56 protein-coding genes, 2 tRNA genes and 1 other RNA gene (1 of these 59 only partly in view) are annotated in these 56019 nt (G+C 67.0%); 15 read left to right on the top strand and 44 right to left on the bottom strand.

Annotated features, from left to right (window positions below):
* Positions 1-180: 180 nt before the first annotated feature.
* Both QRN34_RS00005 and QRN34_RS00010 read right to left on the bottom strand, forming a co-directional pair.
* The gene (locus QRN34_RS00005) at positions 181-2448 is read right to left on the bottom strand and encodes a protease pro-enzyme activation domain-containing protein (protein WP_285400840.1); all 2268 of its coding nucleotides are present in this window, start codon (positions 2446-2448) and stop codon (positions 181-183) included.
* Positions 2449-2828: 380 nt separating this feature from the next.
* Positions 2829-3296, bottom strand: coding sequence for an antitoxin Xre/MbcA/ParS toxin-binding domain-containing protein (locus QRN34_RS00010; RefSeq protein ID WP_285400842.1), 468 nt, complete (start codon positions 3294-3296; stop codon positions 2829-2831).
* A 138-nt stretch (positions 3297-3434) separates the two neighbouring features.
* On the opposite strand from QRN34_RS00010, the gene QRN34_RS00015 reads away from it, so the two are divergent.
* On the top strand, positions 3435-5285 hold the full coding sequence (locus QRN34_RS00015) for a beta-galactosidase family protein (protein WP_285400843.1): 1851 nt from the start codon (positions 3435-3437) through the stop codon (positions 5283-5285).
* An 88-nt stretch (positions 5286-5373) separates the two neighbouring features.
* Here QRN34_RS00015 and QRN34_RS00020 read toward each other — a convergent pair whose 3' ends face one another.
* Together QRN34_RS00020 and QRN34_RS00025 are read right to left on the bottom strand one after the other, a co-directional pair.
* Positions 5374-6156, bottom strand: coding sequence for a hypothetical protein (locus tag QRN34_RS00020; protein ID WP_285400845.1), 783 nt, complete (start codon positions 6154-6156; stop codon positions 5374-5376).
* A gap of 358 nt (positions 6157-6514) precedes the next feature.
* The gene (locus QRN34_RS00025; protein WP_285400848.1) at positions 6515-6961 is read right to left on the bottom strand and encodes a helix-turn-helix domain-containing protein; all 447 of its coding nucleotides are present in this window, start codon (positions 6959-6961) and stop codon (positions 6515-6517) included.
* Positions 6962-7071: 110 nt separating this feature from the next.
* Here QRN34_RS00025 and QRN34_RS00030 point away from each other — a divergent pair, with 110 nt between their 5' ends.
* Positions 7072-8346 (top strand): MFS transporter, encoded by a 1275-nt coding sequence (locus tag QRN34_RS00030; RefSeq protein WP_285400850.1) that lies wholly within the window; start codon positions 7072-7074, stop codon positions 8344-8346.
* Here the strand turns inward: QRN34_RS00030 and QRN34_RS00035 are convergent.
* The 27 genes from QRN34_RS00035 to QRN34_RS00165 all read right to left on the bottom strand — a co-directional run bounded on the left by QRN34_RS00035 (position 8307) and on the right by QRN34_RS00165 (position 32996).
* Positions 8307-8549, bottom strand: coding sequence for a hypothetical protein (locus tag QRN34_RS00035; protein WP_185754441.1), 243 nt, complete (start codon positions 8547-8549; stop codon positions 8307-8309). The genes QRN34_RS00030 and QRN34_RS00035 overlap by 40 nt on opposite strands.
* Positions 8550-8644: 95 nt before the next feature.
* Positions 8645-8721: transfer RNA gene (locus QRN34_RS00040), tRNA-Met, on the bottom strand.
* Positions 8722-9161: 440 nt separating this feature from the next.
* On the bottom strand, positions 9162-10622 hold the full coding sequence (gene nuoN, locus QRN34_RS00045; protein ID WP_036142424.1) for an NADH-quinone oxidoreductase subunit NuoN: 1461 nt from the start codon (positions 10620-10622) through the stop codon (positions 9162-9164).
* Positions 10623-10635: 13 nt separating this feature from the next.
* On the bottom strand, positions 10636-12147 hold the full coding sequence (locus tag QRN34_RS00050) for an NADH-quinone oxidoreductase subunit M (RefSeq protein WP_285400855.1): 1512 nt from the start codon (positions 12145-12147) through the stop codon (positions 10636-10638).
* A gap of 14 nt (positions 12148-12161) precedes the next feature.
* Entirely contained in the window at positions 12162-14243 is a 2082-nt protein-coding gene (gene nuoL / locus QRN34_RS00055; protein ID WP_285400857.1) for an NADH-quinone oxidoreductase subunit L, read from the bottom strand.
* A 4-nt stretch (positions 14244-14247) separates the two neighbouring features.
* Positions 14248-14553 (bottom strand): NADH-quinone oxidoreductase subunit NuoK, encoded by a 306-nt coding sequence (nuoK, locus tag QRN34_RS00060; RefSeq protein ID WP_036112219.1) that lies wholly within the window; start codon positions 14551-14553, stop codon positions 14248-14250.
* Positions 14550-15215: an NADH-quinone oxidoreductase subunit J gene (locus QRN34_RS00065; protein WP_285400867.1), complete on the bottom strand. Its 666-nt coding sequence runs from the start codon at positions 15213-15215 to the stop codon at positions 14550-14552. The genes nuoK and QRN34_RS00065 overlap by 4 nt, the downstream gene beginning before the upstream one ends.
* A 21-nt stretch (positions 15216-15236) precedes the next feature.
* Entirely contained in the window at positions 15237-15728 is a 492-nt protein-coding gene (nuoI, locus tag QRN34_RS00070) for an NADH-quinone oxidoreductase subunit NuoI (RefSeq protein ID WP_036112213.1), read from the bottom strand.
* 5 nt (positions 15729-15733) lie between these two features.
* Positions 15734-16756, bottom strand: coding sequence for an NADH-quinone oxidoreductase subunit NuoH (nuoH, locus tag QRN34_RS00075; protein WP_285400869.1), 1023 nt, complete (start codon positions 16754-16756; stop codon positions 15734-15736).
* A 3-nt stretch (positions 16757-16759) separates the two neighbouring features.
* Positions 16760-19072 (bottom strand): NADH-quinone oxidoreductase subunit NuoG, encoded by a 2313-nt coding sequence (gene nuoG, locus QRN34_RS00080; protein ID WP_285400871.1) that lies wholly within the window; start codon positions 19070-19072, stop codon positions 16760-16762.
* Positions 19069-20412, bottom strand: a complete 1344-nt coding sequence (gene nuoF / locus QRN34_RS00085; RefSeq protein ID WP_036142441.1) for an NADH-quinone oxidoreductase subunit NuoF — start codon at positions 20410-20412, stop codon at positions 19069-19071. The genes nuoG and nuoF overlap by 4 nt, the downstream gene beginning before the upstream one ends.
* Before the next feature lie 10 nt (positions 20413-20422).
* Positions 20423-20950 carry an NADH-quinone oxidoreductase subunit NuoE gene (nuoE, locus tag QRN34_RS00090; RefSeq protein ID WP_036142443.1) on the bottom strand — a complete coding sequence of 176 codons (528 nt, stop codon included), beginning with the start codon at positions 20948-20950 and terminating at the stop codon, positions 20423-20425.
* A 21-nt stretch (positions 20951-20971) separates the two neighbouring features.
* On the bottom strand, positions 20972-22201 hold the full coding sequence (locus QRN34_RS00095; RefSeq protein WP_285401204.1) for an NADH-quinone oxidoreductase subunit D: 1230 nt from the start codon (positions 22199-22201) through the stop codon (positions 20972-20974).
* A gap of 27 nt (positions 22202-22228) precedes the next feature.
* On the bottom strand, positions 22229-22957 hold the full coding sequence (locus tag QRN34_RS00100) for an NADH-quinone oxidoreductase subunit C (protein ID WP_285400874.1): 729 nt from the start codon (positions 22955-22957) through the stop codon (positions 22229-22231).
* 15 nt (positions 22958-22972) lie between these two features.
* The gene (locus QRN34_RS00105) at positions 22973-23527 is read right to left on the bottom strand and encodes an NADH-quinone oxidoreductase subunit B (protein ID WP_036142453.1); all 555 of its coding nucleotides are present in this window, start codon (positions 23525-23527) and stop codon (positions 22973-22975) included.
* Positions 23518-23874: an NADH-quinone oxidoreductase subunit A gene (locus tag QRN34_RS00110; protein WP_036142456.1), complete on the bottom strand. Its 357-nt coding sequence runs from the start codon at positions 23872-23874 to the stop codon at positions 23518-23520. The genes QRN34_RS00105 and QRN34_RS00110 overlap by 10 nt, the downstream gene beginning before the upstream one ends.
* Before the next feature lie 318 nt (positions 23875-24192).
* A complete protein-coding gene (locus QRN34_RS00115; protein WP_036142459.1) occupies positions 24193-24552 on the bottom strand; it encodes a PilZ domain-containing protein in 360 nt (119 codons plus the stop codon).
* A gap of 34 nt (positions 24553-24586) precedes the next feature.
* The gene (locus QRN34_RS00120; protein WP_285400879.1) at positions 24587-25549 is read right to left on the bottom strand and encodes a PIG-L family deacetylase; all 963 of its coding nucleotides are present in this window, start codon (positions 25547-25549) and stop codon (positions 24587-24589) included.
* 62 nt (positions 25550-25611) lie between these two features.
* On the bottom strand, positions 25612-26574 hold the full coding sequence (gene holB / locus QRN34_RS00125) for a DNA polymerase III subunit delta' (protein WP_285400881.1): 963 nt from the start codon (positions 26572-26574) through the stop codon (positions 25612-25614).
* Positions 26565-27590 carry an endolytic transglycosylase MltG gene (gene mltG, locus QRN34_RS00130; RefSeq protein WP_285400883.1) on the bottom strand — a complete coding sequence of 342 codons (1026 nt, stop codon included), beginning with the start codon at positions 27588-27590 and terminating at the stop codon, positions 26565-26567. The genes holB and mltG overlap by 10 nt, the downstream gene beginning before the upstream one ends.
* Positions 27590-28879, bottom strand: a complete 1290-nt coding sequence (gene fabF, locus QRN34_RS00135) for a beta-ketoacyl-ACP synthase II (RefSeq protein WP_285400885.1) — start codon at positions 28877-28879, stop codon at positions 27590-27592. Before fabF ends, mltG begins: the two co-directional genes overlap by 1 nt.
* 159 nt (positions 28880-29038) lie before the next feature.
* The gene (acpP, locus tag QRN34_RS00140) at positions 29039-29284 is read right to left on the bottom strand and encodes an acyl carrier protein (protein WP_285400887.1); all 246 of its coding nucleotides are present in this window, start codon (positions 29282-29284) and stop codon (positions 29039-29041) included.
* A 169-nt stretch (positions 29285-29453) separates the two neighbouring features.
* Positions 29454-30197: a 3-oxoacyl-ACP reductase FabG gene (fabG, locus tag QRN34_RS00145; RefSeq protein WP_285400889.1), complete on the bottom strand. Its 744-nt coding sequence runs from the start codon at positions 30195-30197 to the stop codon at positions 29454-29456.
* A 47-nt stretch (positions 30198-30244) separates the two neighbouring features.
* Entirely contained in the window at positions 30245-31195 is a 951-nt protein-coding gene (fabD, locus tag QRN34_RS00150; RefSeq protein WP_285400891.1) for an ACP S-malonyltransferase, read from the bottom strand.
* 91 nt (positions 31196-31286) lie between these two features.
* Positions 31287-32255 (bottom strand): beta-ketoacyl-ACP synthase III, encoded by a 969-nt coding sequence (locus tag QRN34_RS00155; RefSeq protein WP_036144697.1) that lies wholly within the window; start codon positions 32253-32255, stop codon positions 31287-31289.
* Positions 32256-32345: 90 nt separating this feature from the next.
* Entirely contained in the window at positions 32346-32540 is a 195-nt protein-coding gene (gene rpmF / locus QRN34_RS00160; RefSeq protein WP_036112167.1) for a 50S ribosomal protein L32, read from the bottom strand.
* Positions 32541-32558: 18 nt separating this feature from the next.
* Positions 32559-32996, bottom strand: a complete 438-nt coding sequence (locus tag QRN34_RS00165; RefSeq protein ID WP_345782875.1) for a YceD family protein — start codon at positions 32994-32996, stop codon at positions 32559-32561.
* Between the two features lie 234 nt (positions 32997-33230).
* Between QRN34_RS00165 and QRN34_RS00170 the strand changes: the two genes are divergently transcribed.
* Together QRN34_RS00170 and QRN34_RS00175 are read left to right on the top strand one after the other, a co-directional pair.
* Positions 33231-33677 (top strand): hypothetical protein, encoded by a 447-nt coding sequence (locus QRN34_RS00170; protein ID WP_285400895.1) that lies wholly within the window; start codon positions 33231-33233, stop codon positions 33675-33677.
* A gap of 1 nt (position 33678) precedes the next feature.
* Entirely contained in the window at positions 33679-34257 is a 579-nt protein-coding gene (locus QRN34_RS00175) for a Maf family protein (protein ID WP_285400897.1), read from the top strand.
* Positions 34258-34300: 43 nt separating this feature from the next.
* On the opposite strand, the gene QRN34_RS00180 is transcribed toward QRN34_RS00175, so the two are convergent.
* Entirely contained in the window at positions 34301-35908 is a 1608-nt protein-coding gene (locus QRN34_RS00180) for a glycosyltransferase family 39 protein (RefSeq protein WP_285400899.1), read from the bottom strand.
* A gap of 5 nt (positions 35909-35913) precedes the next feature.
* On the opposite strand from QRN34_RS00180, the gene QRN34_RS00185 reads away from it, so the two are divergent.
* From QRN34_RS00185 to QRN34_RS00215, 7 genes are all read left to right on the top strand, one after another.
* The gene (locus QRN34_RS00185; protein WP_285400901.1) at positions 35914-36855 is read left to right on the top strand and encodes an AAA family ATPase; all 942 of its coding nucleotides are present in this window, start codon (positions 35914-35916) and stop codon (positions 36853-36855) included.
* A gap of 11 nt (positions 36856-36866) precedes the next feature.
* Positions 36867-37811 (top strand): DUF58 domain-containing protein, encoded by a 945-nt coding sequence (locus QRN34_RS00190; RefSeq protein WP_285400903.1) that lies wholly within the window; start codon positions 36867-36869, stop codon positions 37809-37811.
* Positions 37808-39799, top strand: a complete 1992-nt coding sequence (locus QRN34_RS00195; RefSeq protein WP_285400905.1) for a DUF3488 and transglutaminase-like domain-containing protein — start codon at positions 37808-37810, stop codon at positions 39797-39799. The genes QRN34_RS00190 and QRN34_RS00195 overlap by 4 nt, the downstream gene beginning before the upstream one ends.
* A 42-nt stretch (positions 39800-39841) precedes the next feature.
* The gene (locus QRN34_RS00200) at positions 39842-40432 is read left to right on the top strand and encodes a Slp family lipoprotein (RefSeq protein ID WP_285400907.1); all 591 of its coding nucleotides are present in this window, start codon (positions 39842-39844) and stop codon (positions 40430-40432) included.
* Positions 40433-40614: 182 nt separating this feature from the next.
* Positions 40615-41043, top strand: coding sequence for a GFA family protein (locus QRN34_RS00205; RefSeq protein ID WP_285400909.1), 429 nt, complete (start codon positions 40615-40617; stop codon positions 41041-41043).
* A gap of 159 nt (positions 41044-41202) precedes the next feature.
* Positions 41203-41601 carry a DUF2335 domain-containing protein gene (locus tag QRN34_RS00210; protein ID WP_285400911.1) on the top strand — a complete coding sequence of 133 codons (399 nt, stop codon included), beginning with the start codon at positions 41203-41205 and terminating at the stop codon, positions 41599-41601.
* Between the two features lie 54 nt (positions 41602-41655).
* Positions 41656-42000, top strand: a complete 345-nt coding sequence (locus tag QRN34_RS00215; protein ID WP_285400913.1) for a histidine triad nucleotide-binding protein — start codon at positions 41656-41658, stop codon at positions 41998-42000.
* Position 42001: 1 nt separating this feature from the next.
* Here the strand turns inward: QRN34_RS00215 and recR are convergent, their stop codons facing one another.
* From recR to QRN34_RS00250, 7 genes are all read right to left on the bottom strand, one after another.
* Positions 42002-42604 carry a recombination mediator RecR gene (recR, locus tag QRN34_RS00220; RefSeq protein ID WP_285400915.1) on the bottom strand — a complete coding sequence of 201 codons (603 nt, stop codon included), beginning with the start codon at positions 42602-42604 and terminating at the stop codon, positions 42002-42004.
* Positions 42605-42617: 13 nt separating this feature from the next.
* On the bottom strand, positions 42618-42941 hold the full coding sequence (locus QRN34_RS00225; RefSeq protein ID WP_285400917.1) for a YbaB/EbfC family nucleoid-associated protein: 324 nt from the start codon (positions 42939-42941) through the stop codon (positions 42618-42620).
* A complete protein-coding gene (gene dnaX, locus QRN34_RS00230; RefSeq protein ID WP_285400919.1) occupies positions 42938-44737 on the bottom strand; it encodes a DNA polymerase III subunit gamma/tau in 1800 nt (599 codons plus the stop codon). Before dnaX ends, QRN34_RS00225 begins: the two co-directional genes overlap by 4 nt.
* 76 nt (positions 44738-44813) lie before the next feature.
* Positions 44814-44910, bottom strand: an RNA gene (gene ffs / locus QRN34_RS00235) — signal recognition particle sRNA small type.
* 22 nt (positions 44911-44932) lie between these two features.
* Positions 44933-45023: transfer RNA gene (locus QRN34_RS00240), tRNA-Ser, on the bottom strand.
* Between the two features lie 80 nt (positions 45024-45103).
* The gene (locus QRN34_RS00245; protein ID WP_285400921.1) at positions 45104-45862 is read right to left on the bottom strand and encodes an MBL fold metallo-hydrolase; all 759 of its coding nucleotides are present in this window, start codon (positions 45860-45862) and stop codon (positions 45104-45106) included.
* The gene (locus QRN34_RS00250; RefSeq protein WP_285400922.1) at positions 45859-46587 is read right to left on the bottom strand and encodes a 3-deoxy-D-manno-octulosonic acid kinase; all 729 of its coding nucleotides are present in this window, start codon (positions 46585-46587) and stop codon (positions 45859-45861) included. Before QRN34_RS00250 ends, QRN34_RS00245 begins: the two co-directional genes overlap by 4 nt.
* A 44-nt stretch (positions 46588-46631) precedes the next feature.
* On the opposite strand from QRN34_RS00250, the gene QRN34_RS00255 reads away from it, so the two are divergent.
* Positions 46632-47708: a glycosyltransferase family 9 protein gene (locus tag QRN34_RS00255; RefSeq protein WP_285400924.1), complete on the top strand. Its 1077-nt coding sequence runs from the start codon at positions 46632-46634 to the stop codon at positions 47706-47708.
* Here QRN34_RS00255 and QRN34_RS00260 read toward each other — a convergent pair.
* Together QRN34_RS00260 and QRN34_RS00265 are read right to left on the bottom strand one after the other, a co-directional pair.
* The gene (locus tag QRN34_RS00260) at positions 47705-48115 is read right to left on the bottom strand and encodes a DUF6165 family protein (RefSeq protein ID WP_036142521.1); all 411 of its coding nucleotides are present in this window, start codon (positions 48113-48115) and stop codon (positions 47705-47707) included. The two genes, QRN34_RS00255 and QRN34_RS00260, sit on opposite strands and share 4 nt — an antisense overlap.
* Positions 48116-48156: 41 nt before the next feature.
* Entirely contained in the window at positions 48157-49056 is a 900-nt protein-coding gene (locus QRN34_RS00265) for a LysR family transcriptional regulator (RefSeq protein WP_285400927.1), read from the bottom strand.
* Between the two features lie 89 nt (positions 49057-49145).
* Between QRN34_RS00265 and QRN34_RS00270 the strand changes: the two genes are divergently transcribed.
* Positions 49146-50114 carry an NAD-dependent epimerase/dehydratase family protein gene (locus QRN34_RS00270; protein WP_285400929.1) on the top strand — a complete coding sequence of 323 codons (969 nt, stop codon included), beginning with the start codon at positions 49146-49148 and terminating at the stop codon, positions 50112-50114.
* Here QRN34_RS00270 and QRN34_RS00275 read toward each other — a convergent pair.
* A complete protein-coding gene (locus QRN34_RS00275; protein ID WP_285400931.1) occupies positions 50104-51387 on the bottom strand; it encodes an Nramp family divalent metal transporter in 1284 nt (427 codons plus the stop codon). The genes QRN34_RS00270 and QRN34_RS00275 overlap by 11 nt on opposite strands.
* A gap of 36 nt (positions 51388-51423) precedes the next feature.
* Complete coding sequence (locus tag QRN34_RS00280) at positions 51424-52455, bottom strand: YihY/virulence factor BrkB family protein (protein ID WP_285400933.1); 1032 nt, start codon at positions 52453-52455, stop codon at positions 51424-51426.
* 94 nt (positions 52456-52549) lie between these two features.
* Here QRN34_RS00280 and QRN34_RS00285 point away from each other — a divergent pair, with 94 nt between their 5' ends.
* The gene (locus QRN34_RS00285; protein WP_285400935.1) at positions 52550-53203 is read left to right on the top strand and encodes a response regulator transcription factor; all 654 of its coding nucleotides are present in this window, start codon (positions 52550-52552) and stop codon (positions 53201-53203) included.
* Here the strand turns inward: QRN34_RS00285 and QRN34_RS00290 are convergent.
* Entirely contained in the window at positions 53200-55833 is a 2634-nt protein-coding gene (locus QRN34_RS00290; protein ID WP_285400937.1) for a PAS-domain containing protein, read from the bottom strand. The genes QRN34_RS00285 and QRN34_RS00290 overlap by 4 nt on opposite strands.
* Before the next feature lie 116 nt (positions 55834-55949).
* On the opposite strand from QRN34_RS00290, the gene QRN34_RS00295 reads away from it, so the two are divergent.
* Positions 55950-56019, top strand: partial view of a dicarboxylate/amino acid:cation symporter gene (locus tag QRN34_RS00295; protein WP_285400938.1) — the start only. The gene runs 1250 nt beyond the window's last position; 70 of the gene's 1320 nt are visible here — the first part of the coding sequence; the start codon lies at positions 55950-55952; its stop codon lies beyond the right edge, outside the window.

The following is a 56019-nucleotide window of genomic DNA, read 5'->3' on the forward strand; positions in this document are numbered from 1 at the left end:
CCGAGCGCAGAGTGTGACCACCCAGCGCCTCCTCGCCGCGCCATACGAGCGACGGGCTCTGGCTCTGGCTCTGGCTCTGGCTCTGGCTTCGGCTTCGAGACGCCCCCGTCATGCGTGAAGAACCCAAAAAAAAGGCGCCCCTCCTCGCGGAGGGACGCCCGGTCGATCCTCAACCGCGGATCAGTTGGTCCACGAAGCCGTCAGCGACACGCCCGAGAACGCGGCATAGGCGTTCAGCATGACGTAGTAGGTACCGGCCTGTGGCGACGCCACGGAGCAGCTTTCGGTGTTGCCCGTGACATACGGGCGGCAGTCGTAGCTGGAGGTGGTCGGCGCCGAGCCGGCCTTGAGGTACAGGTCGGCATCACCCGTGCCACCCGAGATCGACACCTTCAGGTTCTTCGCGCCCGCCGGAACGGCCACGGTGTAGTTCAGCTTGGCACCCTTCGCCGCGGACAAGCCTGTTGCGGCCACGCCGTTCTGCAGCGTGTTGCCGTTGGAGGTGCCGCCCCCTGTACCGCCACCGCCCGTGCCACCACCACCGGTGCTGCCGCTGACCCAGTTGGCCTGGGCATACGTGTTGAGCTTGCCCACGTCGAAGCTGCCGAAGCCGGTGGCCTCGTCGAAGCCGGTGCCTGCCACGAAGCCATGGCCCTGGTAGCCGTTGTTGCCGGAGGTGACGTCATGCAGCAGCGAGGTCTGGGTCGGGAACGTCTGGTAGAACTTGGACGCCGGGAAGCCGATGCCGTTGTTCGCCGCCGACTCGATACGCGCAAACGCACCGACGAAAAGCGGGGATGCCAGGCTGGTGCCGCCCACCTGCTCGGTCGAGCCGTTGACGACGATCAGCGCACCGGACGCGGACGCCGCGTCGAAGGACACGTCCGGACCCACGCGCTTGCTGGAGCTGGACACCGACGACTGCCACGACGGAGCCGTCTCGTAGAGGCTGGTGCCACCGCCGGTCGCCCACAGGCGCAGGTTGCCGCTGCCGGTATCCGACAGCCCCTCGTTCCATACCGTTTCACCCGACCACGTCGTGCCGCTGGTGGACAGCTGCGTGCCGCCCACCTGGATGACGTATGGGGAACTGGCCGGTTCGCTGACCGAGTAGTGGGTCAGGTCGATCTTCACGGTACCGGCGGAATTGGCCACGTAGCCCGGCGCACCCGAGCTGGGATCGGTCGACCACTGGTACACGCCCGCATCGCCCGCGGCGATCGAGAAGGTCTGTCCTTGGGCCACGGCCTGCTGGAAGATCGCGTCGTCCGCGGACTGCGTACCGGACTGCTGGGCGGCTGTTTCGTCTTCGCCGAGCGACACGTTGATCAGCTTGGCGATGTTGTCGGTCACGGCCCGGTTGTAGCTGGCGGTGATGCCCGCATCCGTGATGCCCGATGAGCTCGAGTCGCCGTTGGCCGAGGTGTAGAAGATCAGCTGCTTGACGCCACCGGCCATGCCGACGATGTCCTGGCTGTCCAGCGCCCACTCGCCGTTGGAGTCCGCGTCGTTGGCGAAGGTGCCGCTGCCGACCTTGGTGATCGTCGCGTTGACCTTGGACAGGCCCGCACCCGAAGTAAAGGTGTTCAGGTCGGTGACGGTCTGGGTGATCGACCCCCAGGTGATGATGCCGACGGCCGTATTGGTCGCTGCGGGCATGCTGCCCGCACCGTAGATCGCGGCAAAATCCTGGGGCTTGTGCGCGGCGACGGCAGCGGCCGCCTGGGTGCGCATGTTCGGTCCGGGAACGACCACATTCTCCGGATGGTAGACGTGGTGGAGCGTGTGCTTGACGGAGACGTTCTGCAGGCCGAGCACGGCGTTGACGCTGTCGCCGAGTGCAGCGGGCACCAGGGCCGGGGCGTCGTTGGCGAAGAACTCGCGACCGTTCGCGGTGAAACGCTTGATCGAGGTGCGAAAGCCGTTGGTCGCCGCGCCAGCGTTACCGTCGGCGGATACCAGCAAGCGGTTGGGCGACACCTCGATGTTGGAGAATCCGGCCTGCCGCAGGTGGGCCACCACGGCATCCACCTGGGCCTGCGTGGGTCCGAAGCGCTCGGTGAACTGCGCCGGGGTGAGGAACTGGCCGAACAGCGCGTTGCCCGGCGTGGTCACGCCGGCAAGGAACGTCTGCAACTGATCGGGGTTGCGCAGCTTTAGCGCGACCTCGACATGCAGCGGATGGTCCGCGGCCATCGCGGTGACGGCGGCGCCTTCGATCCGCGGTGAGCCGGTCATGTTCAGCACGTAGCCGCCGGTTGGCGCGGCCGACGTGCTGCTGGTGGCCAGGAGAGTCTGCGTGTTCGCGGACTGCGACATGGCCGCCTGCGTATGGGTGCTGACCCAGGCGTCGTCCGCATGCGCGGAAAGGGAGGACATCGCCAAGGCGATAGCCACCGTCAAAGCCGTCTTGCGCGTTGCCCCGAAACCAAAAGCGTCGATCTTCATGGATGATCCTTCGTCTGCCCGTAAGTGGTCCACCGGAAACGGTGGCCCGATACATCGGCGTCCTGGGTCGAAGCGACCTTCTCGCCCCCTGGCACATCGGATCCCCTGCGCTTAAGCCCTTAAAACCGCAGGAAATCGCGAAGCCCCCCACCATTCCGCCCGTTCTCCCCCCTGTCATTACAGCCATGCGACGCTAAGCTTTCATCAGGCTTTCAAGGAGAACGTCGTGGAGCCAGGTCGAAGGTTTCGCGCGACGGAATGCACAAAAAAACGCGCCGGACGACAGGCCGGATGACGACGGACAGGTGCGGCGACGCGAACGTCCATGAAAACGCCCTCGTACGATCTTGCGTTCTTGCCGAAAATGCACATGCTGGTTGTCAACGACGACGTGCGTTTCGCGCCCTCGCCAGCAGGCTCGCCACGAACGCCCTGCCATGGGGAATGTCCACGAACTGCAGCGGCGCCCGGTGCTCAAGTTCGACATGCGGCGAGCGCAGCCACCTGCCCAGCCACGCCGCGGCGGCCATTTGCGCATCGGCCGGCAAGGCCGCCACCGGGTCGTGTCCGCGCAGCGTGTCGCCGAGGAAGACCGCCAGCGCCATCACCCCATCGGACTCCTGCGGCGTCAGTCGCTCCTCGTCGGCCAGCTTCTGGCGGACACCGGCCCGCACCAGCCCCAGGTACACCATCAGGTTGTCCTCACTGAGCCGAAGATCGCAGGCCAGGTCCAGGATCAGCGCGGGTGGCAGGCCACGCCGGATCAACTCGATACGCTCGAGCGGGGTGGCGCATGCCAGTTCGGCGTACACCGGCGATACGCCCTTGCGGCGCCTGGGAGATGCCATAACGAGCGGTCCGGATGGCGAGGGGTCTGCCACCGTGCCACGGCGACCGGGCGCAGTCTTGAGATCGACGACCGTTGGCCCTTGCGACGGCGGGATCGCCGTGTGTAACGTCGAACGACTGCCCTGCCGGAGCGCTGCGTGAAGCCACTACCCCTGCTGCTTTCCACCTGCCTGGCCGCTGCCGGCCTGCTGCCCGTCGCCGCTTCGGCTACGCCAGCCCATTTCACCGTGCAGGACGGGCAGTTCCTGCTCGACGGCAAGCCGTACGTCATCCGTTCCGGCGAGATGCATTACCCACGCATTCCGCACGCCGACTGGCGCGATCGCCTGCGCAAGGCGCGGGCCATGGGCCTCAATACGATCACCACGTACGCGTTCTGGAACGTGAGCGAACCGGAGCCGGGCCACTTCGATTTCACCGGCGACAACGACATCGCCACCTTCGTGCGCACGGCGCAGGAAGAAGGGCTCAACGTCATCGTGCGTCCCGGCCCCTTCGTCTGCGCGGAGTGGGAGTTCGGCGGCTTTCCCGCGTGGCTGCTGCGCACGGCCGGCCTGCGCGTGCGCTCGTACGACCCGCGTTTCCTCGCGGCCAGCGCCGCCTGGTTCAAGCGCCTCGGCAAGGAACTGGCGCCGCTGCAAGCCACCCACGGCGGCCCCATCCTGATGATGCAGGTCGAAAACGAGTACGGCTACGTCGGCAACGACGCCGACTACATGAAAGCGATACGCCAGCAGATGCTCGATGCAGGTTTCGACGTGCCGTTTTTCATGTCCAACGGACCCGGCCCCACCTGGATGAGCCGCGGCACACTGCCCGGCATGCTTTCCGTCATCAACTTCACCGGCGACGCGGTCAAGACGCAACGCGCATTCGCGCGATCGGCCACGTCGATGCAAGGCATGCCGAAGATGGCCGGCGAATACTGGAGCGGCTGGTACGACCGCTGGGGCGAAAAACACAACACACGCAGCAGCGACGAAGTGACCGGCGCGGTCGGCTGGATGCTCGACCACGACATCTCGTTCAACCTCTACATGGTGGACGGCGGCACCAACGTCGGCTGGATGAACGGGGCGAATAACGACGATGGCCATTACCTGCCCGTTACCACCAGCTACGACTACGACTCGCCCATCGACGAAGCCGGCCGGCTGACACCGAAATACGCGGCCTTGCGCAAGGTGATCGCGGCCCACCTGCCCAAGGGCGAGCGACTTCCCGCACCACCGCCATCGTCGCCGACCACGGCGGTGGCGCGTGTCGAGTTACGCGAGTCGATCGGCCTGCTCGACGCCTTGCCGACCCTGTCCCCGCATCCCCGTACCACCGTGACGCCGCAGGGCATGGAGACCTTCGGCCAGAACTACGGGCTGATCCTCTACCGAAAGAAGCTCGACAGCGACGCGCAGGGCAAGCTCGATGTGGCCGACGTACGCGATTACGCCACGCTGCTGGTCGATGGACGCCTCATCGGCACGCTCGACCGTCGCAAGGACGAACATGCCCTGCCCGTCGACCTGCATGCCGGCAGCACGCTCGACCTCGTGGTGGAAAACATGGGACGGATCAACATCGGCACGGGCATGGAAGAGGAATCCAAGGGCATCACCCAGTCCGTGCAGGCCGGCGGCGAGGACCTTACCCAGTGGACCACCTACCCGCTGCCGCTGGACAACCTCTCGGGCCTTGCCTTCAAGACGGGTGCCACACCCACGGGCCCCGCGTTCTGGCACGGCACGCTGGACGTGCCGACCGTAGCCGGCACCTTCCTCGACCTGCGCGGATGGCACAAGGGCAACGTGTGGATCAACGGCCACCACCTGGGCCGGTTCTGGGACATCGGGCCTCAGCAGTCGCTGTACGTGCCGGCCGCGTGGCTGCGCAAAGGCAAGAACGACGTGGTCGTGCTCGAGATGCAGGGCAGCGGCTCGCATAGCCTCGCCGGCATGGCGAATCCGGTTTTTTCAACCAAACCGGCACCGTGAGCGCGTTTCTTGGCGAAGCCGACTCGACCGCTCATCCGTGCGTTCCTGGCGCATAGCGGTCGCGCCTATTCATGTCATGGCTCGTTTATCACACGGCTTCGGTGGGTACCGGGGGCGGCAATCGCCTGCGCCGCCACAGGAACAACACGGCGCCCAGGGGAAACGAGACTCCGATGACCCAGGGGTTGTAGCCGTCTTTGAGGACAGATGCACCGAATAGCTGGAAAGACAGCGGGTCGAGACGGATATGACCGGTGGCCCAATTCATCCGAAGCGTCACCACGCCGAGCAGGGTGAAGAAGGCCCAGGTCCGCTTCCAGCAAAATTTCGGCGTGCGCACACAGATGACGAAAACGGCCAGGCAGAACACCGGAACCGCAATGGCAAGAAACAGCATCGCGAGTTGCGCGGGACCCTTCCCCGTCAACGTGAAGGTGCCGGCCTGCTCCTGCTCAGCCGATATCATCCACGCATGCAGCCCGATCACCGACGTCTTGCCGTCGCGGGTCATCAGCGTCGCCGTGCCGAGCATGCGCCGATCGGCGAATCGGTACTCGTACGTGATGTCGTAGCGAGTCTGCCCATCCTGCGAGAAGAATTTCGACCCGACCAGCTTGCTCTGATCGGGCTCGCCTTTAGGCAGCTGATCTGTCATCCGGGTAAGGGCACCGTCGCTCGCCTGATCGCGCAAGGCCGGGTCCATCTCGGCGCGCAGTGCGTCGTTGCGTCCTGCGTGCCAGTCGTCCAGCGCCTTCTTGGCGATTTCAGACTGCGGGTGAGGCGCGAACTTTGCGACCAGCGCATCCTGATTGCATCCCACCATGCATAGCGCCAGTAGCGCTGCGCTCATCCAACGCATCATCCGAGCCATGTCGTCCCCATCCTGAGTCCCTGATGGCGGAGAGTATTCATGGAAGAACGCCGGGCGCAAGCCGCCCTTGGATCCAGGCCGGTTACCGGATTCGTGTAGGCGAACACTGACAGACGAACGCCCGCGTGACCGCTATCTTGTCCAGCAAGCGCCGTGCTACCCGCACAGCGCGCCCCGTGCCACATCACTGTCCGCTCCCCCTGGGCAGTGATCTTCAAGCGGCGCCTCGTGCGCCGCTTTTTTTATGTCCAAGCCAACGCCCGCCATCGTGTAGGAGCCCACGATGTGGGCGATAAACCCGCCGCACACCAACGCCATCGCCATTCGCCCACATCGTGGGCTCCTACGCGCGCGCCTGTTACGTCACTTTCCGCACTTTAGTGGCCGCGGGCAGCAGCACGGAGCCATCGTTGGCCTGAGGCGCCATGCGCGGAATAGGCTTGCCCGTGCGCATATCGATCAGTACCGAATGCCGTTCGCCACGCTCGAACAGATGCTGTTCGCCCCATTGACGCAGCGCCACCACGACGGGAAACAGGCTTTCCCCCTGCTTTGTCAGCACATATTCCTGATAAGCCGTGCCGTCGGAGGCGTCCTGCGTCTGGAGGATGCCTGCATCAACCAGCTTGCGAAGCCGGCCGGAGAGGATGTTGCGCGCCACGCCCAAGCTCCGCTGGAAATCACCAAAACGGCGCATGCCATCGAAGGCATCGCGCACGATAAGCAACGACCAGCGATCTGCGACCAGATCGACAGCGCGCGCAACAGGACAAGGTTCGTCGTTCATGGCTTTGCGCGTCGGCATGGAATCGGCCTGCTTGCTAAGTGGGGATGGCTTCCGGTTGCATTTTAAAACTAGATGGCGCAGCCTTCAATCGGTTTTTTTCTGCAACCAGATTGAATGGACCTGACCTCATGAAGGCTTCTCGTGCCTCACTGCCGGACCAAGGCAACGTCCAGCCCCGGCCCCACGGCATGCCGCGCAGCCTGATGTGGCTGTTCGCCGTCGCGAGCGGATTGAGCGTGGCAAACGTCTATTACGCGCAGCCGCTGCTGGACGCGCTGGCGCGGGATTTAGGCATCAGCCATGCGACAGTCGGCGGTGTGGTGACAGCCACGCAGGTCGGTTGCGCCTTGGCCCTGCTGTTGCTGGTGCCATTGGGTGATCGCTTAGACCGTCGCCGCTTGATGGCGGTGCAACTGCCCGCCTTGGCGGTAGCACTGGCGACGGTCGGCATCGCGCCGTCCTCGCCGGTACTGTTGGCGGGCATGTTGGCCGTGGGCTTGCTGGGCACGGCGATGACGCAGGGCCTGATCGCCTACGCAGCCAGCGCCGCCACACCCTACGAACAAGGGCGGGTGGTCGGCACAGCGCAAAGCGGTGTGTTCATCGGCCTGCTGTTGGCACGGGTGTTCGCCGGTGGCGTCAGTGACCTGGCAGGCTGGCGCGGTGTGTATGTCTGCGCTGCCGTACTCATGCTGCTGATCGCGGTACCGTTATGGCGGCGACTGCCCCGCTTGCCTCCCGTGGCGAATCCGATGCGCTATTTGCGCCTGATCGCCTCCATGCTGACACTGCTACGCCAGGAAAAAATGCTGCAAGTCCGCGGGGTGCTGGCGCTATTGATGTTCGCGGCGTTCAACATCTTCTGGAGCGCGCTGGTACTGCCGTTGAGCGCACCTCCCTACAATTTCTCGCATACGATCATCGGCGCGTTCGGCCTGGTTGGCGTGGTCGGAGCCGCTGCCGCTACACGTGCCGGGCAATGGGCAGATCGTGGATACGCCCAGCGCACCAGCGCGATGGCGCTGACGCTGATGCTGCTGGCCTGGTGGCCGCTGTCGCTGATGGAAGGGTCACTCGGGGCACTGATGGTCGGCATCGTGTTGCTCGACCTGGGCGGCCAAGCGCTTCACGTCACCAACCAGAGCATGATTTTACGCAGCCGCCCCGAGGCGCACAGCCGACTGGTTGGCCTCTACATGCTGTTTTACGCCGTCGGCAGCGGGGTCGGCGCGATCAGCACGACGGTGACCTATGCCCACGCCGGCTGGCGCGGCGTGTGCCTGCTGGGCGCGGCGGTCAGTCTGCTGGCGCTGCTGTTCTGGTGGGTGACGCGGCGAACGGCAGCCACCGCGACGCCGGGCTCCTACCCTCGCGGAAACGTACCGATACGGCGTCTTGCATAGATGGCCAGACCGATCGGAAGGTAGCTCCACAGGTACACGCCATCGGGATACCCAGAATACGCTACTGCGAACGTCGGTATCAAAGGCATCACCAGCGCGAACGGCCAGATCAGGTGCAACAGCCGGTTGAACGAGACCACCACGATCAACACGCCGACGGCGACGGTCGTAAGGTTGGCGGCAACGATGGCATGCAGGGACATGCGGCCATTATGGCGCTGCGGCGGGCGTTGCATAACAAACGCCACAAAAGAAAACGGCGCGATCCCGGTAGAGATCGCGCCGTTTCATTTAAAACTGGTAGCGGGGGTAGGATTCGAACCTACGACCTTCGGGTTATGAGCCCGACGAGCTGCCAGACTGCTCCACCCCGCATCAGAGTCAGCAAGTATATGGATGTGGCCGGTTTCTTGCAAGCCCCTTTTTTACATTCGTGTGAAAAAGATGCGCGGCGGACCATGACACGACGCAAAACGCGACCTCGTGGCGCGCGCAACGCGGGATATTCGGGCCACACCGCACAAGGTCGGTAGGAGCGCACGATGTGCGCGAACCCCAAACAAATATGTCGCGAATGAAACCATGCGCCCCATGGATCCAAGGCCGTTCCGTGCGTCCGGTATGTGTTTTCCCCGGCGTCCGGAAACGCCTGCACGGATGCCATGCATGGCTTCCGTCGCCGTTGCCATGTCGAGGGATCGCGCACATCGTGCGCTCCTACCCCCAATGCTCCACATCACCACACGCCCCGGCGTCGTTCCAAAAAAAAGCGCCGGAGACCGGCGCTTTTTTTCACTGCAAACCGCCCTGCCCGATCAGCCGGCGAAGGCCTTCTGGCACCAGGCCAGCAGCGGTGCCCAGGTGAAGCCCAGGACCAGCAGCGCGAGGGCGTTGATCGACAGCACCCAGCGTGCCGGCGCGTCGGCACGGGCACGCACGTCGGTGCCTTCCAGCGGGGCGTCGAAGTACATCACCTTCACCACGCGCAGGTAGTAGTACAGGCCGACGATGGCGAACACGGCACCGACCAGCGCCAGCCAGAGGAAGCCCGCGTCCACGGCCGCCTTCAGCACCAGCAGCTTGCCGAAGAAGCCGAACAGCGGCGGCACACCGGCCAGCGAGAACATCACCAGCAGCATGAGGAAGGCGAACCACGGCGAGCGCTGGTTGAGGCCGCGCAGGTCGTCGATCTCCTCGCACTCGAAGCCCGAGCGCGACAGCACCAGGATCATGCCGAACGCCGCGGCGCTGGTCAGCGCGTAGCTGACGGCATAGAACATGGAGGCCGAGTAGCCTTCCGGACTGGCATTGACCAGGCCCAAGAGCAGGTAGCCCATGTGCGAGATGGTCGAATAGGCCAGCAAGCGCTTGAGGTTGGTCTGCACGATGGCGACCAGGTTACCGATGGCCAGCGACAGCACGGCCAGCGTGGCCAGCATCATCTGCCACTGCGGTGCCAGGCCGGTCGCGCCGCCCGCGGCATCGCCCATGCCGGTGGACAGCAGTCGATAGGCCATGCCGAACGCCGCCAGCTTCTGCGCCGAACCGATGAAGATGGTCACGGCGGTGGGCGAGCCCTGGTAGACGTCCGGAATCCACATGTGGAACGGCGCGGCGCCGAGCTTGAAGCCGATGCCGACGATCATGAAGACCAGGCCGAACAGCAGCAGCGTCTTCCACTCGGTGGTGACGATGGCCGCGTGGATCGTGTGCAGGTCGAGGCTGTGGGTGGCGCCGTAGATCATCGACATGCCGTACAGCAGCATGCCCGAGGCCAGCGCGCCCAGCACGAAGTACTTGATGGCGGCTTCGGAAGACAGCTGCGAGTCGCGGTTGAGGGCGACCAGGGCGTACGACGAAAGCGTCAGCAGCTCGAGGCCCAGGTACACGGTGACCAAGCTGCCCGCCGACACGAGGAACATCGTGCCGACGGTAGCGAACAGGGTCAGCGTGTAGAACTCACCGAACGGGATGGCCCGCTCGCGCAAGTACGGACGCGCATAGACGAAGATCACGGCCGTGATCAGCAGCGAGAACAGCTTCAGCACTTCGGCCACGCCGTCGCGGATGAACATGCCGCCGAAGGCGGTGACCGTGCCATCCGGCTGGCCGCTGACGACGAGGTACGCGCCGATCACGAGGACCAGGATGGAGAGCCAGTGCACCGCGCCCTTCTGCGCCGGCGCGAGCCAGGCGTCCAGGAGCAGGAGCACGCAGGCCGCCAGCACGAGGTAAACCTCGGGGAGCAGGATCAGGATGTCGTTGATACCAGGCATGGATAGTTCCCGCTCAGACTTTGGTGATGGCCAGCTGCTCGACGATCCGAGCAACCGAGGCATCCATCAGGTGGACCAGCGGCTCCGGCCAGATACCGAAGACCAGCACACCGGCGGCGAACGCGCTCAGCATGAAGATCTCGCGACCGTTGACGTCCGTCAGTTCCGCGACGTGCTTGTTCTTGATGTCGCCCCAGAGGACGCGCTTGACCATCCACAGCGTGTAAGCCGCGCCGATGATCAGGGTGAACGCGGCGAACAACGCGATCCACGGGTTGGCGCTGAACGAGGCCAGGATGACCATGAACTCGCCGACGAACCCGCTGGTACCCGGCAGGCCGCTGTTGGCCATGGCGAACAGCACGTAGAACGGGGCGAAGATCGGCATCACGTTGATGACGCCGCCGTAATCCTTGATCTGTCGGGTATGCATGCGGTCGTACAGCACGCCGATGCAGCTGAACATCGCGCCGGAAATGAAACCGTGCGAAATCATCTGGACCATGGCGCCCTGCATGCCCAGGCGTGCCGCCTCGACATTGTCCGAGTCACGCACCAGCAGGAAGGCGATGAAGATACCCAGGGTGACGAAACCCATGTGCGCGATGGACGAGTACGCCACCAGCTTCTTCATGTCCTGCTGCACCAGCGCGATGTAGCCGATGTAGCAGACCGCGATCAGGCTGAGCACGATGACCAGCCAGGCGAAGTGGTGCGAGGCATCCGGCACGATCGGCAGGCTGAAACGGAGGAAGCCGTAGCCACCGATCTTCAGCATCACCGCCGCCAGCACCACCGAGCCGCCCGTGGGCGCCTCGACGTGGGCATCCGGCAGCCACGTATGCACCGGCACCATCGGGACCTTGATGGCGAAGCCCAGCAGGAAGGCGAAGAACAGCCAGCTCTGCTCGGTCAGCGTCAGGTGCACGTTGGCCATGTCCGACAGCGCGAAGCTGCCGCCGGTCTTGTGGTACAGGTAAATCAGGCCGACCAGCATGAAGATCGAGCCGAAGAACGTGTAGATGAAGAACTTCAGCGTGGCATAGACGCGACGCGGGCCACCCCAGACACCGATGAGGATGAACATCGGGATCAGCATGGCTTCGAAGAACACGTAGAACAGCAACGCGTCCGTCGCGCAGAACACGCCGATCATCAGGCCTTCGAGGATCAGCATCGCCGCCATGTACTGGTGCGGCTTGTTCTGGATGACTTCCCAGGCACCCACGATCACCAGGATCTGGGTGAAGGTGGTCAGGACGATGAGCGCGACGGAGATACCGTCGACGGCCAGCGAGTAGTTGATGCCGAGCGAGGGAATCCAGCTCAGCGTTTCGTTGAGCTGCATCGTACCCGTGGCGGCGTCGTAGGCAGGCAGGAGGGCCAGGCTGGCGGCGAACGTGGCAACCGCCACCAGCAGGGAGATCCAGCGGGCGAGGCCTGGGCGACCGGAACCGGCCAACAGCACCGGGATGGCGCCGACGACCGGAAGCCAGATCAGCAGGCTGAGCAAGTGATTCGACATAGAGCTCGTTTCCCTTATTGCCCGATCAGCCAGTACCCGCCGAGAAGCAGGATAAGACCGAGGATCATGGCGAACGCGTAGTGGAAGAGGAATCCGGATTGCAGACGACGGGCGCCGCTCGCGATGCGCTGCACGAGGCCGGCCGAGCCGTTGACGATGGCGCCGTCGATGATGGCGGTATCGCCCACCTTCGACAGGCCTTCGCCCAGCTTCACGCCGCCCTTCGCGAACACCGCGAAGTAGAGTTCATCGATCCAGTACTTGTGGTCGAGCAGGTTGAACACCGGCTTCAGCGCGTTCTTCGCCTTGTCGGCGATCGACGGGTTGAACAGGTAGACGTAGGTGGCGACGATGAAGCCGGCGGCCGCGATCCAGAAAGGCGGCTGCATGAAGCCGTGCAGGCCGGCGGCCAAAGCGCCGTGGAACTCGTGCGCAAGCTCGCCCAGCACGTTGTTGGCCTCGTTCACGTGGATCGCCTTGCCGAACCAGTCGCCGAACAGCATCGGGCCGACGGTGAAGAAGCCGATCAGGATGGACGGGATGGCCAGCAGCACCAGCGGGACGGTGACGACCCACGGCGACTCGTGCGGCGCGTGCTCGAGGACGCCCGGCGTGTGGTGGCCGTGGTCGTCGTCGTGATGCGCGTCGTCATGATGCGCGTCGTGGTGGACGGCATGGACGTCGTGGCCGTGTGCGCCGTGACCATGGGCATGGTGCGCGACGGTGAAGCGCTCCTTCCCGTGGAAGGTCATGTACAGCAGGCGGAAGCTGTAGAGCGAGGTGACGAACACGCCACCCATCACGCAGAAGTAGGCGTACGACGCACCCCAGCGATGCGACTCGCCGACGGCCTCGATGATCGCGTCCTTCGAGTAGAAGCCCGAGAAGAACGGCGTGCCGGCCAGGGCCAGCGAGCCGATCCACATCGTGATCCAGGTCACCGGCATGTACTTGCGCAGGCCGCCCATGTAGCGCATGTCCTGCTCGTGGTGCATGCCCATGATGACCGAGCCCGCACCCAGGAACAGCAGCGCCTTGAAGAAGGCATGGGTCATCAGGTGGAACACTGCGCCGCTATAGGCGGACACACCCAGCGCCACGGTCATGTAGCCCAGCTGCGACAGCGTGGAATACGCGATGACGCGCTTGATGTCGTTCTGCACGATGCCGATCAGGCCGGTGAAGAAGGCCGTGGTCGAACCGATCACCAGGATGAACGACAGCGCACCTTCGGTGAGCTCGAAGATCGGCGACATGCGCGCGACCATGAAGATACCCGCCGTGACCATCGTCGCCGCATGGATCAGCGCGGAGATGGGCGTGGGACCTTCCATCGAGTCCGGCAGCCACACGTGCAGCGGTACCTGGGCCGACTTGCCCATGGCACCGATGAACAGCAGGATGCCGATCACCGTGGCGGCATCCCACGCGTGGTTCTGCGTGATCTGCAGCGTCTTGCCGACCAGCTCCGGGGCGTGGTCGAAGGCGGTCTGGTAATCCAGCGTACCCATGAAGTACAGGATGGCCGAGATACCCAGCAGGAAACCGAAGTCGCCCACGCGGTTGACCAGGAACGCCTTGAGGTTGGCGAAGATCGCCGTGGGGCGCTTGTACCAGAAGCCGATCAGCAGGTACGACACCAGGCCCACCGCTTCCCAGCCGAAGAACAGCTGCATGAAGTTGTTGCTCATGACGAGCATCAGCATCGAGAAGGTGAACAGGGAGATGTAGCTGAAGAAGCGCGTATAGCCCGGGTCTTCTTCCATGTAGCCGATGGTGTACAGGTGCACCAGCAGCGACACGAAGGTCACCACCACCATCATCATGGCGGTGAGGCGGTCGACCATGAAACCGACCGAGGCGTGGTACTTGCCGATCTCGAACCAGGTGTAGATGTCCTGGTTGAAGTTCTGCGCACCGGCGAAGACCAGCTGGTACAGGACGTAGAACGAGAGGGCGCAGGAGATGCCCACACCGAGGATGGTCGCGGTGTGCGCCCCTGCCCGGCCGATCATTCGTCCGAACAGGCCGGCCAGGATCGACCCCACCAGCGGTGCCAGTGCGATCGTCAGCAGGATTGAAAGCGAGAGACTCATCGGATCAACCCTTCATGCTGTCGATTTCGGCGACATTGATCGTGCTGCGGTTACGGAACAGCAGGACCAGGATCGCCAGGCCGATGGCGGATTCCGCCGCGGCCACGGTGAGGATGAAGAACACGAAGACCTGGCCGCCGACATCGCCGAAGAAGCGCGAGAAGGCCACGAAGTTGGTGTTCACCGCCAGGAGCATCAGCTCGATCGCCATGAGCAGCACGATCACGTTCTTGCGGTTGATGAAGAGTCCGGCGACCGCGATACAGAAGAGGATCGCGCCGAGGACGATGTAATGGGAAAGCGTGATCACTTGGCGTTCTCCTGCGTCGGGTCGACCACCGGGGCCGGTGCGGGGGCCGGGCTGACGGAAGCCATCGTTTCGGTGGCCACCTTCACCACGCGGACGCGGTCGGTCGCGTGCACGGCGACCTGCTGCGAGGCCGTCTGGTGCTTGACGCCCAGGCGCTGGCGGAGGGTCAGTGCCACGGCGGCCACCACACCCACGGTGAGGATCAGTGCGGCGATCTCGAACGGAAGCAGGAAGTCGGTGTACAGCGCCTGGCCCAGCCAGGCCACGTTGGATTCACCGGCCGGGTTGGGACCGAGCGTGTGCGCGTGCATGGCCTTGACGCCGATCATCGCCAGCATCTCCACCAGCATGACCAGCGCGACGATGATGCCCACCGGCAGGTAGCGGATGAAGCCCTCGCGGACCACCTCCTGCTTGATGTCCAGCATCATGACCACGAACAGGAACAACACCATGACCGCGCCGACGTAGACCACCACAAGGGCGATGGCCAGGAACTCGGCCTCGGCCAGCAGCCAGACGCAGGCCATGCTGAAGAAGGTCAGCACCAGCGAGAGCACGGCATGCACCGAGTTCTTCACGCTGATGACCATCAGCGCGCCGATGACGGCGATACCCGCGAACAGGTAGAAACAGATGAGTTGGAGCAGATCGGTATTCATCGCGTGATTTCTCCGGGCGCCTCAGCGGTAAGCCGCGTCTTGCGCGCGGGCGGCAGCGATGTCCTGCTCGAAGCGGTCGCCGATGGCCAGCAGCTGGCCCTTGGTGACCACGTTCTCGCCGCGATGTTCGAAGTGGTACTCGTGCACGTGCGTCTCCACGATGGAATCGACCGGGCAGCTCTCTTCGCAGAAACCGCAGAAGATGCACTTGAACAGGTCGATGTCGTAGCGCGTGGTGCGACGCTGGCCGTCTTCCGGGCGCGGGGCCGAGTCGATGGTGATCGCCAGCGCCGGGCACACCGCCTCGCACAGCTTGCAGGCGATGCAGCGCTCTTCGCCGTTGGCGTAGCGACGCAGCGCGTGCAGGCCGCGGAAGCGGTTGGACTTGGGAATGTGCTCGAACGGGTAGCGCATGGTGTACTTCGGGCTGAACATGTAGCGCATGGTCAGGCCCATGCCGGCGAACAGCTCGAGCAGCAGCAGGCTCTTGAGGTAATGGATAACGCGGGTCATGGCGATCAGGCTCCCGTGCCGAGGTGGACCCAGCCAAAATATTTCATGCAGCCGGCGACGAGGACCCAGACGATGGTGATGGGGATGAAGACCTTCCAGCCGAGACGCATGATCTGGTCGTAGCGGTAGCGCGGGAAGCTGGCGCGGAACCACAGGAACAGGAAGGCGAAGAAGAAGGCCTTGATGAACAGCCAATGGAAACCGCCGTGGCCCAGCAGGCCCCAGGATTCCGGGAACGGCGACAGCCAGCCACCCATGAAGAAGATCGAGGTCAGGAAGCTGACCAGGATCATGTTGGCGTACTCGGCCAGGAAGAACAGCGCGAACGGCGAGCCGGAGTATTCGACGTGGAAGCCCGCGACGATCTCGGATTCGCCTTCGGCCACGTCGAACGGTGCGCGGTTGGTTTCCGCGACACCCGAGACGAAGTAGATGACGAACACCGGCAGCAACGGCAGCCAGTACCACGTGAAGAAGTTGCCCGACTGCGCGTTGACGATGGCGGACAGGTTGAGGCTGCCCGTCAGCACCAGCACGCAGACGATCGACATGCCCATGGCCAGCTCGTAGGAGATGACCTGGGCCGCCGCGCGCATGGCGCCGAGCATCGCGTAACGCGAGTTGGACGACCAGCCGGCAAGGATGATGCCGTAGACGCCCATCGAGGTCATCGCCAGCAGGTACAGCACGCCGGCGTTGACGTTGGCCAGCACCACTTCAGGACCGAACGGCACCACGGCCCAGGCGGCCAGTGCCGGCACCAGGGCCAGCAGCGGGGCCAGGTAATACAGCGCCCGGTTGGCGTTGGTCGGAAGGATGACTTCCTTCAGGAGCAGCTTCACCACGTCGGCGAAGGCCTGCAGCAGGCCCGCGGGGCCGACCTTGTTGGGCCCCATGCGGACGTGCATCCAGCCCAGCACCTTGCGCTCCCACCAGACGAAGAGTGCGACGCCGATGACCAGCGGCAGCACGATCGCCAGGATGTAGAGGATCGGCAGCAACAGGTGGTCGAAGAGTTGATCGGCCATGGGTTATGCCTTGCTCACGGTGATGGCCGCGCCGTACGGGGGCAGCATGGCGGTTTCGGAATGCGCGGCTTCGATCCAGACGGCACCGGCCGGCACCGCCTCGTCGAACACCACGAGCAGCACGCTGTCGCCGATGCGCGCGTTGGCGCCATCGGCAAGACCCAGCCTGCCCGCCTCGTCCGCACCGATGCGGAGGGCCGCGGGGCGGTTGAGCGGATGCGCGTTCAATGCACCGGCGCGACGCAGAACCGCGTCGCCGCGGTAGATCGGCGTGGTGGCCAGGCGCGACAGCGTGACACCCGAGGTACGCGGGGCGAGCACCTGACGGAGGTCGGTCGCGCGCTCGGTCACACCCTCGCGAAGACCGGCGAGGTCTTCGAACTCGAAGCCGGGCACGTTCAGCAGGCCGCCCAGTGCACGCAGCACCTTCCAGCCCGGACGGGCGTCGCCGGGAGCCTTGGCGCCCGCGACCACGGTCTGGGCCGTGCCTTCGACATTGACCAGGGTCGCGTCGATCTCGGGCGTGAGGCCGATCGGCAGGATCACATCGGCCGAGTCCTTCAACGCCTCGCTGGCATACGCCGCGAAGGCCACCACGGTCTGCGCCGAATGCATCGCCTGCTGCGCGAGCGCACCGTCGGCGAAGTCGTGCGGCGGCTCGACGTTGTACAGGATGTAACCCTTGCGAGCCTGGGCCAGCATGCCGCGTGCATCGAGACCGCCCGAACCGGGCAGCACGCCCACGGACGAAAGGCCCAGCGCGTTGGCGCCGACCGGGATCTCGTTGAACGCCGCGCCGGCTGCCTGGGCGATGAAGCGCGCGATGGCACGCAACCACGAGGCTTCCGGATGGGTGACCGCGGCGTGCCCGAAGATCACGATGGCCTGGTCACCCAGTGCCTTGAACGCGTCGCGATGGGCGTCGGTGGTCTCGACGCCGTTCAGCGCGGAGGCCAGGGCGTCCGGCACCGTGGCGCTGTGCTCGCCGGCGGCCTTGGCCAGCACCAGCAGCTCGTCGACCAGCGCATGCGGCGCGGCCACCGACTCGCCGGCCAGCGGGTAGTTGAAGTTGAAGTGTGCGGGGTTGACCGCATACACCTTGGCCCCCTTCTTCACCGCCTGGCGCAGGCGATGGTTCAGCAGCGGCACTTCGTGGCGCAGGTCGGAGCCGACCAGCAGCGCCGCCTTCACCTTGTCGATCGAGGCGATCGGCGAGGCGAACGGCCGCGCGAACGCGTTGTCGGCGAAGTCGAGCTGGCGCAGGCGGTGATCCACATGGGCACTGCCCAGGCCGCGCGCGAGGCGGACGATCAGCTCGCCTTCCTCGTTCGACGTGGCGCCGTGCACCAGCACGCCGAGGTCGGCACCGGAGACGCTCTTCAGCGACTCGGCGGCCACGGCCAGGGCGTCGTCCCACGTGGTGGCGGCCCACTGCCCGTTGCGCTTGACCATCGGCGTCTTCACGCGATCGGCGGCGTACAGGCCCTGGTGGCTGTAGCGGTCGCGGTCGGACAGCCAGCACTCGTTGATCGTTTCGTTGTCGCGCGGCACCGTGCGCAGCACTTCGCCGCGGCGCGCATGCAGCCACAGGTTGGAGCCGAGCGCGTCGTGGTAGGCCACCGACGGACGGGCGATCAGCTCCCAGGCGCGTGCCTGGAACTGAAACGGCTTGTTGGTCAGCGCGCCCACCGGGCAGACGTCGATGATGTTGCCCGACAGCTCGCTCTCGATGGTCTTGCCGATGTAGGTGCCGATCTCGAGGTTTTCACCGCGGCTCATGCCACCCAGTTCGTACGTGCCGGCGATCTCGCTGGTGAAGCGGACGCAGCGCGTGCACTGGATGCAGCGGGTCATCTCGGTGGCGATCAGCGGCCCGATGTTCTCGTCGGCGACCGTGCGCTTCCGCTCGGTATAGCGGGACACCGAGCGGCCGTAGCCCAGCGAGACGTCCTGCAGTTCGCATTCGCCGCCCTGGTCGCAGATCGGGCAGTCCAGCGGATGGTTGATCAGCAGGAATTCCATCACGTTGCGCTGCGACTTCAGCGCCTTGTCCGAGCGCGTGAACACCTTCATGCCCTCGCCCACCGGCGTGGCGCAGGCCGGTGCCGGCTTGGGCATCTTCTCGATTTCCACCAGGCACATGCGGCAGTTGGCGGCGATCGGAAGCTTGCGGTGGTAGCAGAAGCGCGGGATGGCGATACCGACGGCATCCGCCGCCTGGATGATCATCGACCCCTTGGCTACCTGCACCGGTACGCCGTCGATCTCGACATTGACGAGATCCGGCGCGGCATTGGCTACGGGCTGCGCACTCATGCAGCGACTCCAGTGGTGACCGTGCCGGCGGGGCCGTCGACGATCGACCGGCCATGCGTCACGTAGTATTCGAATTCGTGCCAGAAGTGGAACAGGAAGCCCTGCACCGGCCACGCCGCGGCTTCGCCGAACGCGCAGATGGTGTGGCCCTCGATCTGGCCCGCGATGGCCTTGAGGCGGTGCAGGTCGTCTTCCGTGCCCTTGCCGTCCACGATGCGCGAAAGCACCCGGTGCATCCAGCCGGTGCCTTCGCGGCACGGGGTGCACTGACCACACGACTCGGCCATGTAGAAGCGCGAGATGCGATGGCACGCACGCACCATGCAGGTGGTGTCGTCCATCACGATGACCGCGCCAGAGCCCAGGCCCGAACCCGCCTTCTGCAGCGAGTCGTAGTCCATGGTGCATTCCATGATCTTCTCGGCCGGCAGCACCTTCATCGACGAGCCGCCCGGGATGCAGGCCTTGAGCTTACGGCCTTCGCGCATGCCGCCGGCCATCTGCAGCAGGTCGGCGAACGGCGTGCCCAGCTTGATCTCGAAGTTGCCCGGCTTGGCCACGTGGCCGGACACCGAGAAGATCTTCGGGCCGCCATTGTTCGGCTTGCCGATGTTGAGGAACCACTCCGCACCGTTGCGCAGGATGGCCGGCACCGAGGCGTAGGTCTCGGTGTTGTTGATCGTGGTCGGACGACCGTACAGGCCGAAGCCGGCCGGGAACGGCGGCTTGAAGCGCGGCTGGCCCTTCTTGCCTTCCAACGATTCCATCAGCGCGGTTTCTTCGCCGCAGATGTACGCGCCGGCGCCCAGCGCGTTGTAGATGTCGACGTCGATGCCCGTGCCGCCGATATCCTTGCCGAGCAGGCCGGCTGCGTAGGCTTCCGCCAGCGCTTCCTCGATGTGCTCGAACGGCTCGTGGTGGAACTCGCCGCGCAGGTAGTTGTAGGCGACGGTCGAACCGGTGCAGTAGCACGCGATCGCCAGGCCTTCGATGACCGCATGCGGGTTGAAGCGCAGGATGTCACGGTCCTTGCAGGTGCCCGGCTCGGATTCGTCCGAGTTGCACAGGATGTACTTCTGACCCGGTGCCGTGCGCGGCATGAAGGACCACTTCAGGCCCGTCGGGAAGCCGGCGCCGCCGCGACCGCGCAGCGCGCTCTTCTTGATCTCTTCGATCAGCGCGGCGGGGTCCGGCTTTTCGGCCAGGATCTTGCGCCATGCCTTGTAGCCGTCCATCTTCTCGTAGCTGTCGAGCGCCCAGGGCTTCTCGAAATGCAACGTGGTGTAGACGACCTGGTGTTCCTGTGGTGCGGGTCCGACCGGACCAGTGGTGCTAGCCATTGCCCTTACCTCACTTCAGACCGTCGAGGATCGCGTCGACCGATTCGGTCGTCAGCTTCTCGTGGTAATGACCATTGACCACCATCATCGGCGCACCGGCACACGCGGCCAGGCATTCCTCTTCCTGCTTGAGGTAGACGCGACCGTCGGCGGTGCTTTCGCCCGTCCTGATGCCCAGCTTCTTCTCGCAATGGCGCACGAGGCCCTCGGCCCCGTTCAGCCAGCACGAGATGTTGGTGCAGATGGCGACGTTGTTGCGGCCGACCGGCGAGGTCTCGAACATCGAGTAGAAGCTGGCGACCTCGTAGGCCCAGATCGGCGGCAGGTCGAGGTATTTGGCGACCGCGGTGATCAGCTCGTCGGTCAGGTAGCCGACATTCTGTTCCTGCGCCGCCATCAGCGACTGGATGAGGGCCGAACGCTTGCGGTCGGGCGGAAACTTGGACACCCAGTGGTCGATGTGCTGACGGGTGTGATCGTTGAGCACGGCAAGGGGATCGACGTCCTTGACCTGCTCGAAATGACCGGTGGCTTTCATGATTCAGTTCACTCCGTCGACTTAGCGGTCGACTTCGCCGAAGACGAGATCGTAGGTGCCAATCATCGCGACGACGTCGGCGAGCATGTGGCCCCTCACGATCGCGTCCATGGAAGACAGGTGCGCGAAGCCGGGCGCGCGCAGGTGCACGCGGAAGGGCTTGTTGGCACCGTCGGACACGAGGTAGCAGCCGAATTCGCCCTTGGGCGCCTCGACCGCGGCGTAGGTTTCGCCGGCGGGTACGCCGTAGCCTTCGGTGAAGAGTTTGAAGTGATGGATGAGCGCTTCCATGTCGTTCTTCATTTCTTCACGGCTGGGCGGTGCGACCTTGTAGTTCTGCACCATGACCGGACCGGGGTTGGCCTTGAGCCAGGCCACGCACTGCTTGATGATCGCGTTGGACTGGCGCATTTCCTCGACGCGGACCAGGTAGCGGTCGTAGCAGTCGCCGTTGACGCCCACCGGGATATCGAAATCCATGTCCGCGTAGGCGGCGTACGGCTGCTTCTTGCGCAGGTCCCAGGCGATACCCGAGCCGCGCAGCATCGCGCCGGTCATGCCCCAGGCCTGGGCCTTCTCGGGCGGAATGACGCCGATGCCCACCGTACGCTGCTTCCAGATACGGTTGTTGGTCAGCAGCGATTCGTATTCGTCGACGCGCGCCGGGAAGTCGTTGGTGAACTCCGTGAGGTAGTCCAGCATCGAGCCTTCGCGCCAGGCGTTCAGGCGCTTGAGGTCGCCACCCTTGTGCCAGGGCGACTCGCGGTACTTCGACATCTGCTCGGGCAGGTCGCGGTAGACGCCGCCCGGACGGTAGTACGTGGCGTGCATGCGCGCGCCGGACACCGCCTCGTAGACGTCCATCAGTTCCTCGCGCTCACGGAACGCATAGAGGAACACGGCCATGGCGCCCAGATCGAGCGCGTTCGAACCCACCCACATGAGGTGGTTGAGGATGCGGGTGATCTCGTCGAACATGGTGCGGATGTACTGCGCACGCACCGGCGCCTCGATCCCCATCAGGTTCTCGATGGCGCGCACGTAGGCGTGCTCGTTGCACATCATCGACACGTAGTCGAGGCGGTCCATGTAACCGATGGACTGGTTGAACGGCTTGGACTCGGCCAGCTTCTCGGTGCCACGGTGCAGCAGGCCGATGTGCGGATCGGCGCGCACGATGGTCTCGCCGTCCATCTCCAGCACCAGGCGCAGCACGCCGTGCGCAGCGGGATGCTGCGGGCCGAAGTTCATCGTGTAATTGCGGATTTCTTCCACGGCTTAGTTCTCCCGCCAGTGATCGGCGGATTCCGCCCTGGCCTGATCGAGGTCGGCATCGTTGCGGATCGTGCGCGGCACCAGCACGCGCGGCTCGATCGAGACCGGTTCGTAGACGACACGCTTCTGCTCGGGGTCGTAGCGGACCTCGACATTGCCGATGAGCGGGAAATCCTTGCGGAACGGATGGCCGACGAAGCCATAGTCCGTGAGGATGCGGCGCAGGTCGGGGTGGCCGTCGAAGATGATGCCGAACAGGTCGAAGGTTTCGCGCTCGAACCAGTCGGCACCCGGGAAGATCGGCGTGATCGACGGCACCACCGGGAACGCGTCGTCCTCGCAGAACGCGCGCAGGCGGATGCGCTGGTTCAGCTCGATCGACAGCAGGTGGATGATGGCGGCATAGCGACGCGGCTGCTCGACCTGGCGCGGACGCTCCGCCCAGGTGAAGCGGCCGGCGCCCTGCCCTTCGACACCGCGCGAGAAGCTTTCGCCGTGCGCGGTGTCGGTATCCCACTCGGTCTGGCCGTAGCTGAGGTAATCGATACCGCAGACGTCGATGACGATGGTGAAGCGGAAGCCGGTCTCGTCGCGCAGCGCCGTGGCGACGGCGGTCAGGTCGCGCGGGGACACCTCGGCGGTGACCTCGTTGCGCTCGACCTTCACCGTCAGCATGTCGCCGAAACGCGCGGCGAGCCGTTCGACCAGCGAGGTCTCGTTAGTAACGCTCATGTTCGAAAGCCCTGTTCAGCGCGCGATCGTGTGGGTGCGGCGGATCTTTTTCTGCAGCTGCAGGATGCCGTGGATCAGCGCTTCGGCCGTCGGCGGGCAACCCGGCACGTAGATGTCCACCGGCACGATGCGATCGCAGCCGCGCACGACCGAATACGAATAGTGGTAGTACCCGCCGCCGTTGGCGCAGGAACCCATCGAGATGACCCACTTCGGCTCGGGCATCTGGTCGTACACCTTGCGCAGCGCCGGAGCCATCTTGTTGACCAGCGTGCCGGCCACGATCATGACGTCGGACTGGCGCGGGCTGGGACGGAACACGACGCCGAAGCGGTCGAGGTCGAGGCGCGCGGCACCCGCGTGCATCATCTCGACCGCGCAGCAGGCCAGGCCGAAGGTCATCGGCCACATGGAGCCGGTGCGCGCCCAGTTCATCAGGGCGTCGATGCTGGTCACGCCGAAACCGCGGTTGGCCACCGGCGCGTCGCCGTTGGGACGCAGGATGTCGTCGACGAGGTTGAGCGGCGCCGGGTTGTGCATCACCCGGTCGATGGTGGTCATCACTCCCATTCGAGCGCTCCCTTCTTCCAGACGTAAGCGAAGCCGACGACGAGCAGCGCGAGGAACAGCGCCATCTCGACCAGGGCGATCAGGCCGATCTTGTCGAACACCACCGCCCACGGGAACAGGAAGGCGATTTCGAGATCGAAGATGATGAAGAGGATGGCGATGAGGTAGTAGCGCACGTCGAACTTCATGCGCGCGTCCTCGAAGGCCTCGAAGCCGCACTCGTAGGGCGAGAGCTTCTCGGCGTCGGGACGACGCGGGCCGGCGAGCATGCCGAGCGTCATGAGCACGACGCCCAGGCCGACAGCGACGCCGATGAACAACAGGACGGGCCAATATTGGGCAAGCACGATGCTGCGTACCTCCGCGCCTCACTGGGCGCATCAGTGACCGTCGACGGGGACGAGCGGTCCGGCTAGGGTCGCCGAAGCTTTTTTCGAATCGATCCAAACGGGCCGATCCGTGTCGACGCGATGGGCGCGCCAACGACTCCGGATATCCACAATCTCACGTTGGGGAACCGGACTATTGTACCAGTGCGTGCAGGTATACCTACAAGCCTTAATGCGGGAAAAACATCGCCGTAAGGCGGAAAAGCGGTAGCCGCGACGCATTCGCACGCTTTTGCCGTCACACGGCCTGCACGCGACGCCGGGCGGCGCGCGCGGTTACATCGTCTGGGTCGGGCGCTCCGAGGCCAGGCTGCCGGCGAGCAGGGCCTCGATCCGCTGGCGGGCGGCCTCGCTTTCGGGCGATTCGCTGAACTGGATGCCGACCCCGGCGGTACGGTTGCCCTGGGCGCCCACCGGCGTGATCCACACCACCTTGCCGGCGACCGAGAGGCGCTCGTTCTCGTCGATCAGGGTGACCAGCAGGGCCACTTCATCGCCCAGGCCGTAGCGCTGGGCAGTGGGCGCGAACAGGCCGCCGGTCTTCAGGAAAGGCATGTACGCGATGTACAGCGCGTTGACGTCCTTGATCTTCAGCGAAAGGATGCCCTGACGCGGCGATGAGGCGGTGGCGTTCATGCAAGCGATTTCCCCGTATTGAGGGCCATCCTAGCTAGCCGACCGTCCGGGCCACAAGCCCGGCCGGCTCCGGGGCCTCGCACGCCCACCCGTAGTGGTCGTAGATCCACGGCGTGGCCAGATCGGCGGTGAGCTTGACGAAAGCCGGGCCGGGCGCGCCGCGCAGGCGCAACTGCCAGCCACCGTCCACGGCCTCCAGCGGCGCCTTGCGCCACGGCCAGGCCACCACGCCCTGCCCGTCCGCCACCACGATGCGCAACCGGCGGCGGGCCAGGACGCCCGGATGCCACGGCAAGGGCAACAGCCCGGTGCCCGGCGCGGCGGCCGGGCGGTCGAAGCGCTCGGGGCGCGACGCCACAGCGAGCATGCGCTTGCGACTGAGCGCCACCTGGGTTTCGTGCTCCAGCACGGCGGCCAGCTTGGTCGCCTGGCGCTCGGCATCCAGGTCGGGAACGATCAGGTCGTCCGGCGCGCTGCGCTCGGTGCCGTGCACCATATAAGTGAGGATGTCGGCCGTCGAGCCCGCGGCCGCCAGGGCCAGGCGCGCCAGCACGTGGGCGGAGCCATGGTCCGGATGCGCGTCGCCCAGGTCGGGAATGACCACCAGCGTGGGGCGCACGCGCTCGATCACCCGCTTGACGGACGTCAGGGCCGCGGTGTGCCGCAGGCGCAGCTCGTCGGTGACCTGCATGTCGTGCCAGCCCAGCGCATGCAGCTGGTCGGGCGGGACGCCCAGCCGGCCCAGCGCGCCGGCCACTTCGCGCCGACGGCGTGCACCCCAGCGGCGACGGGCCGCCGCGTCGATGAGCACACGGCGCTCCAGCCAGCGCTGCGGCCAGGGGTTGTTGTCCCCGTCGGTCAGCAGCAGGACGTCGGCCCGGCCACCCTGGGCCAGGGTGCGCTGGATAAGCATGCCGGCGGCCAGCGACTCGTCGTCCGGATGGGGGGCGACGACGAGCAGGCGGGTGCCGCCGTCGATGACGGGGTCACGATACAAAGCGGATTCCTTGCACATCATTATGACAGGCGCATTAAGACCGACCGGCCGATAAGGCCGCGTCAACGCCAGGCCGCGAGCAGTTCGAGCAGGATCAGGTCGACCCGCAGGGGACCACGCAGGGCATCCCGCGCCCGGTTGGCCCGGCCGTACCACTGGTCCAGCGTTTCGTCGTCCAGCTGGCTTTCCAGTGGCGCCGGGGTGCCCGTGGTGCGGGCGCGCAGTTCGTCGGCCACGGCCTGCGCGGCAAACCAGAGGTAACGCGCCGGCTGGGCGGCCTGCCAGCGCTTGATCACTTCCATGGCGTCGCCGCGTCCGGCGGCCAGGGCGCGCAGGTCCTTGCGCACCTCGTCGCGCTGGCGCAGGGCGCCGTCGGCGGCCCACTCGCGCGCCATGCCCGGGTTACCGCCCGCGGCCTCGAGCGCGGCGGGCGCATCGGCCACGCCCTCGGCCGCCAGCCAAGCGAGCGATACGTCCCGCGAGGGCACCAGGAAATCGATGCGCTGGCACCGGCTGCGGATCGTGGCCGGAAGCCGGGCCGGCTCGTCGGCCACCAGCACCAGCAGCGTGGCCGGCGTGGGTTCTTCCAGCGTTTTCAGCAGGGCGTTGGCGGCGGCCGCGTTCATCGCATCGGCCGGGTCCACGGTGGCGACCTGCCAGCCGCCGAACTGGCTGGACATGGCCAGCCGCTGGGACAGGTCGCGAATCTGGTCGACGACGATCTCGCTGCGGGTGACGCCGTCCTTGCGCAGGCCGAACGACAGGGTCACCCGGTCCGGATGGGTGCCCGCCGCCAGGAACTGGCAGCTGCGGCACTGTCCACACGGCGCGCCGTTGACCGGCTGCAGGCAAAGCAGCCCACGGACGAACACCGAGAGGAAATCCCGTTTGCCCAGCCCGGCAGGGCCGGCCAGCAGCAGCGCATGGGGCAAGGCGTCGCGGTCGCGGCGGGCCTGCAGGCGGTCCCAGGCCTCCGCGTGCCAGGGGCGCAGGCCGACGTGGTGCGGGGGTGTCGTTACTGGCATCGCTTCAACTGGTAACAGGCCACGGCCCGGTTATGTTCGTCGAGGGTATCCGAGAAAACGTGGCTGCCGTCGCCACGGGCGACGAAATACAGCGCCTTGCCGTCGGCGGGATGCAACGTCGCCTCGATCGCCGCGCGGCCAGGCAGCGCGATCGGTGTCGGCGGCAGACCCACGCGGGTGTACGTATTGTAGGGAGTATCCGTGGTGAGGTCGCTCTTGTGGATCTTGCCCGCGTACGCCGCGCCCATGCCATAGATCACCGTCGGGTCGGTCTGCAACAGCATGCGCCCTTCCAGCCGCCGCATGAACACGCCGGCGATCCGCGGGCGCTCATCCGCCCTGCCCGTTTCCTTCTCCACGATGGACGCCAGGATCAGCGCCTCGTACGGCGAGGCCAGCGGCAGGTCGGGCGCGCGCGAGGCCCACGCGGTGTCGAGCGTCTTGCCCATCGCCACATAGGCCCGCTTGAGGATGCTCGAATCCTTGTCGCCCTTGACGTAGGCATAGGTCTCCGGAAGGAAACGCCCCTCCGGATTGTCGCCTTCCGGGCCGCCGACCAGTCGCATGATGGCGGCATCGTCGAGCCCGGCGGTGTCGTGGGTAAGCACGGGTGCCGCGGCCAGCGTGCGACGCAGGTCGGCGAAGGTCCAGCCGTCCACGATGGTCAGGTTGCGCTGCATGACCCGGCCGTTGGCCATGTCGCCCAGCAGGTCACGCGGCGTCATGCCCGGACGCAGGGCAAACTCGCCGGCATGGAGACGACCGGCGACGCGCATTTCCATGGCCAGCAGCCGCCAGTAGAACGGCGAGGCGCGGGTGGCGCCACGCGAGCGCAGGTCGCGCACGATGTCCCGGAACGACGCGCCGCGCGCCACGTCGATGCTCTGTCCGGCGGCGGCGACGGTCAACGGCGTACGGGCGAAGCGCGCCCAGTCGAACCACAGCCAGCCGCCCGCAAAGATACCTCCCAGCAACAGGAGCAGGAGGACGACCCGCCACCGGGCGATGCCGCGCATCAGAGGCGACGGAATACGAGCGTACCGTTGGTGCCGCCGAAGCCGAACGAGTTGGATACGACGACGTCGATATCCGCCTTCTCCGCCTGGTTGGGCACGAGGTCCATACCGAGCGCGGCGACCTCGGGATCCACCGTTTCCAGGTTCATCGTCGGCGGCATGATGCCGTCGCGGATGGCCATGATCGAGAAGATGGCTTCCACGCCGCCCGCGGCACCCAGCAGGTGACCGGTGACCGACTTGGTCGAGCTGACCGAGAAGGCGCCCTTCTTCGTGGCGTGGTCGCCGAACACGTTGCGGATGGCCTTGGCTTCGCCCAGGTCGCCCACCGGCGTGGAGGTGCCGTGCGCATTGACGTAGCGGACGTCCTCGGCCTTCAGACCGGCGTCGTGCAGCGCGTTGCGCATGGCCAGTTCCGCACCGTCGCCGCTGGGCGAGGTGATGTGGAACGCATCGCCGCTCATGCCGAAGCCGACCAGTTCCGCGAGGATGGTGGCACCCCGCGCCTTGGCGAACTCGTATTCCTCGAGCATCAGCATGCCCGCGCCGTTGGACAGCAGGAAGCCGTCACGCCCCGTGTCCCACGGACGGCTGGCGTGCACCGGGTCGTCGTTGCGCGTGGACATGGCCTTGGCCGAGCAGAAACCCGCCATGGCCGTGGGCGTGGTGGCAAACTCCGCGCCGCCGGCGATCATGGCATCGGCGTCGCCGTACTGGATCAGGCGCATGGCCATGCCGATGTTGTGCGCGGCCGTGGTGCATGCCGACACCAGTGCGATGTTCGGGCCCTTCAGGCCGTGGTAGATCGACAGGTTGCCGGCCACCATGTTGATGATCGAGCTGGGCACGTAGAACGGCGAGACCTTGCGCGGCCCCTTCTCGGCCAGCTCCAGCGCCGTGCCCTCGATGGTGTGCAGGCCGCCGATACCGGCACCGGCTGCGACGCCGATGCGGCCCGCGTTCTCGGCCGTGACGACCAGGCCCGACTGACGGAAGGCATGGGTGCCGGCGACGATGCCGTAATGAATGAACGGATCCATCCGCTTGAAGTCCTTCGCCACGGCGCGCCGCTCGTCGTCGGGCATGTCGGTGCCGACGAAGAAGGCGTCCACCGGATCGAAGTCCTTCACCTCACCCGCGATACGGGTGGAGTAGGCGGTGGCATCGAATTCGGACACCGGACCGATGCCGCTGTTGCCTTCGACCACGTTCTTCCAGGCGGTGGCTACATCGTTGCCGACCGGCGAGATGATGCCCATGCCGGTCACTACCACACGTCGCTTACTCATGCGTTCTCATCCTCAACTGTTTCCGCACACAGACCATACGCGGGCGCAGGTTGCGTTTGCCGCAAACGAAAACTGCGCCGTTAGGCGCAGCTTCCATGTCGCTCGGAGATCGACGGGAGGCAAGCCTCCGATCGACAAACCGCCGCCGGGGTGTCCTTCTCAGGACTTGCTGGGAGCGTGGTTCGTAACGTAGTCGATAGCCTGCTGGACGGTCGTGATCTTTTCAGCTTCTTCGTCCGGGATCTCGCACTCGAACTCTTCTTCGAGAGCCATCACGAGCTCGACGGTGTCGAGCGAGTCGGCGCCGAGATCGTCTACGAACGAAGCGTTGTTGGTGACTTCGTCTTCCTTAACGCCAAGCTGCTCTACGACGATCTTCTTGACACGCTCTTCGTTGGTGCTCATGTTGCCTTTACCTCCCGAGGGAAAAATTCGGCGGCATTGTAGTCGCTAAGGCCGGAGCCCGCCAACACAACGCCGCCACGTAGATAACGCCCGACTTTTCTGGGCCAGGCGCGAAACAGCGATTGTCTCTCAAAAACGTGCCGGTGGCGACTGCCGCCGACGACGATCGTCAAGGCATGTACATACCGCCGTTGACATGGAGCGTCTCGCCGGTGATGTAGCGGGCCGCCGGCGAGGCCAGGAAGGCCACGGCCTGGGCGATATCGTCGGCGTCGCCCAGGTGCCCCAGGGCGATCCCGGCCAGGAGGCCGGCACGCTGCTCGTCCGGCAGGGCACGCGTCATGTCCGTATCGATGAAGCCCGGTGCGACGACGTTGACGGTGATGCCACGCGAGCCGATCTCGCGGGCCAGCGATTTGGAAAACGCGATGATGCCGGCCTTGGCGGCGGCGTAGTTGGTCTGCCCGGGGTTGCCCGTCAGGCCCACGACGGACGCGATGCTGATGATGCGGCCCTTGCGTGCCTTCATCATGCCGCGCATCACTGCCTTGGAGGTGCGGAACACCGAGGTGAGGTTGGTATCGATGATCGCGCTCCAGTCCTCCTCCTTCATGCGCATGAGCAGCTGGTCGCGGGTGATACCGGCGTTGTTCACCAGGACGGAGACCGTGCCGGTCTCCTTGCCGATGGCCTCGACCAGCGCCTCGATGGCCGCCGGATCGGTGACGTCCAGCACGCGGCCATGGCCGCCGTGGGGCTTCAGGCGCTCGCCGATGGCCTGCGCACCCGCTTCGCTGGTCGCCGTGCCGAACACGGTGGCGCCCTGCGCAGCGAGAAGGTCGGCAATGGCCGCGCCGATGCCCCGGCTGGCACCGGTGACGAGGGCGACTTCGCCCTTGAGGGTCTGGGTCATGGGAATGTCCTGTCGTACCTGGGAGGGAGAGGGATGAGGGAACGGGGTCAGGCCTGTGCGGCGGCCAGCGCGGCATCCAGATCGGCCGGCGTGCCGAGCGGCCGGGCGTCCACCGACTTGTCGATGCGCTTGATCAACCCCGCCAGCACCTTGCCCGGCCCGCATTCGAGCGCCTGGGTGACGCCTGCGGCGGCCAGCGCCTGGACGCATTCGGTCCAGCGGACGGGAAGGTAAAGCTGGCGCATCAGAGCGCCGCGGATGGCCTCGACGGAGGTGTGCACGGCGGCGTCGGCATTCTGCACCACCGGAATGGCCGGCATGCGCCAGTCCAGGTCGGCCATCCGTTCGCCCAGGCGATCCGCCGCGTCGCGCATGAGCATGCAATGCGACGGCACCGACACGGCCAGCTTGACGGTCTTCTTCACGCCCAGTTCGGCCAGCCGCGCCAATGCGCGATCCACCGCGTCGGCATGGCCGGCGATGACCAGCTGGCCGGGCGAATTGAAATTGGCCGGGGCGACCACCTGGTCCTGGGCCACCTCCGAGCAGACCTGGGCGATCTGGGCATCGTCGCCACCGAGGATGGCGGCCATGGCACCGACACCGGCGGGCACGGCCGCCTGCATCAACCTGCCCCGCTCCGCGACCAGTGCGGCGGCATCCGTGAGGGACACGGCGCCCGCGGCGACCAACGCGCTGTACTCGCCCAGGCTGTGACCCGACAGCAAGGCCGGCATGGCGCCACCCTGCTTCACCCAGACACGCCAGAGGGCGACGCTGGCGGCCAGCAGCGCCGGCTGGGTGTTCTCGGTGCGGTTGAGACTTTCTTCCGGACCTTCCTGGCTGATCTGCCACAGGTCCACCCCCGCGCCGGCCGACGCCTCGTCGAACGTGGCGCGAACGTCGGGATGCGCGGCGGCGAGGTCGGCGAGCATGCCGATCGACTGCGATCCCTGACCGGGGAAGACGAAGGCGAGCGAGGCGCGGGTGGCGGTCATCGATGGGGTTTCCGGAGCGTCAAACCGCGAATGGTGCCAGCAACCCGGGGAGGAATGCACCATTCGCGGGCGTGTGGTGACGCCCCGCCCGTCAGTAGCGCAGCAGCGCCGATGCCCAGGTGAAGCCGCCGCCGAACGCTTCCAGCAGCAGGTTCTGCCCCCGCTTTACCTTGCCGGAGCGAATGGCGTAGTCGAGTGCGAGCGGCACCGAACCGGACGAGGTGTTGGCATGCTTGTCGACGGTCACGATGACGCGGTCCATCGACATGTTCAGGCGCTTGGCCGTCGCCTCGATGATGCGCAGGTTGGCCTGGTGGGGAATCAGCCAGTCCACTTCGTCCTCGGTCATGCCGGCATCGGCCAGCGTCTCGCCGACCAGGGCATCCAGGGTCTTGACGGCCACCTTGAAGACCTCGCGGCCCAGCATGGTGATACGCACGCCATGGTTGGGGCCATCGGTGAAGCCGGCGGACACGCCCACGGGATTGAACAGCAGGTGCTTGAACCCGCCGTCGGCGCGCATGCGCGTGGTGTAGATGCCCGGCTCGTCGGACGCGTCGAGCACCACGGCACCCGCGCCGTCGCCGAAGAGGACGCAGCTTTCGCGCTCCGTCCAGTCGACCATGCGCGTGAGCGTTTCGGCACCGATCACCAGGGCCCTCTTCGCCTGGCCGCTGCGAATGAACGCGTTGGCCACGCCCAGCGCGTAGACGAAGCCCGAGCACGCCGCGTTGACGTCGAACGCGGCGCAGCCGTTTGCGCCCAGCCGATGCTGGACCAGGCAGGCCGTGGACGGAAAGATGAGGTCGGGCGTGGTGGTGCCGAGCACGATCAGGTCGATGTCCGCCGCCTTGACGCCGGCGGCCTCGAGCGCGCGTTGCGCGGCGAGGAAGGCCAGGTCGCCGGTGGTTTCACCATCCGCAGCGATGTGGCGCTCGGTGATACCCGTGCGGGTGCGAATCCATTCGTCGCTTGTATCGACGATTTTTTCGAGATCGGCATTGGTCAGCACTTTCTCGGGAAGCGCACTGCCGGTACCGATGATGCGGGCGTATTTCAGATCCGTATCCCCATCGTTATGTATGTCCTGCAACGCAAAACGGCGCGTTGCCGCGCCGCCTGCGTTCCGATCGCCCCCAGGGGGAGCGGATCAGTCTTCGACTTCAACCGCGCCGCGGGTGTCGATGACCTTCTTGCCACGGTAGAAGCCGTCCTTGGTCACGTGGTGACGCAGGTGGACTTCACCGCTGGTCGGGTCGGTCGACAGCTGCACGGTCGTGAGCGCATCGTGCGAACGACGCATGCCGCGGGTGGAAGGGGTCTTGCGGCTCTTGGCAACGGCCATGGCTAATCTCCAGCGAAATTACTTGATGAGTCCGCGGAGTGCCGCGAACGGGTTATCGGTTTTATCCTGCGAGGGTTCTTCTTCCTCGCCGGCTCCAAGCATGTCGTCGGGCAACTCGTAGTCCGGGTTGACCGGAACCAGGGGCAGCACCAACAGCAGTTCATCTTCGATCGTGGCACGGGGATCGAGCTTGCCGTCTTCTTCGACCAGCAAGGCCTCGTACCCCGGAGGAAGCCCGGCTTCCTCGTTCTCATGCACGATCAGCCCGAGACGTGTATCGACTTCGACCGTCAGCACGAAGGGCTCGAGCGAGCGCTGACAGATCAGGGTCAACGGCGCTGTTGCACGCACGGCTACGTATTTGCTGCCGAAGTCGTCGGTGCCGAAGTCCAGTTCGTAGGTTACGTCACCTTCGGTGGACGCAATGACCTCACCGAGGCGGGTGAACGCCGACACGGGAAGCTGACCCTGGAACGAACGCCGCGCACGAACTTCGCGCCAGGCGTCCACGGACGATGGCAAAGTCACGGACATAATCGGGAAATGGTAGGCATCAACACCCTTGAAGTCAACCGGTTAGAAGATGCGGGGCGCGAGAACCACCGTTTTGCGCCGATGTACGGCTTTCGTGCAGACTTCCCACTGGCTGCCCCAGGCGGCGCGGATGCCCGCCGGGGCGAAAGAGGTCGCGTGTTTTCCTTTGCTTATTATGCACTTGCCGTCGTCGCAGCGCTAGCCATCGGTGGCTGCGCCTGGGCACTGCGGCACCAGCGCGTCCACCGCCGGCACGGCGCCCTGCAAAGCCTGATGGACAACGCCGACCGTCTGGAAGCCGACCTGAAGGATTGCCGCGACCGCCTCCAGCGCGCGCACGCCGTCATGTCGGTCAGCCCCGATGTGCCTGCCGCGGGCGAGGTCGAAGCCCAGCAGGCAGTGGACTCGGGCCTGCGCGCCCTGCTCCGGCAGCGCCTGTGGATTCGCGACCGCGGCGCCGAGGCCAGTCAGCGGGAGCTGGACGATGCCGTCGCGGCCCTGGTCCGGGCCAGGCACCAGCTGGAACCGCGGCTGCGCGCGCTGGACGACGCCCACGCGGCGCTGGACACCGCGGTTCGCGAACACATCCACAAGGACTTCTGACATGCCTTCCCCCGTCGTGCTTGCCTCCACCTCGCGCTATCGCGCGGCGATGCTGCGCCGACTGCTCGATCATTTCGACCAGGCCGCGCCGGGCACCGACGAAGCGGCGCATCCCGGCGAAGCGCCTGCGACACGCGCGGCACGGCTGGCCGAGGCCAAGGCACGCGCCGTGGCCGACCAGCGCCCCGGTGCCGTCGTGATCGGTTCGGACCAGGTGGCCGACCTGGACGGCACGGTGCTGGACAAACCCGGCAGTGCCGACAAGGCGCAGCAGCAGCTGGCGGCCAGTTCCGGCCGGGACGTGGTGTTCCATACCGCCGTCTGCGTGATCGACGCGACCGGCAAGGCGCTCACCCATATCGACGAGACACGGGTCACGTTCCGCACGCTGACCGCCGACACCATCGAACGCTACGTGGCCCGCGAGCAACCGCTCGACTGCGCGGGCAGCTTCAAGTGCGAAGGCCTGGGCATCGCGCTGTTCGAACGCATCGCCAATGACGATCCGACCGCGCTCGTGGGCCTGCCCCTGATCGCCACGGCGCGACTGCTGCGCGCGGCGGGAATCGCCCTGCCCTGACGGCGCCGTCGCCGAAGCTGCGCGACCTTCCCGACGCGTGCCATCAACCGCCAGCGCGGGCCGCGGCCTGCCACACCATGCAGGCATCGGTGTCGACCAGCCCGTGCGCGGGCACGGTCGCCCGATACAACGCGAAGCGGCGGCGCCCGTCGAACAGATCGCGCCGCGCGACCGCGTCGCCCATCGCAACGCGCGTGCACAGCGAACCCAGCCACGCGCGCCGCTCCCGCTCGCGCAGCGCAGTTTCGTCCACGACCAGCAGCAGCGGCGTACCCGCATGCGCGGCCAACCCCTTTTCGTCCAGGCCCCAGTCGGCCAGTTGCGGCGCACGGCCATGCTTGATGTTGAGCGGACTGTCCAGGCTGTAGACGGTGCGGTCGCGACCGAGCGCGAAACGCAGTTCCGCCGCCAGCATGAAATTGTCCGCCACCAGGATGGCGTCGGGATGCTCGTGCAGGAAGGGCGCCACGGCCGCGGACGATTCGCGCCAGCCGGTGAAGTTGGACGGAAACGCCTTCACCCCGGAAAGCGCACGGGCACCGGAGGGCGACGCGGCCAGCGCCAGGTAACCGAGGCCGATCGCCAGGCCCACGGCGGCCAGGCCGAAGGCCACGAAGGTCAATCGTCGGGCACGCCGCGACGCATCGCGCAGCAACAGCGGCAGGCCCGCACACAGCATTGCGTAGGCTGGCAACGGCCAGTGCGCGCGAAACCTCACGTCATCGGCAAACAGGCCGAGTCCGAAGTAGCCGAGAACGAAGGTTCCCGCCAGCACCGAGATCAGGTCGAACGGCGCTTCGTCGCGACGGCGCCACGTCTGCCAAAGTGCCCACATCGCGACCACCCAGGCCAATGGCGTGCAGGCCACCGCCTGCTCCAGCGGCTGCACCAGCGCATCGGCATGGAACTGCCAGGGATTGCGCTCGACCAGTTGGAAAGCCAGGCCCGCGCCGTGTGATGCCGCGTTGTAGAGCAACAGCGGCAGCAGGCCGATTGCCGCGATCGCCATGGCCAGCCACAGCCCGGGTCGCCGCCACTGCGTCCGGCCGCGGGGCGTCACCAGCAGGAACAGCAGCCCGCCGAGCATCGGCATCGCCGCACGGTAGTGGGTCGCCCAGGCGATGCCCAGACCGACGCCGAGCACCACCCAGTCACGAATACGGTTTTCCTCAAGCGCCGCGACCAGGCCCTGGGTGGCGAGCACGATGGCGAAGGTCAGCGGCACGTCCGGCAGCGCCAGTACGCCGAGTGAACCGATCAACGGCAGGCACAGGGCGAACGTTGCCGCCTGCCAGCGCGCGTGCTCGCCACCGTAGCGCCGCGCGATCGCGCCGACCTGCCACGGCAGCAGCGCACCGATGAGCAGGAACGGCAGGCGCAGCGGTAGAAGACCGTGGCCGAAGCAGGCCTCCGACACGGCGATCAGCCAAGCGGTCAACGGCGGAAGATCGCTATAGCCCCAGGCGGGCGCGAGGCTTTCCTGCCAGTAGAAGGCTTCGTCACCAAAGGGCGACAGGGTGCATGCGATGACGAGCTTGCCCAGGCAGACGACGGTGAACAGCACCAGGAAGGCGCCTCGCCACGATCGCGCGGGCACCGCTACACTGAATCCGTCCTGCTTCGACAGGGCCCGCCCGGGGAGCTTACGCATCGATCATGTCCGCCACGCATCCGCTCAACGATGAAATGCTTCGCCACCGGCTCGACGCCGCGCTGGCCCAGGTCAATGGCGTGCTGCTGGGCAAGCCGCGCCAGGTCAAGCTTGCCTTCACCTGCCTGGTGGCCGGCGGGCACCTGCTGCTGGAAGACGTGCCGGGCGTGGGCAAGACCACGCTGGCGCACGCCCTGGCCGCCACGTTCGATCTCGAATTCCAGCGCATCCAGTTCACCAGCGACCTCCTGCCTTCCGACATTATCGGGGTCAGCGTGTACGAGCGCGAGACCGGCGAATTCCGCTTCCACCCCGGCCCGATCTTCACCAGCCTGCTGCTGGCCGACGAAATCAACCGGGCCACGCCCAAGTCGCAAAGCGCGCTGCTCGAGGCCATGGCCGAGGGACAGGTCACCGTCGACGGCGTGACCCACGCCTTGCCACGGCCGTTCTTCGTCGTCGCCACGCAGAACCCGATCGACCTGGCAGGCACCTTTCCCCTGCCCGATTCGCAGCTGGACCGCTTCATGCTGCGCCTCAGCCTCGATTACCCCGACCCGGCCGCGGAACGCGCGCTGCTCACCGGCGAGGACCGCCGCGACATGATGGCGACCCTGCGCCCGCGACTGGACATCGCCGCCATCGACCAGTTGCATGCCGCGGCGCAGGCAATCAAGGTCACCGGCACCCTGCTCGACTACCTGCAGGCCCTGCTCAGCGCCAGCCGCAAGCATGGCGACGTGCGTGTCGGCCTGTCGCCGCGGGCAGGCCTGGCGTTGCTCGCCGCCGCACGCGCCTGGGCGATGCTGAGCGGGCGCGACTACGTCATTCCCGAAGACGTGCAGGCGGTGTTCGTGCCCATCGCGGCGCATCGCCTGGTGCCGGGACGTGGCGGCCAGCGCGAGGCGATCGCCCGCAGCATCCTGGCCGACACCGCGGTGCCCTGATGCCGGATGGGGTGCAGCGACTCACCGCCTGGGCGGAGCGCCGCCTGCCTTCGCTCACGCGGCTACGCCCCCGCGAGCCGCTGCCGATCCAGTTGCACCGTCGGCGTATCTACATCCTGCCCACGGGCTTCGGCCTCGCGTTCGCCGCGCTGCTCGGCGTGATGCTCATCGGCGCGCTGAACTACGCCAACAATGCCGCCCTCCTGCTCACCTGCCTGGTGGGATCGGTGAGCGCGGGAAGCATGCTGGTGGCCTTTCGCGTACTCAACGGACTCACCATCGGCGGGCTGCGCGCCGGCTCCGCGCGCGCCGGCGAAACCCTGCGCGTGTTCCTCGACATCGGTGCTTCGCAGCGCGAGCGCATGGCGGTGCGCCTGGATGTGGAAGGCCACGAGCATGTCGTCGTCGTGCCGGCCGGCGGCAGCGTCACCGTCGAATTCGGCCTGCCGACGGCCTTTCGCGGGTGGCAGGCCGTGCCGCGCATGCGCCTGCACAGCCGCTGGCCGCTGGGCATGTTCCGCGTCTGGAGCTGGCTCCATCCGGATCGCGCCCTGCTGGTGTATCCGCGCGCCGAGGGCATGGGTCCGGCACCGTTCGAACCGCAGGGCGATGCCGATCGCGGACGACCACGGCCCGGCGACGAGCTGGCATCGTTGCGCGATTACCGTGCCGGCGATCCACGCCGCCTGATCGCCTGGAAGCCGAGTGCGCGCCACCACTCGCTGCTGGTGAAGGACATGGAGCAACCCGCGCCGCAGGAAGACTGGCGCCTGGACTGGGACAGCATGCACGGACTGGACGACGAGACGCGCATCTCCCGACTGGCCCGCTGGGTGGACGAAGCACATGCCTCGGGCCGGCGCTGGAGCCTCAGGCTTCCGGACGGCTATTTCGATATCGCCCAGGGTGACGAGCACTACCATCGCTGCATGACGGCACTGGCGCTGCGCCCATGACCCGCTTCCGCCTGTCGCTGCGCGAGCGCCCCGCCAGCGAGCCACCGCTGACCCCGTGGTCGTTCGACCTGTTGTGCCTCACCATGGCCTTCGTCCTCGGCGTGCATGCGCCGCACCTGCCGTGGTGGCTGACGGCCGGCGTGGCCGTGGTCCTGGTCGCGCGCTGGCAACAACGCCGTCGCGGCGGTCGCCACACGCCGATCTGGATCAAGCTGCCGCTCATCGGCCTGCTACTGGCGTTGGTGATCCTCACCTACGGCAGCCTGTTCGGCCGCGAGCCGGGCAGTGCGTTCGCCGTGGGCCTGCTGGTGCTCAAGCTGCTGGAAAGCGAACGCCTGCGCGATGCGCGTGTCGGCGTGGCGTTCGCGGCGTTCGCCCTCATGAGCGCGCTGCTGTTCGACCAGGGCATCGTCGCCACGGCCATCGTGGCCGCCGGCGTCGTACCCGCGATGATGACGCTGCGTGCGCTGGAAACGGCCGGACCGCGCGTTCCGTCCTGGCGCGTCGAACTCACCCCGGTACTGCTCGCGCTGCTGGTGTCGGTGCCGCTGGCGCTGTTCGCATTCCTGTTCATTCCCCGCCTCAGCTCCCCCCTGTGGGGCGCGCCGACGATGGACCGCGCCACCACGGGACTGTCCGACCGCATGGCACCGGGCGACATGGCGGAGGTGCTCACCGACGACACACCCGCCATGCGGGTGACCTTCGACGGCCCCACGCCGATCGCGTCGTCACGTTACTTCCGTGCCTTCACCATGACCCGCTTCGACGGCCAGGCATGGAGCCCCGGGTTCGGCGGCCGCGACACCGGCACGCTGGAGGGCCAACCGCGTTTTCATTACCGGGTCACCCTGGAGCCGACGCGGGAGCGTGTCCTGCCCCTGCTCGACATGCCCCCGGACGCACCCACGGACGCCATGTTGCGCGGCGATCGCACGGCCGTGGCCAACCAGCGCCTGGAGAAGACCTACAACTACGAGGCGAGCGCCGTTGCCGACTACCGCCTCGACGCTGCCCTGGACCCCCTGGCCCGCCGCGCCACGTTGCAGTTGCCCGACCGCGTCGGCCCCCGCGCACGTGCCCAGGCCGCCGCGTGGGTGAGCCAGTACGGCGGCGATGCCCCGGCGATCGCCCGCGCGGCGCTGGCGATGTTCCACGATGGCGGCTTCCGCTACACGCTGGCCGCCGCGCCGCTGGGCCGCGATCGCATCGACGATTTCCTGTTCGGTACCCGCGAGGGCTACTGCGAGCATTACGCCTCCACCTTCACCTTCCTCATGCGCGCCGCAGGCATCCCGGCACGGGTCGTCACCGGTTACCAGGGCGGTTACTGGAACTCGCTCGGCCGCTATCTCCTGGTCCGCCGCGCCGACGCGCACGCCTGGACCGAACTGTGGATCGAGGGCCGCGGCTGGGTTCGCTTCGACCCGACCGGCGCCGTGCGCCCCGAGCGCGTCACCCTGGGCGCCGCGGCGGCGGCTGCAGGGGACGGCGGTGGTGAGGGCCTGTTCGACGCCGCCTGGTGGCGCAACACACGCGATCGCTGGGATGTGGTCAACCAATGGTGGAACCAGGCCGTTAACGGCTTCGATTCGCTTCGTCAGCAAGGTTTGCTGCAGCCGTTCGGCATCCGCCGTGCGGAGGTGGGCGACCTTGCCCTGGTCCTCGCGGTCGGTTTCGCGGTGCTGGTGGTGGGTGCCCTGGGCTGGGCGCTGTTCCAGCGGCGTGAAGGCGATGCGCTGGATGCGTCGATGCAGCGGCTGCGGCGCAAACTCGCCAGGGCCGGTGTCTCCCGACGCGCGGGCGAGGGACCCAGGCATTTCATGGCCCGGGCGGCCCGTGCGCTGCCGGAACACCGAAATGCCTTGGAAAGGTTGAGCGAGGTCTACTTGCGCTCGCGTTACGCCCATGACAAACCGCCGCCTGAACTGGTCACCGAATTCAGGCGCGGGGTGGACGAATTAAAGACGCGCCGCGTGGTCAAATAGGTCATGGTACCGGCTGTGCCCGGCACCCCTGGGAGATGTTTCATGTCCATGTTCAAACCGCTGGCCGTCGCGGCCGCGACCCTGGCCCTCGGCGCCTGCGCCACGGTGCCCCAGCCGCTGCAGGGCCAGTTCAACAACGTGTCCACCTCCGGCGCCCAGCAGGGCGGCGCACCCGGCGCCAAGGTGCGTTGGGGCGGCGAGATCATCAAGACCGAGCCGGGCCCGCAGCAGACCTGCTTCTTCGTGCTGTCGGAACCGCTCGACGCCGAGGCGCGCCCCACGGCCAGCAAATCGGACAGCCAGGGTCGCTTCGTCGCCTGCCGCGACGGCTTCTACGATCCGGAAGTCTTCACCCGCGGTCGCGAGATCACCGTCACCGGCACCCTGCACGGCGCCGTGTCGCAGAAAGTCGGCGATTTCGATTATGCCTATCCGCGTGTCGAGGCCGATGTCGTCTACCTCTGGCCCAAGCGCGTCCCGATCAACCGTGCCTACGGCCCGGGCTTCTACGACCCGTTCTGGGGTCCGGGCTTCGGCCCCGGTTTCGGTCCCTACGGCTACGGCCCATGGGGCGATCCGTTCTACTATCGCCCGCGCACCATCATCGTGCGCCCGCCGCCCCGCGTCCGCTGATCCCGGCCGGCGGCAAACGAACCCGGTGCCGCAAGGCGTCGGGTTTTTTTATGCAACGCCCCACGCCACGCCACGCCGTAGGAGCGGACGATGTCCGCGATCCCCTCGACCCGACCACCGCGCACGACGCCATGCGCGCTATCGGAACCGACACGATATTCCCAAACCCGATGAGGCTTCCCATGCTCCCCGACATCACCGAATCCCGCGCCGCCTGCCATTGCGGCACCGTCCGCTTCACGGTGAAACTCAGCGACGGCCTGCGCACCGCGCGCCGCTGCAACTGTTCCTACTGCCGCATGCGCGGCGCCGTGGTCGTCTCCGCCAACCTCGACGGCATCACCATCCACCAGGGCGAGGACGCGTTGGGCGTCTACCAGTTCAACACCGGCACGGCCAAGCACTTCTTCTGCTCCAAGTGCGGCATCTACACTTTCCACCAGCGCCGGTCGAACACCGACCAGTACGGCATCAACGTCGCCTGCCTGGAAGGCATCAGCCCCTTCGACTTCGAGGACGTCCCCGTGCTGGACGGCATCAACCACCCCGCCGACCAGGGCCGGAAAACCGGCGAACCCATCGCCCACCTCCGCTACATCCCCTCGCCATAACACTGCACACCAACACCGCCCTGCCTAACCCGCCCTGTAGGAGCGGACGATGTCCGCGATCGGCGCCCCGCCCGGGTCCATCGACACCATGACCTCTGTCGGTTGAGCCATCCTCCGCCGCATCCTAAAGTGAAAGACCACACCGTCAGGAGGACAGCGATGAACGAGGTGACGCCGACACGTCTAGCCACACCGTATAGCGTGAACCATGATTTCCACCGACTTGGCGGATTGCCGAGTCCAGGCGAACTGGCCGATTACGAACGCGCCGTGCCAGGTTCAGGTGAACGTATCCTTGCCTTGGCGGAGAAATCCATCGAACAGGGCGCCGTCATCGCCGCCTCCGAGGGCCTTCGGCTGGACACGGCGCAAAAACGTGAGCACCTCACTCGACGGCTGACGCAGGGTTTCGTCGCCATCATCAGCATCACCGCTGTCGTCATGGGCGGCGGCATCCTCTTCCTGTCGGGAAACTGGGAGGCATCGTTGATCGCGGTCGGTGTACCCGCATGCGCGCTCACCGCCATGGCTGTGGTCACGCGTCCAACGCGCGAATAACCTGGATAAGCATGCGAAGCTGAAAATCCACGTCTACCACGACCAGGACATCCGATGACCGAAACGATCTTTGCAAAAATCATCCGCCGCGAGATCCCCGCCGACATCGTCTACGAAGACGACGACGTGCTGGCCTTTCGCGACCTCAATCCGCAGGCACCGGTGCATGTGCTCTTCATCCCGAAGCATGCCATCGCCACGCTGGACGATGCGACGCCCGACGATGCGACCGTTCTCGGCAAGCTATTGCTCGCCGCCGCAGCCTACGCACGCGAACAGGGTTTTTCGAAGGACGGTTATCGCACCGTGATCAACACGAACGGGCACGGCGGGCAGACGGTGTTCCACATCCATGTGCACCTGCTGGCCGGGCGCCAGATGCAGTGGCCCCCGGGCTGAATCAGCCGACGGACTGACGGCTGCCGAATGCGTGCGCCAGCGTGCCGCGATCGACGAACTCCAGTTCGCCGCCCAACGGCACGCCGTGGGCAAGGCGCGTGGCACGGATGCCGGCGGCACGGGCCAGCTGGCCGATGTAATGCGCGGTCGCCTCGCCTTCCACGGTGGGGTTGGTGGCGATGATCATTTCCTCGATCTCGCCCTCGCCCAGCCGCTCCACCAGCAACGGCAGGCCGAGTTCGTCCGGACCCAGGCCGTCGAGGGGCGACAGGCGCCCCAGCAGCACGAAGTAATGGCCCCGGAAGCCCGTCGCCTGTTCGATGGCGGCCAGATCGGACGGCGACTCCACGATGCACAGCACGTGCTTGTCGCGCGTGGGACTGGCGCACACGGAGCACACCGGCGTCTCGCTGAAGTTGCGGCAGCGCGTGCAGTTGCCCACGTCGCGCATGGCCGATTCCAGCGCCGAGGCCAGGCGAAGGCCACCCTGCCGCTCGCGTTCGAGCAGATGGAAGGCCATGCGCTGGGCGCTCTTGGCGCCGACGCCCGGCAGGCAACGCAGGGCGTCGATCAGTTCGCCCAGCACGCGGGACCCGTTACTCATCGCCGAAGGCCGATCAGAACGGCATCTTGAAGCCGGGGGGCAGGTTCAGCCCCGCGGTAACGCCGCCCAGCCGGTTGCGGCTGAGCTCGGCGATCTTGTTGACCGCGTCGTTGATGGCCGCAGCCACCAGGTCCTCGGCCATTTCCGGATCGTCGGCGAACGACTGCCGATCGATGTGCACCGAGCGCACCTCGTGGCCGCCGCTCATGGTGACCGTGACCAACCCACCGCCGGCGGAACCGGTGACTTCCGTCTTGGCGAGTTCGTCCTGCGCACGCTTCATTTCATCCTGCATGCGCTGGGCTTGCTGCATCAGCTGACCGATTTGACCTTTCACGTTCCTGGCTCCACGGGTTTGATCGATTGGGGAATGACGCGCGCGTCGAAATCGCGCTTGAGCGCCTGTACGAAGGGATCGGATTCCATCGAGGCCTCGGCGCGGGCCTGGGCATCGGTGGCGGCCTGCGCCCGGCGCTCCGCCGGGGTGCCGAGGTTGCCGCGATCGGCCACGAAGCGGAAGCGGATGCGCCGGCCCAGGGCCTGCGAGACCTTCTCTTCCATCTGGCTGGTCAACGGCTCCACCGCCAGGTGCATGTGCTGTGGCTGCAATGCGAGGACCATGCTCTCGCCGTCCACCTCGCGCAGCGAACAGTTCTGTGCCAGCTGCCCAATGGGACCGCGCAGGTGGGCGCGCTCCACCACCTCGTGCCAGTCCGGCAGGCCATCCGCACCGAGGGTGATGGGCCGCGGCGGCTCGGCTGGCTCAGGCGTGGGCGCCGGCGCGGAATGACCGGCAGCGCGGGAGGGCGACGGTGCGGCTGGTGCGGCAGGTGCGGCTGGTGCGGCTGGCCGCGAGGCTGCCGGAGCCGGAGCCGCCGGTGCTGGACGCGCCGGCGGGGCTGAATGGGAGGTCGCGGCAGTGCGCGACGGAGCCGACGCCGGCGGCGGCGCCGCGGCGGCCTGCGGTGCGTGACCTGCCGCGGCCCCCGGTGCGGGCGCCCGTGGCGCGGCGGCGGCCGTACGCGTCGGCGAACCCGAGACAGGCTGCCCACCCTCGGCCGGCCGGAACGCGAACATGCGCAGCAGCGCCATCTCGAAACCGATGCGTGCATCCGGCGCCATCGGCAGCTCACGACGGCTGGTGGTGGCGATCTGGTAGTAGAGCTGGACGTCCTCGGGAGCGATGCGCGCGGCGAGGTCGGCCAGGCCGGCGTCGCTTTCTTCCTCGCGGTACCCGGGCACCAGCTGGATCAGCTGGATACGGTGCAGCACCGTGGCGAAGTCGTCGAGCACGCCGGCGAAGTCCGGCGAGAACGAGGCGATGCGCTCGGCCTCGCCCATCAGGGTGGCACCGTCACCGGCGGCCAGCGCCTCGAGCACGCCCAGCACCTGGCCACGCTCGACGCTGCCGAGCATGGCGCGCACGTCGTCGGCGCGCACGGCGCCTCCGCCATAGGCGATAGCCTGGTCGAGCAGCGAGAGCCCGTCGCGCAACGAACCGTCCGCGCCGTGCGCGAGTTCGCCGATGGCGTCTTCTTCGTACTCGATGCCTTCGGCGCCGAGGATGTGGCGCATCTGCCCGGAGATCTGGTCCGGCAGCAGCCGCTTGAGGTTGAACTTCAGGCAGCGCGACAGCACCGTGACCGGCAGCTTCTGCGGGTCGGTGGTAGCGAGCAGGAACTTCACGTGCGGCGGCGGTTCTTCCAGCGTCTTCAGCAGCGCGTTGAACGCCGGCTTGGACAGCATGTGCACCTCATCCACCAGGTACACCTTGAAACGACCACGCGAGGGGGCGTACTGCGCGTTCTCGATCACTTCGCGTACGTCGTCCACGCCGGTGTTGCTGGCCGCATCGATCTCCAGCAGGTCGACGAAGCGGCCGGCGTCCACCGCGGTGCAGACCGAGCAGACGCCGCAGGGATCGGCCGATTCGCCACGCTCGCAGTTGAGCGACTTGGCGAAGATGCGGGCGATGGTGGTCTTGCCGACGCCGCGGGTGCCGGTGAAGAGGTAGGCATGGTGCATGCGGCCGGAGTCGAGCGCGTTGGTCAGCGCCCGGACCACATGCTCCTGGCCCACGAGTTCAGCGAACTTGCGGGGGCGCCACTTGCGTGCGAGGACCTGATAGGACATGCGTAGTACCTTGGGGCGACAGTGGATTGTGCCAAGGACACGCGTCGGGCGCACCCCAGCCCCGAAAAGGCGATGACCCTGCCAGCCACACCCCGGCGCCCGAGTCATCCGCTACCGTTGCTTCCTTCCGGACCTGGCGGAGTTTACGGACTATCGTCGCGGGGGGACCGACAGGGTCACCATAAGACTTACATCTGGCGGAGAGAGCGGGATTCGAACCCGCGATACCTTATTAGGGTATACACACTTTCCAGGCGTGCTCCTTCAACCACTCGGACACCTCTCCACACCGGTACATCCTCTTTCCCGGCGTCCTGTCCGGCAAAGAAGCGGAAGGATAACGTTCCCGCCGCGGCTGGGCAAGTCTCAGCCGGCCGTGGGGTGGGGTGGCTCGGGCTGCGGCAGGGGCAGGCGTTCGCCGGGATGGGCGATGCGGTAGCCCCGCGCGACCAGCACCTCCCCGTCGGCGGCACTGCCGTAATGGTAGAGCGCCATGCGCGAGCGGGCTTCGCCGGGGTATTCGCGCTCAAGGTCGTCCACGCCGGTGTGCGAGGGGTTGCCGACGACGCCGCAGTCGTGGGCGATCAGCTCGCCGCGCATGCCGTACAGCGCGATCGCCTCCGGCACCGGCCGGGTATCGCCGGTGTAGACCAGGCTGCCGCGCAGGGCCAGGCCGTACGAGGTGCCCTGCACGTGGTGGCGGGTGGGAAACACGTCGAACCAGTGGCCTTCGTGCCAGAAGCCGCGGGTGCACGGGATGAGGTGGAATGCATCCCAGTAGTTGACGCCGCCTTCGGCCAGGGCGCCGGGGTAGTCGGCCACCCTGCCCTGCAGCCAGGGCAACAGGGCGGCGTGCAGGTAGACCTTCGTGCGCCCGCGCAGGGCCTCGTCGAACCACAGGCGGAAGAACAGTCGCTCCATGCCGGCCACGTGGTCCATGTGCACATGGGTGATGTAGAGGGCCGCCGGTGGTGCACCGTACGCCGCCACGTAACGATCGAGCGTGTCGGGACCGCAATCGACCAGCAGCAGCGGCGCGCCGTCACGCTCCACGACCACGGCGGAGGAGCCCAGCTCGACCGCGTGGGCGGCACCGGTGCCGAGGAAATGCAGGTTCCACGTCATGCGCCCAGGCTCCGTTCGTAGTGGTCCATCAAGGCCGGCCATAGCGTGGCGTCGAAAGTGCCTCCTGCCAGATCGCGCGCGCCCAGTTTCACCAGCGAGCGCTTCAGGCGATCCAGGTTGGCATGGCGCCAGCGACGGGACACGCCGCGCAGCCGGCCCCGGTCGAAATCGATGAGGTAGAGGCCGTCGGCCCCGACGAGGATGTTGTGTGCGTTGAGATCGGCGTGCCAGGCACCCTCGCGGTGGAAGCGCGCGATCAACGCGCCCACCTGGCCGGCGAGCGCCGGGGTGAAGGCGCCTTGCTGCAGCTGCTCGGCCAGGGTGGACGCCCGCGGGATGCGCAGGGTCATCAGGTCGGCCGAATAACGCATGCCCTGGCGTACGAAACGGGCCGCCAGCGGCGGCGACACGGGCAGCCCGCGACGTTGCAGTTCCACCAGCAGGCGGAACTCGCGATCGCTGCGCGTGCGTCGGCGTCCGGTAAAAAGGTAGCGGTCGCCGAGCAGACGGGCCACCATACCGCCGCGCCGGTAATGCCGCAGCACGGCTTCACCGGCGGGCGTATCGACCACCGCCACGCCGCCGCGGCCGCCGGATTGCGTGCGCAGGGCGCCGCGCTCGCGCCAGTATTCGGGCGAGAACCACCGCGCGTCGACTTGAGGTGCACGGGTCGCGTCGAACAGAATCGTACCGTCCGCGCCCTCCTCCACTCGTTGCTCTTTCATTTCATCGGCCGCCCTTGCGCAGCCACTCATCCGGTGCTCCGATCGTGTCCAGTCTAACAAGCCGTCCGCTCCCGTCGGGGGATTCCAGCCTCTGCATCCTGCGCACCTCCGCCATCGGCGATGTCACGCACGTGGTGCCGCTGGTCCGCACCCTTCAGGAAAAGGCGCCATCCACGCGGCTGACCTGGCTGGTAGGCAAGCTGGAACGACGCCTGGTGGGCGACCTGTCCGGCGTGGAATTCATCACCTTCGACAAGGGCAAGGGCCGCGAGGGCCTGCGCGAGGTAAGGCAGGCGCTGGCCGGACGCCGCTTCGACGCGCTGCTGCACATGCAGGTGGCGTTGCGTTCCAACCTGCTCAGCCTGGCGGTCAGCGCGGATCGGCGGATCGGCTACGACCGCGCGCGTTCGAAGGACCTGCACGGCCTGTTCATCCGCGAACGGATTCCGGCGCGCTCGGGGCAGCACGTGCTGGATGCGCTAGGCAGCTTCGTCGAGCCGCTGGGCCTGACGCAGACCGGGGTTCGCTGGGACATCCCGGTGCCGGACGACGCCAGGGCATGGGCCGCGGCGCAGCTTCCGGGCGACACGCCGACCCTGCTGGTCAGCCCCATGTCCAGCCATGCGCTGCGCAACTGGCGCGTGGACCGCTATGCGGCATTGATCGACCATGCCATGGCACGCGGCCTGCGCGTGGCACTGGTCGGCGGGCCGTCGGAGGGCGAGCGGGCACTGGCGGATCGCATCCTCGCGGCCACCGCCTCGGCGCCGCTGGACCTGACCGGCAAGGACACGCTGAAACGTTTCATGGCCCTGCTGGAGCGCTCGGCCATGATCCTCACGCCGGACTCCGGCCCGATGCACATGGCCAACGCGGCCGGGGTGAAGGTGCTGGGGCTGCATGCCGCCAGCAACCCGCACCGCTCCGGTCCCTATTCCGATCGCCGCTGGTGCGTCGATCGCTACGATGCCGCCGCGCGTCGTTTCCTGGGCAAGCCGGCCGCCGAGCTGGCCTGGGGAACCAAGATCGAAAAGCCCGGCGTCATGGACCTCATCGAGGTGGACGACATGCGCGAGCGCTTCGAAGCCTGCGCGGCGTTCCTGCAACTGCCGTTGCGTTAAGCGCCGGTCTGCGGCGCGCGGTAATCTTGGTACGACTTCTCTTCGACCAGCGTGGAGCCCAGCTTCATGTTGATCTCGCGCTTGATCGCGGCGCGCTCGTCGTTCTCGATGTACACCGAACGCGCCAACTGGATGAACGCGTCGTCGAACGCCTGCGCGCGCTCCTTCAGGCGAATGTCGTCCTCGATCTTCCACAGGCGCTGGTTGACGGCGAGAAGGCGCGCCTGCTCGTCGGTGATGTCGGTCTCGGAGGCCTTGTCGTTTTTCCACGTCGCGTCGAGCAGTTCGAGCTCGTTGCGCACGTTGGTCAGCTTGGCATCGTCCTGGATTTCCATGAGCTTGATCTGCAGGATCGTGATCTTGTCGATCAGCTCGCCATAAGAGACGGGGGTATGGATCAGGCTCATGGGCAAATCTCCGGTCTGTCAGGCGCCGGAGGTTAACAGTTTTACGCGTTGCCGGACGCCCCATAGGCGGTCAGGCCTTCCACCAGGTGGTCGTAGACCGCGCGCACGCGGCGGCTGCGGCGCTGGTCTTCGTGCATGACCACCCACAGCCGCAGCGGCACCTCCAGCGTCTTCGGGAACAGGCGAACCAGCCCGCTGCGTCGCGCCAGCGGCACCTGGCAGAAACCGATGCCGAAGCCGGCGCGAATGGCCGCCAGCGCCGCCAGGTCGTTGTCCGTGCGCAGCGCGAAGTGTTCGCGTGAGTACGGGACATCGGCGGGACGCAGGGCCCGGATATACGGTTTTTCCTCGTCGTATCCGATCAGCGCATGGCTGGCGATGTCCGCGACACGACGCGGGCGCCCGGCCACGGCGAAATAATCCGCATGACCGTAAAGCCCGATGGGGATGTCGGCGACGTGCCGTGCGACCAGGGCGTCCTGTTGGGGCACGGCGCTGCGCACGGCGATGTCGGCGTCGCGGCGCAGCAGGTTTTCCGTGCGGTTGGTGGTCGACAGCTCGATGACGATGCGTGGGTGCGCGCGCCGGAAACCGGCCAGCATCGGCGGCAGCACTTCCACCCCGATCACCTCGCTGGCGGTGATGCGGACAACACCCTGCAAGGTGTCGCGGCTGGCGGAGGCCGCGCGCCGCACGGACGCCGCCGCGGACGCCATGGCTTCCGCGTGCGGCAGCAGTTCCAGCGCGGCATCGGCGGGAAGCAGCCCGTGCGGCACGCGCGAGAACAGGTCCACGCCCAGGGCGCTTTCCAGCTCCCGGATGTGCCGGCCCAGGCTGGGCTGGGTCATACCCAGCGAACGCGCGGCCGCGGAAAGGCTTCCCTCGCGCATCACGGCGAGGAAAGAACGGAAAAGATCCCAGGCGGGTTCGCGGCTGGCCATACGTAAATGTATGGCACCCATGCGCCCTTATGCAATTCACGACTACCACGACAGCGCCGAGACTCGGTCCACCCCCTGGAGATACCGCCATGACCCGATCCCATCGCACTGCCCTAGTCCTCGGCGCCACCGGCGGCATCGGCGGGGAAACCGCCCGCGCGCTGGCCGCCGCCGGGTGGACCGTCAAGGCACTGACCCGCCACGCCGGCAAGGCCGACGACGGCGCGCTCCACTGGATCCACGGCGATGCCATGAACGCGGACGACGTTCGCCGCGCCGCGCAGGGCACGCAGGCCATCGTGCATGCCGTCAACCCGCCGGGCTACAAGGGCTGGGAGCGTGTGGTGCTGCCGATGATCGATCACACCATCGCCGCCGCGCGCGCCGTGGGCGCGCGGATCGTGCTGCCCGGCTCGGTCTACAACTACGGTCCCGACACGTACCCCCTGATCGCCGAGGATGCGCCCCAGCATCCGCCCTCACGCAAGGGCGAGATCCGCGCGGCTGTGGAGGAACGCCTGGAGGCCGCGGCGCGCGAGGGAGTACGCAGCCTGGTCCTGCGCTGCGGCGATTTCTACGGGCCGCGCAGCGGCAACAACTGGCTGGCCCAGGGCATCCTCACGCCCGGCAAGCCGCTGCGCGACATCCGCTACCCCGGCGCACCGTCACTGCGCCACACCTGGGCCTACCTGCCGGACGTCGCCGCCACGCTCGTGGCGCTGCTGGAACGCGACGCCGAACTGGATGCCTTCGCGCGCTTCCACTTCGGCGGCCATGTGCTCACGGGGTACACGCTGGCCGATGCGCTGAGGCAGGCGTCGGGTCGGGGTGAGTTGCCCCTGCGCCGTTTCCCGTGGTGGATGGCGACCCTGGTCGCGCCCTTCATGGAAACCATGCGCGAGGTGCGCAAGATGCGCTACCTGTGGGACGAGGAAATCCTGCTGGACGATGCACGCCTGCGTGCCTTCCTCGCGGACGTGCCGTGCACGGCACCGGAAACGGCCTTGCGCACGACGTTGCAGGGCATGGGCCTGATCGGCCCGTCGGTCACAGCGTAACCATCCCGAACGCATCCAGCAGCAACAGCACGTTCAGCCCCAGAACGACCAGCGCAGCCAGCGCCGACAGCACCACCACCAGACGGCCGTTGCGGAACGCGCCCATGACGTCGTCCCGGCTGGTGAACCAGACCAGGGCGATCATGGGGAACGGTAGTGCGATGCTCAACGCCACCTGGCTGAGCACCAGGGCGCGGGTCGCGTCCACGCCGGCCAGCACCACCGCGAAACTGGGCAGCATGGTGATCGCGCGCCGCAGCCATATCGGAATGCGGAAATCGACGAAGCCCTGCATGATCATCTGCCCCGCCATGGTCCCCACCACGGAGCTGGAAAACCCCGAGGCGATCAGGGAAACCAGGAAGATGGTGGCGGCGGCACCGCCAAGCAGCGGGATCAGGGTCTGGTAGGCGGTTTCGATCTTCGCCACGTCGGGGTGGCTGCCGTGGAACGCGCCGGCCGCCATCACCACCATGGCCAGGTTGATCAGGCCTGCCAGGGTCAGTGCCAGGATCACTTCCAGGTTCGACAACCGGATGATCCGCGTCCGCTCCGCATCGTTCCTGGCCTGCACGCGGCGCTCGGTCAGCCCCGAGTGCAGGAACAGGGCATGCGGCATCACGGTCGCGCCGATGAGGCCCACGGCGATGGCGATGGCCGCGCTGTCGGGCAGGTTCGGCACGAAGATCTGCTGCCCCAGCGCCTTCCAGCCGACGGGCGCGATGAACAGTTCCACGAGGTACGACAAACCCACCACGCCCACCAGCGCGCCGATGGTCAGCTCAAGGCGACGGTAGCCCTTGCCTTCCAGCAGCAGCAACGCGTACGTGACCACGGCGGTAATCCCCATGCCGACAAGCAACGGCATGTGGAACAGCAGGCTGAGGCCGATCGCGCCGCCCAGGAACTCGGCCAGGTCCGTGGCCATGGCGGCCAGCTCGCTCACCACCCACATGACGTAGACCAGCGGCTTGGGCAAGCGGTCGCGGCACAGCTCGGCGAGGTTGCGACCGGTCACGATGCCCAGCTTGGCCGACAGGCTCTGGAACAGCATGGCGACCAGGTTCGCCAGCAGCACCACCCACAGCAGCGCATACCCGTAGCGTGCGCCCGCCTGGATATTGGTCGCGAAGTTGCCCGGGTCGATATAGGCCACCGACACCACCATCGCGGGCCCGGCGAACGGCAGCAGCGCGGAGAGCCCGCGGCGGCGCCCCGACAGCACATCGACCATGGCCGGGTCGCGTGGCGGTGTTTTCACTTGGTCTAGCATGCGATCGCGATCGTTCGGTCCGGACATCCCATGCCGTTATACCTCGCGGCCCGGACGGCGACCACGCGCGCCGGACCGCATCACGGCACCCAGCACGACGCCCGCGGCGAACAGGGAGCCGGCCACCGCCGCCGGAGGGATGCGGGTACGCGGGGTGCGCGAGGCGCGGGCCAGCGCCGCGTCCCGCGAGTCCTTCGGCTTGACCTCGGCAGGCGCGGCCTCGATCTCCACTGCGTGGGGGCTGGGGCGGATCGGCTTGCCACGTGCGTCGGCCACGCCGCGGGTCAGCTCGGCGCCGAGCAGCACGATGATCGACGAGTAATAGGTCCAGGTCAGCAGCACCACGAAGGCACCGGCGGGGCCGTATGCACCACCCACGTCGGAATACTGGATGTACAGGCCGATGACGTACTTGCCTGCCAGGAACAGCGCCGTGGTCAGTACCGCACCGATAAGCGCCTCGCTCCAGTCGATCAGCGCATCCGGCAGCACCTTGTACATCGCGCCGAAGGCCGCCACGAACACGATCACAGATATCCCGTATTCCACGGCGCTCCACGCCGTCGAGTCGCCGCGGATCATCGTCTGGATGATGGCGCTGACAATGAACGAGACGATCATCATGAACGCCATGCCGCCCAGCAGCGCGAACGCCCGGCCGCGCGCACGCAACCAGGCGCCGACGGCTTCGCCCGGCCGGGGCTTCACCCGCCAGACCCGGTCCAACGTGCCCTGCAACTGGGCGAACACCGCCGAGGCGGCGAACAGCGTCACGCCCAGGCCGACGATGCCGGCGATGTCGCTCAGGCGCGGATGCGCTTTCGCACTGGTGATCACGCTGTCGATGGCGCCCGCGGCACGGCTGCCGACCACGGACGACAGCGTCTGGGTCAGCTGATCGCGCCATTCCGGATGCAGCACCGAAATCACCCACATCAGCAGGAGCAGGAGGGGTGCGAACGACAAAGCGGCGTAGAACGCCAGCGCCGCCGCACGTGTCATCAACTCATCGTCGCTGAAGCCGTCCACCGCGGAAACGATGGTGCGCTTGATAGCTCCGCCGGTCATGCCCTGTCTCCTGATCGATCCAATGGCCTTGATACAGCGTGGAACATGGAGCGCACGTGATGTGAACCCGGCCCGCTGCCCCTAGAATCGCCGCATGCCGCTCAACCTGCTCATTGCCGACGATCACCCGATGTTCCGTGGCGCCCTGCTGCACGCGCTGGCCGAGCCCCTGCGGGGCGGTCGCGCGCTGGAGGCGGCCAGCCACAGCGCGATGGAGGCGGTGCTTGCCGCTGGCGAGCCGGTCGACCTGGTGCTGCTGGACCTGACCATGCCGGGGGCCATGGGCTTCTCGTCGCTGCTTTGGCTTCGCGGTGAGCATCCGGAGGTGCCGGTGCTGGTGGTGTCGTCCAACGACCATCCGCGCAACGTGCGCCGCGCGCAACAGTTCGGCGCGGCGGGTTTCGTCTCAAAATCCGCACCGGCCGAGGTGTTGCGCGCGGCGGTCGCGGAGGTGATGCAGGGGGGCACCGCCTTCGTCGGCGCACGTGCCGACCGCAGCGACGACGATGCCCGCCTGGCCGCGCGACTGGCCCGGCTCACGCCGGCGCAGTTCCGCGTGCTGATGCTGATGGCCGAGGGCCTGCTCAACAAGCAGATCGCCGCCGAGCTGGGCCTGGCGGAGAACACCGTGAAGATCCACGTGACCGCCGTGCTGTCGAAGCTGGAATGCCGCTCGCGCACGCAGGCCGCGGTGCTGGTGCGATCGCTGGATGTCGACGAAGGCGTCGACGGCTCCCACCCGGGTTAGCCGGACACCATCAGCATGCGGCTCATGACCGCGCGCAGGCGCGCCGGGGCAAGGGGTCGCGTGAGGTAACGCACACCGACCGCGGCCGCACGCTCCACATCCGCTGCCGAGGGCGCCTCCGCGATGAGCAGCGTGGGTGGCATGCCGCCCCAGCGTGCGCCGAGGGCCAGGCGCAGTGCCTCACCCGTCATGCCGTCGATCGGGTCCTCCAGCAGGAGGATCGCGGGCACCGCGTCGGTTTCCGCGTGGCGCATCGCCTCGCTCGCGCTGGCCGCGGCCGCCACCTCGCAGCCCCACGACGCCAGCAGCCGCGTCGTGGCCTGTCGTGTCACGCCGTCGGCATCCAACAGCATGACCCGGGCACCGGCGAACGGCGATTCGTCCTCCGCGCCGGCGGCCGTCGCTGTCGTCGCGGAAGGGCCCTGCCATAACGGCACGGTGATGGAGAACACGCTGCCCTTGCCCGGACGCGAGCGTACCGCCACCGGCGCGCCCAGCAGCCGCCCGATCCGGTCGACGATCGACAGCCCCAGGCCCGCGCTGCGCCGCTCGCGGTCCACGCCGTTGTCCAGGCGCAGGAACTCGTCGAAGATCGCCCGGGTTTTCGCCTCCGGGATGCCAAGCCCCGTGTCCCAAACCTCGATGCGCACCGCGTCGCCTTGCCGGCGCGCTCCGATCAGCACGCCGCCACGCGGTGTGTAATGGATCGCGTTGGACAGGAAATTCTGCAGCACGCGGCGAAGCAGCAAGGCGTCGCTGCGCACGACGGCCCGACCGGTGACGCAGCGCAGCCGCAGGCCGTGCGATGCCGCCAGCACCCCGAACTGCTTCGCCAGGTCGGCCAGTAGCGATGCCAGCGACACGGCGGCAAAGCGCGGCTCGACCGCGCCCCCTTCCAGCCGCGACACGTCCAGCAGGCTGGCCAGCAATTCGTCCTGCGTGTCCAGCGCGCTGCGGACGCGCTCCACCAGCTCGCGCTCCGCGGCGTCGAGGCGCCCCGCCGCCAGCGCGCCGACGAACAGCCGTGCCGCATTGAGTGGCTGCAGCAGATCGTGGACGGCGGCGGCGACGAAACGGGTCTTGGAGCGATTGGCCCGTTCCGCTTCCGCCTTGGCGTCGTGCAGGTCGCGCGTGCGCTCGTCCACCCGGCGTTCCAGGCTGGTCGCCAGCGACCGCAGTTCGCGCGCGGCGGCCTTGTACGCCGTGATGTCGGCATAACTGGTGACGAAGCCACCGTCCGGCAGCGGATTGCCGCGTATTTCCAGGGTGGTGCCGTCGGGCCGCTCGCGCTCGTACATGTGCGGGCTGCCGGCACGCAGGTAATCCAGCCGGCGGCGGATCGCCTCCTCCGGATCGCCCGGGCCCAGCAAGCCGCGCCGCGCGTTGAAACGGAACAGGTCCTCGATAGGCCGCCCCACGCGCATGTATTCCTCGGGGAACCCGAAGATCTCCCGGTAGCGCGTGTTCCACGCGACCAGCCGCAGCGACGCGTCGATCACGCTCACGCCCTGCGGCAGGTGTTCCAGGTTGCCGTCGGCGCCCTGGGTGGCCTCGTGCGCCGCGGCCACCACGCTGTCTTGCGCAGAGCGCAGCGCGGCGGCGTGATGCGCCACCATGCGCTCGAGCTCCTCGCGGCTGCGCTGGCGCAGCCGGGCCAGGCGCAGCCGCTGCTGCAGGAACAGCCCGAACAGGACGATCGGAAGCCACACCGCCAGCACCACCAGCACGGCGTCGCGCGCAGCGGTCATGGCCGGGCGGGCGTCAGCCAGCAGGTGCAGGGTCCAGCCCTGCTGAGGCAGGGCCAGGCTGGCCCAGACCACCTCGCCGTCGAGCGACGGCGAGATCACCCTGACGCGTCGCGCGTCCGCGCCTGCCTCGCCCAGGGTAACGGTGCGCATCGGCACGAGCGCGCGATCGCCGTACTGGCGGGTGGCGCGGATCGCGTCCGCATCTCGCGGAGATAATGCCTGCAGTGGCCGATACAACCACGAGGCATCGCGGTTGGTCAGGAAGACCACCCCATAACGGTCAGCCAGCAGCACGGTGTCGTCGTCGCGAGCCCAGTCGTGACGCACGTCGTCCAGGGTGATCTTCACCACGATCACGCCGACATGCCGGCCCTGCTCGTCGTCGACGGCACGCGCGATGAAATAGCCGGCCACGCCCGTGGACACACCCATCGCATAAAAGGTGGCGCGCCCCTCCCGCATCGCCTCCTGGAAATACGGTCGGAACCGATAGTCCAGGCCGACGTTGCTTGTGGGGGTATCCCAGTTGTTGGCCGCGACGGCCCGGCCGTGCCGATCCAGCAACGTGAGCGTCGACGCATGCACGGCGCCGTTGGCCTGGGCAAGCTTGCGATTGAGCGCCAGGGTCGGCAGGGGCCCGCCGGTGTCCGACAGCGCCGCGCGCAGGGCCGGATCCAGCGCCAGCACCTCCGGCAGCACGGTGAACCGGTCGATCAGGCGTTGCACCGCCAGCGCGTGCAGTTCGAGACGATCCGCCGACTGCGCGGCGGTGACCGCCAGCGCGCGATGCCACGCCCACCACCCGCCCATGGCCGCGGTGCCGGCGATGACCAGCGCCAGCGCACACAAGGGGAACAGGCGGACGAGGCGCACTCGGGACATGACCGCGATGGTCGCACAGCCGCGGGGAGCCTAGCCGGAATGTGCTATGGGCCGATCGGGACGCGCGGGCTACAAGGGTGCATCCGCCCCTCCGGGGCAGCCTACGGTATCGCGTCATGTCCCTGCAGCAGTCCGTTCCCGTCGCCGCTCCCCGGCCCTGGTATCGCCAGACCTACGCGCAGGTGC

This window comes from Luteibacter sp. ME-Dv--P-043b (assembly GCF_030209605.1).
Taxonomy (GTDB): domain Bacteria; phylum Pseudomonadota; class Gammaproteobacteria; order Xanthomonadales; family Rhodanobacteraceae; genus Luteibacter.

What these genes read in the sequence shown, in the direction of transcription:
- QRN34_RS00215 (WP_285400913.1), top strand. Translation starts at nt 41,656, where the DNA reads ATGACCGAAACGATCTTTGCAAAAATCATCCGCCGCGAGATCCCCGCC.
- QRN34_RS00065 (WP_285400867.1), bottom strand. Translation starts at nt 15,215, where the DNA reads ATGAATACCGATCTGCTCCAACTCATCTGTTTCTACCTGTTCGCGGGT.
- fabF (WP_285400885.1), bottom strand. Translation starts at nt 28,879, where the DNA reads ATGAGTAAGCGACGTGTGGTAGTGACCGGCATGGGCATCATCTCGCCG.
- QRN34_RS00020 (WP_285400845.1), bottom strand. Translation starts at nt 6,156, where the DNA reads ATGGCTCGGATGATGCGTTGGATGAGCGCAGCGCTACTGGCGCTATGC.
- acpP (WP_285400887.1), bottom strand. Translation starts at nt 29,284, where the DNA reads ATGAGCACCAACGAAGAGCGTGTCAAGAAGATCGTCGTAGAGCAGCTT.
- QRN34_RS00010 (WP_285400842.1), bottom strand. Translation starts at nt 3,296, where the DNA reads ATGGCATCTCCCAGGCGCCGCAAGGGCGTATCGCCGGTGTACGCCGAA.
- QRN34_RS00005 (WP_285400840.1), bottom strand. Translation starts at nt 2,448, where the DNA reads ATGAAGATCGACGCTTTTGGTTTCGGGGCAACGCGCAAGACGGCTTTG.
- QRN34_RS00270 (WP_285400929.1), top strand. Translation starts at nt 49,146, where the DNA reads ATGACCCGATCCCATCGCACTGCCCTAGTCCTCGGCGCCACCGGCGGC.
- nuoI (WP_036112213.1), bottom strand. Translation starts at nt 15,728, where the DNA reads ATGACCCGCGTTATCCATTACCTCAAGAGCCTGCTGCTGCTCGAGCTG.
- QRN34_RS00275 (WP_285400931.1), bottom strand. Translation starts at nt 51,387, where the DNA reads ATGCTAGACCAAGTGAAAACACCGCCACGCGACCCGGCCATGGTCGAT.
- QRN34_RS00200 (WP_285400907.1), top strand. Translation starts at nt 39,842, where the DNA reads ATGTCCATGTTCAAACCGCTGGCCGTCGCGGCCGCGACCCTGGCCCTC.
- QRN34_RS00035 (WP_185754441.1), bottom strand. Translation starts at nt 8,549, where the DNA reads ATGTCCCTGCATGCCATCGTTGCCGCCAACCTTACGACCGTCGCCGTC.
- QRN34_RS00260 (WP_036142521.1), bottom strand. Translation starts at nt 48,115, where the DNA reads ATGAGCCTGATCCATACCCCCGTCTCTTATGGCGAGCTGATCGACAAG.
- QRN34_RS00100 (WP_285400874.1), bottom strand. Translation starts at nt 22,957, where the DNA reads ATGAGCGTTACTAACGAGACCTCGCTGGTCGAACGGCTCGCCGCGCGT.
- nuoL (WP_285400857.1), bottom strand. Translation starts at nt 14,243, where the DNA reads ATGAGTCTCTCGCTTTCAATCCTGCTGACGATCGCACTGGCACCGCTG.
- QRN34_RS00290 (WP_285400937.1), bottom strand. Translation starts at nt 55,833, where the DNA reads ATGTCCCGAGTGCGCCTCGTCCGCCTGTTCCCCTTGTGTGCGCTGGCG.
- QRN34_RS00195 (WP_285400905.1), top strand. Translation starts at nt 37,808, where the DNA reads ATGACCCGCTTCCGCCTGTCGCTGCGCGAGCGCCCCGCCAGCGAGCCA.
- QRN34_RS00205 (WP_285400909.1), top strand. Translation starts at nt 40,615, where the DNA reads ATGCTCCCCGACATCACCGAATCCCGCGCCGCCTGCCATTGCGGCACC.
- nuoF (WP_036142441.1), bottom strand. Translation starts at nt 20,412, where the DNA reads ATGGCTAGCACCACTGGTCCGGTCGGACCCGCACCACAGGAACACCAG.
- QRN34_RS00250 (WP_285400922.1), bottom strand. Translation starts at nt 46,587, where the DNA reads ATGAAAGAGCAACGAGTGGAGGAGGGCGCGGACGGTACGATTCTGTTC.
- QRN34_RS00025 (WP_285400848.1), bottom strand. Translation starts at nt 6,961, where the DNA reads ATGCCGACGCGCAAAGCCATGAACGACGAACCTTGTCCTGTTGCGCGC.
- QRN34_RS00210 (WP_285400911.1), top strand. Translation starts at nt 41,203, where the DNA reads ATGAACGAGGTGACGCCGACACGTCTAGCCACACCGTATAGCGTGAAC.
- QRN34_RS00175 (WP_285400897.1), top strand. Translation starts at nt 33,679, where the DNA reads ATGCCTTCCCCCGTCGTGCTTGCCTCCACCTCGCGCTATCGCGCGGCG.
- QRN34_RS00265 (WP_285400927.1), bottom strand. Translation starts at nt 49,056, where the DNA reads ATGGCCAGCCGCGAACCCGCCTGGGATCTTTTCCGTTCTTTCCTCGCC.
- nuoN (WP_036142424.1), bottom strand. Translation starts at nt 10,622, where the DNA reads ATGCCTGGTATCAACGACATCCTGATCCTGCTCCCCGAGGTTTACCTC.
- fabD (WP_285400891.1), bottom strand. Translation starts at nt 31,195, where the DNA reads ATGACCGCCACCCGCGCCTCGCTCGCCTTCGTCTTCCCCGGTCAGGGA.
- rpmF (WP_036112167.1), bottom strand. Translation starts at nt 32,540, where the DNA reads ATGGCCGTTGCCAAGAGCCGCAAGACCCCTTCCACCCGCGGCATGCGT.
- QRN34_RS00105 (WP_036142453.1), bottom strand. Translation starts at nt 23,527, where the DNA reads ATGGGAGTGATGACCACCATCGACCGGGTGATGCACAACCCGGCGCCG.
- QRN34_RS00095 (WP_285401204.1), bottom strand. Translation starts at nt 22,201, where the DNA reads ATGAACTTCGGCCCGCAGCATCCCGCTGCGCACGGCGTGCTGCGCCTG.
- QRN34_RS00180 (WP_285400899.1), bottom strand. Translation starts at nt 35,908, where the DNA reads ATGCGTAAGCTCCCCGGGCGGGCCCTGTCGAAGCAGGACGGATTCAGT.
- QRN34_RS00280 (WP_285400933.1), bottom strand. Translation starts at nt 52,455, where the DNA reads ATGACCGGCGGAGCTATCAAGCGCACCATCGTTTCCGCGGTGGACGGC.
- QRN34_RS00185 (WP_285400901.1), top strand. Translation starts at nt 35,914, where the DNA reads ATGTCCGCCACGCATCCGCTCAACGATGAAATGCTTCGCCACCGGCTC.
- nuoE (WP_036142443.1), bottom strand. Translation starts at nt 20,950, where the DNA reads ATGAAAGCCACCGGTCATTTCGAGCAGGTCAAGGACGTCGATCCCCTT.
- QRN34_RS00030 (WP_285400850.1), top strand. Translation starts at nt 7,072, where the DNA reads ATGAAGGCTTCTCGTGCCTCACTGCCGGACCAAGGCAACGTCCAGCCC.
- dnaX (WP_285400919.1), bottom strand. Translation starts at nt 44,737, where the DNA reads ATGTCCTATCAGGTCCTCGCACGCAAGTGGCGCCCCCGCAAGTTCGCT.
- QRN34_RS00115 (WP_036142459.1), bottom strand. Translation starts at nt 24,552, where the DNA reads ATGAACGCCACCGCCTCATCGCCGCGTCAGGGCATCCTTTCGCTGAAG.
- QRN34_RS00245 (WP_285400921.1), bottom strand. Translation starts at nt 45,862, where the DNA reads ATGACGTGGAACCTGCATTTCCTCGGCACCGGTGCCGCCCACGCGGTC.
- fabG (WP_285400889.1), bottom strand. Translation starts at nt 30,197, where the DNA reads ATGACCCAGACCCTCAAGGGCGAAGTCGCCCTCGTCACCGGTGCCAGC.
- nuoH (WP_285400869.1), bottom strand. Translation starts at nt 16,756, where the DNA reads ATGGCCGATCAACTCTTCGACCACCTGTTGCTGCCGATCCTCTACATC.
- nuoG (WP_285400871.1), bottom strand. Translation starts at nt 19,072, where the DNA reads ATGAGTGCGCAGCCCGTAGCCAATGCCGCGCCGGATCTCGTCAATGTC.
- mltG (WP_285400883.1), bottom strand. Translation starts at nt 27,590, where the DNA reads ATGCGCGGCATCGCCCGGTGGCGGGTCGTCCTCCTGCTCCTGTTGCTG.
- holB (WP_285400881.1), bottom strand. Translation starts at nt 26,574, where the DNA reads ATGCCAGTAACGACACCCCCGCACCACGTCGGCCTGCGCCCCTGGCAC.
- recR (WP_285400915.1), bottom strand. Translation starts at nt 42,604, where the DNA reads ATGAGTAACGGGTCCCGCGTGCTGGGCGAACTGATCGACGCCCTGCGT.
- QRN34_RS00285 (WP_285400935.1), top strand. Translation starts at nt 52,550, where the DNA reads ATGCCGCTCAACCTGCTCATTGCCGACGATCACCCGATGTTCCGTGGC.
- QRN34_RS00050 (WP_285400855.1), bottom strand. Translation starts at nt 12,147, where the DNA reads ATGTCGAATCACTTGCTCAGCCTGCTGATCTGGCTTCCGGTCGTCGGC.